The 56,291-nt window shown below is 64.3% G+C and carries 56 protein-coding genes and 1 pseudogene (2 of these 57 cut by a window edge); 30 read left to right on the top strand and 27 right to left on the bottom strand.

The genetic code is table 11. From position 1 onward, the window contains the following. Both HAP40_RS22580 and HAP40_RS22585 read right to left on the bottom strand, forming a co-directional pair. A protein-coding gene (locus HAP40_RS22580; RefSeq protein ID WP_166815648.1) for an NAD(P)H-dependent flavin oxidoreductase crosses the window boundary here: on the bottom strand, positions 1-368 show its 5' end (the start). 709 nt of this gene lie to the left of the window's left edge; only the first 368 of its 1,077 coding nucleotides appear in the window; its start codon is at positions 366-368; the stop codon falls past the left edge of the window. A gap of 114 nt (positions 369-482) precedes the next feature. Further along, positions 483-1,526: an NAD(P)H-dependent flavin oxidoreductase gene (locus HAP40_RS22585; protein WP_166815647.1), complete on the bottom strand. Its 1,044-nt coding sequence runs from the start codon at positions 1,524-1,526 to the stop codon at positions 483-485. 95 nt (positions 1,527-1,621) lie between these two features. Between HAP40_RS22585 and HAP40_RS22590 the strand changes: the two genes are divergently transcribed. Further along, entirely contained in the window at positions 1,622-2,512 is an 891-nt protein-coding gene (locus HAP40_RS22590; protein WP_166815646.1) for a LysR family transcriptional regulator, read from the top strand. Positions 2,513-2,892: 380 nt separating this feature from the next. Here HAP40_RS22590 and HAP40_RS22595 read toward each other — a convergent pair whose 3' ends face one another. Together HAP40_RS22595 and HAP40_RS22600 are read right to left on the bottom strand one after the other, a co-directional pair. Continuing rightward, complete coding sequence (locus tag HAP40_RS22595; RefSeq protein WP_166815645.1) at positions 2,893-5,106, bottom strand: DNA/RNA non-specific endonuclease; 2,214 nt, start codon at positions 5,104-5,106, stop codon at positions 2,893-2,895. Between the two features lie 352 nt (positions 5,107-5,458). Continuing rightward, positions 5,459-5,671 carry a hypothetical protein gene (locus tag HAP40_RS22600; RefSeq protein ID WP_166815644.1) on the bottom strand — a complete coding sequence of 71 codons (213 nt, stop codon included), beginning with the start codon at positions 5,669-5,671 and terminating at the stop codon, positions 5,459-5,461. Between the two features lie 46 nt (positions 5,672-5,717). On the opposite strand from HAP40_RS22600, the gene ruvX reads away from it, so the two are divergent. Next, the gene (gene ruvX / locus HAP40_RS22605; protein ID WP_166815643.1) at positions 5,718-6,209 is read left to right on the top strand and encodes a Holliday junction resolvase RuvX; all 492 of its coding nucleotides are present in this window, start codon (positions 5,718-5,720) and stop codon (positions 6,207-6,209) included. Positions 6,210-6,212: 3 nt separating this feature from the next. Further along, a complete protein-coding gene (locus HAP40_RS22610) occupies positions 6,213-7,136 on the top strand; it encodes an AEC family transporter (protein ID WP_166815642.1) in 924 nt (307 codons plus the stop codon). On the opposite strand, the gene HAP40_RS22615 is transcribed toward HAP40_RS22610, so the two are convergent. The 3 genes from HAP40_RS22615 to HAP40_RS22625 are packed head-to-tail and all read right to left on the bottom strand — an operon-like array spanning position 7,137 to position 10,350. Next, complete coding sequence (locus tag HAP40_RS22615; protein WP_166815641.1) at positions 7,137-7,901, bottom strand: CPBP family intramembrane glutamic endopeptidase; 765 nt, start codon at positions 7,899-7,901, stop codon at positions 7,137-7,139. Positions 7,902-7,924: 23 nt separating this feature from the next. Next, positions 7,925-9,568, bottom strand: a complete 1,644-nt coding sequence (locus tag HAP40_RS22620; protein WP_166815640.1) for an acyl-CoA dehydrogenase family protein — start codon at positions 9,566-9,568, stop codon at positions 7,925-7,927. 23 nt (positions 9,569-9,591) lie between these two features. Beyond that, positions 9,592-10,350, bottom strand: a complete 759-nt coding sequence (locus HAP40_RS22625) for a M15 family metallopeptidase (protein WP_166815639.1) — start codon at positions 10,348-10,350, stop codon at positions 9,592-9,594. A 194-nt stretch (positions 10,351-10,544) separates the two neighbouring features. Here HAP40_RS22625 and HAP40_RS22630 point away from each other — a divergent pair, with 194 nt between their 5' ends. From HAP40_RS22630 to HAP40_RS22645, 4 genes are all read left to right on the top strand, one after another. After that, on the top strand, positions 10,545-11,492 hold the full coding sequence (locus tag HAP40_RS22630) for an aspartate carbamoyltransferase catalytic subunit (protein WP_166815638.1): 948 nt from the start codon (positions 10,545-10,547) through the stop codon (positions 11,490-11,492). Between the two features lie 5 nt (positions 11,493-11,497). Further along, entirely contained in the window at positions 11,498-12,799 is a 1,302-nt protein-coding gene (locus HAP40_RS22635; RefSeq protein ID WP_166819402.1) for a dihydroorotase, read from the top strand. 59 nt (positions 12,800-12,858) lie between these two features. Further along, positions 12,859-13,455, top strand: a complete 597-nt coding sequence (plsY, locus tag HAP40_RS22640; RefSeq protein ID WP_166815637.1) for a glycerol-3-phosphate 1-O-acyltransferase PlsY — start codon at positions 12,859-12,861, stop codon at positions 13,453-13,455. A 163-nt stretch (positions 13,456-13,618) separates the two neighbouring features. Next, a complete protein-coding gene (locus HAP40_RS22645; RefSeq protein WP_166815636.1) occupies positions 13,619-14,827 on the top strand; it encodes a patatin-like phospholipase family protein in 1,209 nt (402 codons plus the stop codon). Here the strand turns inward: HAP40_RS22645 and HAP40_RS22650 are convergent. Beyond that, entirely contained in the window at positions 14,819-16,063 is a 1,245-nt protein-coding gene (locus HAP40_RS22650; RefSeq protein WP_166815635.1) for an amidase, read from the bottom strand. The two genes, HAP40_RS22645 and HAP40_RS22650, sit on opposite strands and share 9 nt — an antisense overlap. A gap of 91 nt (positions 16,064-16,154) precedes the next feature. Here HAP40_RS22650 and dprA point away from each other — a divergent pair, with 91 nt between their 5' ends. Further along, complete coding sequence (gene dprA, locus HAP40_RS22655; protein WP_166815634.1) at positions 16,155-17,297, top strand: DNA-processing protein DprA; 1,143 nt, start codon at positions 16,155-16,157, stop codon at positions 17,295-17,297. Here dprA and HAP40_RS22660 read toward each other — a convergent pair. Then, positions 17,294-17,740: a winged helix-turn-helix transcriptional regulator gene (locus HAP40_RS22660; RefSeq protein WP_166815633.1), complete on the bottom strand. Its 447-nt coding sequence runs from the start codon at positions 17,738-17,740 to the stop codon at positions 17,294-17,296. The genes dprA and HAP40_RS22660 overlap by 4 nt on opposite strands. An 83-nt stretch (positions 17,741-17,823) precedes the next feature. On the opposite strand from HAP40_RS22660, the gene HAP40_RS22665 reads away from it, so the two are divergent. Continuing rightward, positions 17,824-18,432: an FMN-dependent NADH-azoreductase gene (locus tag HAP40_RS22665; protein WP_166815632.1), complete on the top strand. Its 609-nt coding sequence runs from the start codon at positions 17,824-17,826 to the stop codon at positions 18,430-18,432. 66 nt (positions 18,433-18,498) lie between these two features. Here HAP40_RS22665 and HAP40_RS22670 read toward each other — a convergent pair whose 3' ends face one another. Next, complete coding sequence (locus HAP40_RS22670) at positions 18,499-19,272, bottom strand: SDR family oxidoreductase (RefSeq protein WP_166815631.1); 774 nt, start codon at positions 19,270-19,272, stop codon at positions 18,499-18,501. Positions 19,273-19,393: 121 nt separating this feature from the next. Between HAP40_RS22670 and HAP40_RS22675 the strand changes: the two genes are divergently transcribed. After that, positions 19,394-19,864, top strand: coding sequence for a winged helix-turn-helix transcriptional regulator (locus tag HAP40_RS22675; RefSeq protein WP_166815630.1), 471 nt, complete (start codon positions 19,394-19,396; stop codon positions 19,862-19,864). A 78-nt stretch (positions 19,865-19,942) separates the two neighbouring features. Here HAP40_RS22675 and HAP40_RS22680 read toward each other — a convergent pair whose 3' ends face one another. After that, positions 19,943-20,182, bottom strand: a complete 240-nt coding sequence (locus tag HAP40_RS22680; RefSeq protein WP_166819401.1) for a hypothetical protein — start codon at positions 20,180-20,182, stop codon at positions 19,943-19,945. Positions 20,183-20,410: 228 nt separating this feature from the next. Between HAP40_RS22680 and topA the strand changes: the two genes are divergently transcribed. From topA to HAP40_RS22720, 8 genes are all read left to right on the top strand, one after another. Beyond that, entirely contained in the window at positions 20,411-23,155 is a 2,745-nt protein-coding gene (gene topA, locus HAP40_RS22685) for a type I DNA topoisomerase (RefSeq protein WP_166815629.1), read from the top strand. A 19-nt stretch (positions 23,156-23,174) separates the two neighbouring features. Continuing rightward, positions 23,175-25,529 (top strand): ribonuclease R, encoded by a 2,355-nt coding sequence (gene rnr / locus HAP40_RS22690; RefSeq protein ID WP_166815628.1) that lies wholly within the window; start codon positions 23,175-23,177, stop codon positions 25,527-25,529. Next, positions 25,523-25,963 carry a DUF983 domain-containing protein gene (locus HAP40_RS22695; RefSeq protein WP_166815627.1) on the top strand — a complete coding sequence of 147 codons (441 nt, stop codon included), beginning with the start codon at positions 25,523-25,525 and terminating at the stop codon, positions 25,961-25,963. The genes rnr and HAP40_RS22695 overlap by 7 nt, the downstream gene beginning before the upstream one ends. Before the next feature lie 31 nt (positions 25,964-25,994). After that, positions 25,995-26,744, top strand: a complete 750-nt coding sequence (locus tag HAP40_RS22700) for an NUDIX hydrolase (protein ID WP_166815626.1) — start codon at positions 25,995-25,997, stop codon at positions 26,742-26,744. Between the two features lie 253 nt (positions 26,745-26,997). Beyond that, positions 26,998-28,323 carry an LLM class flavin-dependent oxidoreductase gene (locus HAP40_RS22705; RefSeq protein WP_166815625.1) on the top strand — a complete coding sequence of 442 codons (1,326 nt, stop codon included), beginning with the start codon at positions 26,998-27,000 and terminating at the stop codon, positions 28,321-28,323. A gap of 124 nt (positions 28,324-28,447) precedes the next feature. Further along, complete coding sequence (gene rpmG / locus HAP40_RS22710) at positions 28,448-28,615, top strand: 50S ribosomal protein L33 (RefSeq protein WP_007603295.1); 168 nt, start codon at positions 28,448-28,450, stop codon at positions 28,613-28,615. 550 nt (positions 28,616-29,165) lie between these two features. Continuing rightward, on the top strand, positions 29,166-30,404 hold the full coding sequence (locus tag HAP40_RS22715) for an acyltransferase family protein (RefSeq protein ID WP_166815624.1): 1,239 nt from the start codon (positions 29,166-29,168) through the stop codon (positions 30,402-30,404). Between the two features lie 150 nt (positions 30,405-30,554). Continuing rightward, entirely contained in the window at positions 30,555-31,751 is a 1,197-nt protein-coding gene (locus tag HAP40_RS22720; protein ID WP_166815623.1) for an MFS transporter, read from the top strand. Between the two features lie 89 nt (positions 31,752-31,840). Here the strand turns inward: HAP40_RS22720 and HAP40_RS22725 are convergent, their stop codons facing one another. The 6 genes and pseudogenes from HAP40_RS22725 to HAP40_RS22745 all read right to left on the bottom strand — a co-directional run bounded on the left by HAP40_RS22725 (position 31,841) and on the right by HAP40_RS22745 (position 37,085). Next, complete coding sequence (locus HAP40_RS22725; protein WP_246741332.1) at positions 31,841-32,962, bottom strand: tetratricopeptide repeat protein; 1,122 nt, start codon at positions 32,960-32,962, stop codon at positions 31,841-31,843. Between the two features lie 35 nt (positions 32,963-32,997). After that, entirely contained in the window at positions 32,998-33,411 is a 414-nt protein-coding gene (locus tag HAP40_RS22730) for a winged helix-turn-helix domain-containing protein (protein WP_246741331.1), read from the bottom strand. Between the two features lie 264 nt (positions 33,412-33,675). Beyond that, a pseudogene (locus tag HAP40_RS37360) lies at positions 33,676-33,812 on the bottom strand (MFS transporter); the annotation flags it as partial. An 8-nt stretch (positions 33,813-33,820) separates the two neighbouring features. After that, complete coding sequence (locus HAP40_RS22735) at positions 33,821-34,720, bottom strand: alpha/beta fold hydrolase (protein WP_166815622.1); 900 nt, start codon at positions 34,718-34,720, stop codon at positions 33,821-33,823. A gap of 169 nt (positions 34,721-34,889) precedes the next feature. Beyond that, positions 34,890-35,798, bottom strand: a complete 909-nt coding sequence (locus tag HAP40_RS22740) for a DUF1127 domain-containing protein (RefSeq protein ID WP_334270708.1) — start codon at positions 35,796-35,798, stop codon at positions 34,890-34,892. A 198-nt stretch (positions 35,799-35,996) separates the two neighbouring features. Next, positions 35,997-37,085 (bottom strand): helix-turn-helix transcriptional regulator, encoded by a 1,089-nt coding sequence (locus HAP40_RS22745; RefSeq protein WP_166815621.1) that lies wholly within the window; start codon positions 37,083-37,085, stop codon positions 35,997-35,999. 1,380 nt (positions 37,086-38,465) lie between these two features. Between HAP40_RS22745 and HAP40_RS22750 the strand changes: the two genes are divergently transcribed. The 4 genes from HAP40_RS22750 to HAP40_RS37365 all read left to right on the top strand — a co-directional run bounded on the left by HAP40_RS22750 (position 38,466) and on the right by HAP40_RS37365 (position 41,708). Continuing rightward, a complete protein-coding gene (locus tag HAP40_RS22750) occupies positions 38,466-38,960 on the top strand; it encodes a hypothetical protein (RefSeq protein ID WP_166815619.1) in 495 nt (164 codons plus the stop codon). A 60-nt stretch (positions 38,961-39,020) separates the two neighbouring features. Then, positions 39,021-39,488 carry a YidB family protein gene (locus tag HAP40_RS22755; RefSeq protein ID WP_166819399.1) on the top strand — a complete coding sequence of 156 codons (468 nt, stop codon included), beginning with the start codon at positions 39,021-39,023 and terminating at the stop codon, positions 39,486-39,488. A 549-nt stretch (positions 39,489-40,037) separates the two neighbouring features. Further along, a complete protein-coding gene (locus HAP40_RS22760) occupies positions 40,038-40,832 on the top strand; it encodes a hypothetical protein (protein ID WP_166815618.1) in 795 nt (264 codons plus the stop codon). Between the two features lie 339 nt (positions 40,833-41,171). After that, positions 41,172-41,708, top strand: a complete 537-nt coding sequence (locus tag HAP40_RS37365) for a DUF2254 family protein (protein ID WP_414645406.1) — start codon at positions 41,172-41,174, stop codon at positions 41,706-41,708. Positions 41,709-41,782: 74 nt separating this feature from the next. On the opposite strand, the gene HAP40_RS22765 is transcribed toward HAP40_RS37365, so the two are convergent. Next, positions 41,783-43,015, bottom strand: a complete 1,233-nt coding sequence (locus HAP40_RS22765; RefSeq protein WP_166815617.1) for an MFS transporter — start codon at positions 43,013-43,015, stop codon at positions 41,783-41,785. A 129-nt stretch (positions 43,016-43,144) separates the two neighbouring features. Here HAP40_RS22765 and HAP40_RS22770 point away from each other — a divergent pair, with 129 nt between their 5' ends. Beyond that, entirely contained in the window at positions 43,145-43,750 is a 606-nt protein-coding gene (locus HAP40_RS22770; protein WP_166815616.1) for a TetR/AcrR family transcriptional regulator, read from the top strand. 339 nt (positions 43,751-44,089) lie between these two features. Here HAP40_RS22770 and HAP40_RS22775 read toward each other — a convergent pair whose 3' ends face one another. Both HAP40_RS22775 and HAP40_RS22780 read right to left on the bottom strand, forming a co-directional pair. Next, complete coding sequence (locus tag HAP40_RS22775) at positions 44,090-45,463, bottom strand: PleD family two-component system response regulator (RefSeq protein ID WP_166815615.1); 1,374 nt, start codon at positions 45,461-45,463, stop codon at positions 44,090-44,092. Positions 45,464-45,477: 14 nt separating this feature from the next. Further along, positions 45,478-45,843 carry a response regulator gene (locus tag HAP40_RS22780; RefSeq protein ID WP_008566616.1) on the bottom strand — a complete coding sequence of 122 codons (366 nt, stop codon included), beginning with the start codon at positions 45,841-45,843 and terminating at the stop codon, positions 45,478-45,480. 238 nt (positions 45,844-46,081) lie between these two features. Between HAP40_RS22780 and HAP40_RS22785 the strand changes: the two genes are divergently transcribed. Further along, entirely contained in the window at positions 46,082-46,393 is a 312-nt protein-coding gene (locus tag HAP40_RS22785; RefSeq protein ID WP_166815614.1) for a DUF3572 domain-containing protein, read from the top strand. A gap of 59 nt (positions 46,394-46,452) precedes the next feature. Further along, positions 46,453-47,676 (top strand): DNA polymerase IV, encoded by a 1,224-nt coding sequence (locus HAP40_RS22790; RefSeq protein ID WP_414645407.1) that lies wholly within the window; start codon positions 46,453-46,455, stop codon positions 47,674-47,676. Between the two features lie 12 nt (positions 47,677-47,688). Here HAP40_RS22790 and HAP40_RS22795 read toward each other — a convergent pair whose 3' ends face one another. Then, on the bottom strand, positions 47,689-47,844 hold the full coding sequence (locus HAP40_RS22795; RefSeq protein ID WP_166815612.1) for a hypothetical protein: 156 nt from the start codon (positions 47,842-47,844) through the stop codon (positions 47,689-47,691). A gap of 199 nt (positions 47,845-48,043) precedes the next feature. Here HAP40_RS22795 and HAP40_RS22800 point away from each other — a divergent pair, with 199 nt between their 5' ends. Continuing rightward, on the top strand, positions 48,044-48,451 hold the full coding sequence (locus tag HAP40_RS22800) for an ACT domain-containing protein (protein ID WP_166815611.1): 408 nt from the start codon (positions 48,044-48,046) through the stop codon (positions 48,449-48,451). A 44-nt stretch (positions 48,452-48,495) separates the two neighbouring features. Here HAP40_RS22800 and HAP40_RS22805 read toward each other — a convergent pair whose 3' ends face one another. Further along, on the bottom strand, positions 48,496-48,897 hold the full coding sequence (locus HAP40_RS22805) for a RidA family protein (RefSeq protein WP_028143958.1): 402 nt from the start codon (positions 48,895-48,897) through the stop codon (positions 48,496-48,498). 289 nt (positions 48,898-49,186) lie between these two features. Beyond that, positions 49,187-50,032 (bottom strand): cell envelope integrity EipB family protein, encoded by an 846-nt coding sequence (locus HAP40_RS22810; RefSeq protein WP_166815610.1) that lies wholly within the window; start codon positions 50,030-50,032, stop codon positions 49,187-49,189. 241 nt (positions 50,033-50,273) lie between these two features. Between HAP40_RS22810 and HAP40_RS22815 the strand changes: the two genes are divergently transcribed. The 4 genes from HAP40_RS22815 (at position 50,274) to HAP40_RS22830 (ending at position 53,401) form a co-directional block, all read left to right on the top strand. Next, positions 50,274-50,741, top strand: a complete 468-nt coding sequence (locus tag HAP40_RS22815; RefSeq protein ID WP_166815609.1) for a RidA family protein — start codon at positions 50,274-50,276, stop codon at positions 50,739-50,741. Between the two features lie 5 nt (positions 50,742-50,746). Then, positions 50,747-51,493 (top strand): glycerophosphodiester phosphodiesterase, encoded by a 747-nt coding sequence (locus HAP40_RS22820; protein ID WP_166815608.1) that lies wholly within the window; start codon positions 50,747-50,749, stop codon positions 51,491-51,493. A 176-nt stretch (positions 51,494-51,669) separates the two neighbouring features. Beyond that, positions 51,670-52,911, top strand: a complete 1,242-nt coding sequence (locus HAP40_RS22825; RefSeq protein WP_166815607.1) for a GNAT family N-acetyltransferase — start codon at positions 51,670-51,672, stop codon at positions 52,909-52,911. A gap of 61 nt (positions 52,912-52,972) precedes the next feature. After that, positions 52,973-53,401 (top strand): HIT family protein, encoded by a 429-nt coding sequence (locus HAP40_RS22830; RefSeq protein WP_166815606.1) that lies wholly within the window; start codon positions 52,973-52,975, stop codon positions 53,399-53,401. Between the two features lie 55 nt (positions 53,402-53,456). Here the strand turns inward: HAP40_RS22830 and tsaA are convergent, their stop codons facing one another. From tsaA to HAP40_RS22850, 4 genes are all read right to left on the bottom strand, one after another. Further along, positions 53,457-53,948, bottom strand: coding sequence for a tRNA (N6-threonylcarbamoyladenosine(37)-N6)-methyltransferase TrmO (tsaA, locus tag HAP40_RS22835; RefSeq protein ID WP_166815605.1), 492 nt, complete (start codon positions 53,946-53,948; stop codon positions 53,457-53,459). A 133-nt stretch (positions 53,949-54,081) separates the two neighbouring features. Next, entirely contained in the window at positions 54,082-54,432 is a 351-nt protein-coding gene (locus HAP40_RS22840; protein WP_166815604.1) for an AzlD domain-containing protein, read from the bottom strand. After that, the gene (locus tag HAP40_RS22845; RefSeq protein ID WP_166815603.1) at positions 54,429-55,169 is read right to left on the bottom strand and encodes an AzlC family ABC transporter permease; all 741 of its coding nucleotides are present in this window, start codon (positions 55,167-55,169) and stop codon (positions 54,429-54,431) included. Before HAP40_RS22845 ends, HAP40_RS22840 begins: the two co-directional genes overlap by 4 nt. A 224-nt stretch (positions 55,170-55,393) precedes the next feature. Further along, positions 55,394-56,291: the 3' portion of a lytic transglycosylase domain-containing protein gene (locus HAP40_RS22850; RefSeq protein ID WP_166815602.1), read on the bottom strand. It continues 68 nt past the right edge of the window; 898 of the gene's 966 nt are visible here — the last part of the coding sequence; its start codon lies off the right edge, out of view; the stop codon is at positions 55,394-55,396.

Here is a 56,291-nt window from a genome sequence, read left to right on the forward strand (position 1 = left end):
ACGACCTCGCAGAAGGCAGCGTCGAACGGTGCACGGTTGGCCGCGGCGATCGGCGCCGCCGGATCGAGACCATGCTCGCTGTAATAGCCGGTGAGCCGCTGCTTCCAGCGCGCCTCCGCCTCGGCCGTCAGCTCGACCGGCGTGTGGCAGAAGAAGTTGATGTTGACCGGCGCCTTCACGCGCTGGCGGATGAGACCGACCTGCTCGCGCGCCTTCTCCGCCGAGATCATCGCGCAGGGCAGCGAGCCCAGCGCTCCGCCTTGCGCCGCCGCAATCACCAGCTCGGCGTCCATCACACCGGCCATCGGCGCCAGCACGATCGGGAATTCGGTCTTGAAAAGGTCGATCAGTCGACGGTCAGGCCACATGGTTGTTCTCTTTCGCTCTTCCCCTCTCCCCTTGCGGGAGAGGGTGGCTCACCGCAATAGCGGCGAGACGGGTGAGGGGTTTGCATCTGCGGGAGCAGACCTCTCAGATTGGATTCATTCTCGGCGGATAGAACCCCTCATCCGGCGCTGCGCGCCACCTTCTCCCGCAAAGGGAGAAGGAAGAACACCTCCCGCCGAATTGCGTCTTCCTTCCAGCAACTGCTCCGCTTCAATCGCAATCCGCTCGACGATCTCGGCTGCGGATGGAATATCATGGATCAGTCCGACCGCCTCCCCTGCGATCACCGCCGCGACGTCGAAATTGCCGGCGGCCTTGGCCGCCGCATACTCGGCCGCGACTGCGGCGACATTCTGCATCAGCTCGACCTCACGCCCGATCCAGCGCCGGGCATGATCGTTGACCAGGCATCGCCCGGTGAACGGCGACGGCCAGACATTGTTGCGGGAGAGATCGAAGATGATGCCGCGCACGGTCGAGCCGCTGCTTGCCGCGCAGATGCGCCGCTTGGCTTCCTCCGCGCCATCGGCCTCCTGGCTCGCGTAGAAGCGCGTACCGAGCAGCACACCGCTCGCGCCCAGCATCATCATGGCGGCAAGCCCGCGTCCGTCGGCGATGCCTCCGGCCGCCACCACCGGCACGCGACCCGCGGCAAGGTCGACGATCGCAGGCAAGAGATCGATGGTGGTGCGCGAGGCGCCGTGCCCACCCGCCTCCGTTCCCTGCGCGATCAGGATGTCAGCGCCGGCATCGAGCGCCTGCCGTGCCATCGCTTCGTCCTGCGCCTGGCAGATCAGTTGTGCACCGGCTGACTTGATCCTTGGCGCGAACGGCGCGGGATCGCCGAACGACAACATGATCGCGGATGGCCTCGCGGCGAGCGCGATGTCGAGCAGCTCGGGTCGCTTGGCGAGGCTCCAGGTAATGAACCCGATCCCGAACGGTGCCGACGATCCGGCGAGCTTCGCAGTCTCCTGCTCCAGCCACGCCCTCTCGCCATAACCGCCGCCCAGAATGCCAAACCCTCCAGCGCCGCTCACGGCCGTCACCAGACGGCTGCCGGCGATGACATCCATCGGCGCCAGCAAAACAGGATGCCTGATCTCCAGCAGCCTCGTCAGCGACGTTGCAATGGGCATGACTCCTCCTCGATCTGGACAGCGAGGGTAAGCGCGAATATCATTCTCTAAAATTGAATTCTTGCGAACGCTGCCATCTCAAAAGAGAAACGGCCATGGAACTCAGCGATCTCCAGACCTTTGCTGCGGTCGCCCGCGCCGGCGGTATCACCCGTGCTGCCGAAGAGCTCAACACGGTGCAGTCGAACGTCACCCAGCGCGTGAAGGCGCTGGAGGCCGAGATCGGCACGGCGCTGTTCGAGCGGCACGCACGCGGCATGACGCTGACCGGCGCCGGCAAGCGGCTTCTCCCCTATGCGCAAAAGATGGCGGCGCTGTCGCGCGAGGCCTTGCTCGCCGCGCGTGACGATGGCGAACCGAAAGGACCGCTCGCGATCGGCTCGATGGAGACAACGGCGGCGGTGCGGTTGCCGCTGCTGCTGGCAGATTTCCATCGCCGCTTCCCCGCCGTGCGGCTTTCCCTGCGCACCGCGCCGACCGCCGACCTCGTCGCCGCCGTGCTCGACGGCACGCTCGACGGCGCCTTCGTCGCCGGGCCCATCGTGCATGCCGACCTCATCGCGACGAGCGCCTTCCGCGAGGAGCTGGTGCTGGTCAGCGCGCGGCGCTGGACTTCGCTGGCCGAGCTGCGCGCCGGCACGCCGGAGTCCGGCCCGACCGCGCTGGTGTTCCGCACCGGCTGCACCTACCGCCAGCGGCTCGAGCAGGTGTTCGTCGAATTCGGCTGGCCCTCAGCGGCGCGCTTCGAGCTCGGCACGCTCGACGGCATGATCGGCTGCGTCGCCGCGGACATGGGCGTGACGCTGCTGCCGCGCGCGGTCGTGGAATGCAGCGCGATGATCGGCAGTGTCTCCATCCACACGTTGAGCGCCTCGCATGCGCGCGTCGAGACGCTCTTCATCCAACGCAGCGCCGGACATCGGACCAGCGCGCTCTCCGGCTTTGCCGCGTGCCTGAAGCAGGACGAGGACGTCATCGCAGCCTGACGCGACGTTTCCTTCCACCACGCGAAATTCAATTGTTGCAAATCTGTCGTACTTGAATCAATCACCGTTGCCCTGCGCTCAGCCGCCGCAGCGCAGTGCAGTGCAGTGCATTTGAAACATTTTGAAGCACCCGATTCTTTCCCGTTAGGATGCGTCACTGCCAGCGCGAAACCATAACGAAGCCAAACATCGGCAAGACATTGGGAGGACTATTGATCGCGATTGCGGCGTGCAGGCGATGATCAACCCGATCGCGATCCGCTGAGGCCCGAAACGGGCTCTGGAAGAAAGCCGGGTGAGGTCTTGCAGTGCATCTGTGGAGCGCACTGCTGCCCTCACCCGAACAGCGTGTCGGTTTTGCGCCGCGGCGAACCGAAGCGCTATTTGAGCCGAATGTCCTCATAGGACTCGATCCGGCGCGGACCGATCGAGGTCGCCTCATGCGAATCCGCATCGGCGAGATTGCCGAAATCGAGCTTGGTCAATTTGGTCAGGTCGGCGATCGCGACCTGGAAGACGCTGACGTCCTCCTCGGACATACGCTCGAGCATTTCCGCCTCCTGGATGCGGTCGATCTCCATGACCAGCTTGCGCTGGCTCATGAGGAATGCCGTCGCCTTGAGAACGTCGTCATCCTTGTCGCGCCGGATCAGTATCTTCCAGAAGTATTTCGGAATCTGAACGCCGCCGAAGCTCGGATCCTTGTGCGGCCTGCCGGCCGGATTGGGCAGATCGGATCCGTCGGCGTCCGGCCCGTCGAACACCGGACCGTTCATCACGATGCCCTTCTCCTCGCCTTCGAGCAGGATATCTCGCGTGTAATCCTCCAGTCCTGCCCAGAGTTGCTTGCCCTGGTTGAACGAGAAGAATTGCGGCGAGCAATTGGTGAAATGGAAGGAATCGTCGCCGTGCTCCTTGGCCGCGGCGACGGTGTCGCCCCAGGTCGCATCGAGGCGGCGGACAAGATGGCCGCGGTCGAACGGATTCTTGCTGCGGTCGGCCTCGAACGTGGCCTGCTTGCGGTAGAACTCGTTGCCGATCTGGGCGTCGTCATCGATGCGCGGATCGCGCAACCAGGAATCGCCTTCGCGCTTGCCGACGTCCTGCTGCTGACCGCCGTCGATATTGACGCAGCTGAAGAAGGCCAGTCCGCGCTCCTTGTTCATGACGACACTATAGTTGAAATATTTCAGCTCGGACTGCTTGGAGCGCCCTTTCAGCATCGCGACGCGGGATTTGAGGGCAGCGGGTATCTTCGGCAGGGGGACTGAAAATTTGCCGGTGCCGAGGAAATTCGCCTTGTAGCCGGGCCGCGATTTCAGCGTGCTCTGATCGATATGCACGGCCTCCATGGGCAGGCCGTTCTTTGCGCTGATGCGGGGCAGCAGGCCGACCGGCGGAACGATCAAGGGCTTGCCGCCGTTCTCGACGTTGCCGTTCGGCGCTCCGCCATGGCCTCCGAGGCCCGGAATGGGCGACATCGGAATTTCCTTCCGGAGCATCGGCAATGGCACGCGGAGCGGGACCACCAGCGAGGTCCCGTCGACGGATTGCTCGAACCAGAGATTGGCTCCGAAGGGCGTTGGGACGACTGGCTGCGGCATCTTCTCGATCTCATGCCGGGTCGGCGGCTCTTCCTCGTCGAGCACCGGCTTGATCAGGGGATGCGAGCCGACCGAAATCTTGAGATCGGCGACGATCGCGCTGGTCCGGATGCCCTCGTTCGCGATCCAGTCGATCGAGGTTTCGTCCATCGAGGCGTCCCACACCTTGCCATCCTTGGTCAGGGTGCGGCCCCGCGCGTCCTTTCTCGGCACGCCGCTGTGGTGCAGCGCGGTCACCTGCCAGAAGCGGTTGAACACCGGCGAGCCCGACGAGCCGGCCGTGGTATCGGTATTGTACCAGACGAAGTCACCGACATATTTGAGCAGCTTGTTCTCACGGACGCAGACCTGTTTCATCTGCCCGCTGGGATGCTGGACGATGGTGAGATACTCGCCCGGGTCCGCCTTGCCGGGCGCGCCACTGAGTGGCAGCCATCCCCAGTCCTCCAGGTGCTCGCCGCCCGACAGCGAGGTCGGCGCCACCGCGACGATCGAGAAATCCAGCCTGTCATTGGCGTAGAAGAACTTGCCCGGTTCGAACCCGAATCTGACCGGCACGCGCTCTTGTCCCGAAATATCCAGCTCGTAGTTGAAATCGGCGATCGAGTTGGCTGCGTCGGACGGCTTGCCGAAGACATGATGGTTCGTAAGCATCAAGCCTGGTCCGATCATGAAGCCCGAGCCATAGCCGAGCAGATTCGACCTGAGGTCCCTGAGCTGGATGCGACAGACCGAGCGCGAGGCGGCCGTCCCCTTGGCGAGATAGTTGATGCTGTCGAGATCGTTGCCCTGGATGATCCGCTCGAGGCCGATCTCGGCCTTCTGCACGTCCCCTGTCTCGGCAAAGAGCTGGCGCTGGCGCAGGCGCTTCTTATCGACCGTCATCTCGATCGGGCCGTCGCCCAGCTTTTTGTTCAGGGCTTCCGGTGAAAACTCGGCTTGCTTGAATCGCCGTTCTGAACCCGCGATCAGGCTTGGCTTGATGAACATGATGACCTCTCGAAAATTCGGATGAATATCGACGTGTCGACGCTGAAAATCGCGCCAAGAAAACCAGCGCCGAGAAAAGTAGCGCCAAGGCTGCAGTGCGGTCCGATCGGCCGTTCACTGCCAATGATTGTTCAAAAAATTGGGGTCGGCGCCCCTACTACTTTAGCCAGATAAACTTAGCTCGCCACAACCGAAGCGTCAATCGATGCGGATGACCGCTCGCGCGACATCATGTCATGGGAAGCGGCTTCGCTTGTGTGAACTACATAACAAATGGTCGATGCTCTCGCATGCGAGCGTCGCGTTTTCGAAAGGCCTCGTTCAGGAGCGGACCGAAGGCGAGCTTTCCTCGCTACGCCTTGCGATGCCAGCGCCGCAGCGCCACCAATGCCCAGATCGCCTCGACCAGGCCGAACGGCCAAGCGCCCTGCAGGAAGCCGTAGGCCGAGCCGAGCGCGCAGGACGCCGCGAACAGCAGCACGAACCAATGGCTGCGGTCCTCCAGTGCATAGCAGACCAGCATCGCCGTCACGGCAAACAGGCCGAATAGTGTCAGTGCATCCATGTCCAGGGTTCACTCCGCAGCGCGCCGCGTGATATGCGCTAAAGCCATGCCGGCTCTTATCCTGCCTCTCGTCGATGCTGCAACCCACTGGCCCGCGCGCGGCGCGCTGGTCGGGCTCGACCTCGGCACGAAAACCATCGGTGTTGCCGTGTCCGATCCCGACCGGAGGCTGGCGACCGGCGTCGAGACGATCCAGCGCAAGGCATTCAAACAGGATGCCGCTCGCCTGCTCGCAATCGCGGCCGAGCGCAAGGCGGCCGGTTTCGTGCTGGGCCTGCCCATCAACATGGACGGCAGCGAGGGCCCGCGCGCGCAATCCACCCGCGCCTTCGCCCGCAACCTCGCCGGCCTGACCGTCCTCCCAATCGGCCTCTGGGACGAGCGCCTCTCGACCGCGGCGGTCGAGCGCGAGCTGATCGGCATGGACGTCAGCCGCGCCAAGCGTGCCGAGGTGATCGACGAGCACGCCGCGATCTTCATCCTGCAGGGCGCGCTCGACCGCCTCGCCAATCTCCGCGCCAGCCGGGGGATCGACTGATCCATGGCCGTCGTCATCGCGGCGCTGCTGCCGGTCTTCATCCTCATCGTGCTCGGCATCGTGCTGAAGCGCAGCCTGATGCCGCTCGACACGCAATGGCACGGCCTGGAGCGGCTGACCTATTTCGTGCTGTTTCCGATGTTGCTGATCCAGACGCTGGTGAGGGCCGACCTGTCAAAGGTGCCGGTCGCCGGCGTCGGCGGCGCGCTGCTGCTGTCGGCGCTCGTGATGTCGCTCTTGTGTCTCGCGCTGCGCCCCGCTCTGTCGCGGTTCGGCATCGACGGTCCCGCCTTCACCTCGATCTTCCAGGGCGCAACGCGCTGGCAGACCTTCGTCGGGCTGTCGGTCGCCGCCAACATGTTCGGCGATGTCGGGCTGGCGCTGGCCTCGGTAGCGATGGTCGCGATCATTCCCCTGGTCAACGTGCTGAGCGTCGTCGTGCTCGCCCATTACGCGGCGCCCGAGAAGCAGTCGGCACGCACGATCGTCATGACGGTGGTCCGCAATCCCCTGATCTGGGCCTGCGCGATCGGGCTCGCCGTCAACCTGTTGCACCTGCCGCTGCCGAAGATCTGGCACGACGTGGCGGACGCGCTGAGCCGCTCCTCGCTCGCGATCGGCCTGCTCGTCACCGGCGCCGGCCTTCATCTCCAGGGCCTGTTGCGCCCGAGCCTGGGCGCGGCCGTCGGTGTCGTGTTCAAGCTCGTGCTGATGCCCGCGCTCGCGATGGGGCTCGGCGTCTGGTTCGGGCTGTCCGGCAACAGCCTCGCGATCGTGGCGATCTGCTCGGCGGTGCCGACGTCGTCCAGCGCCTATGTCATGGCCCGCCAGATGGGCGGCGACGCGCCGCTTCTGGCGCAGATCATCACGCTGCAGACGATCTTCGCCGCCGTGACGATGCCGGTCGCGATCGCGCTGGCGGCCTGATCACAGTCCCAGCCACATGGTCAGCACCACCGCCGTCAAATTGTTCAGCGCGTGCAGCACGATCGTGAGCCAGAGCGAATTGGCGCGGTAGCGCATGTAACCGAACCACAATCCGATGCAGAAGACCTCGGCGAGGAAGTACAGGTCGTACTGCAAATGCACGATCGTCCATACCAGCGACGACAGCAGGATCGCGCCGGGCACACGCAGGAAGCTTTCCGACCAGCCGCGATAGAGGAAGCCCCGCGCCAGGACTTCCTCCGACATCGGCGCCGCCACGCTGAACGCGAACAGCAACAGCAGGGCTGCACCCTTGTCGCGGCCGGATTTCAACAGATCGGTCATGAAGCCCGGCGTCGCCTCGCGGCCGAGTGCGCGCGACATCGTCTCCCAGACCACCACGATCAGGATGAGGCCGATGACGCCGAACAGCAGTTGCTTCCAGGACGGCCAATGCAGCGCGAGATAATCGACGAGGGACGCCTTCTTGAGGCGAATGGCGAGCCAGACCGCGGCCAACGTTGCCGGCAGCCCCATGGCGACCGACAGCGCGAGCGCCTGAGGCTCACGGCCGACGAGTTGCAGCGAGGCGAGGTCCATGGGAAGCCCGCGCTGCGCCACCAGCAGAACAATGGCACCGATCTGCCCGACGAACATCGCGGAGAAGATCACGAGGCCCCACAGCGCCGTGCCCCAGAACATCCAGACGCGCGGTGCCGCAGGCGTCTCGGCGAGCGGTGGATGATCGGGATTGAGGGAATCCATCAGAAGGCTTTCGTTCGGGAGATTCACGGCAGCGCCCGTTCAAGCAGCGCGCGCACGTCACCATTGTCGAGCTCAACGGCACCGTACATGCTGGCATGGTTGGCGGCGAGACGCGTGCTCCCGAACAGTTCCGCACCATGCGGAGACACGCCGTTGAGCGCCGCAGCCGCGGCAAGCAGCGCCAGCTTCTCGACCGCAAGCCGGGCGACGCGCTCGCCGTCGGGGCGGCGGAAGGTCTTGCTGATGAGCGCCACCGCCTCACCCGCCCCTGGCAGGCCCTTGGTCTCGGCCGCCAGCGATTGCAGCACCGCCATGGCCGCCTCCGGCTCGCGCGAGAGCGCGCGGAGCACGTCGAGGCACATCACGTTGCCCGAGCCTTCCCAGATCGCGTTGACCGGCGACTCCCGATAGTGGCGCGCCAGAATGCCGTCCTCGACATAGCCGTTGCCGCCGAGGCACTCCATCGCCTCGTAGAGGAACGGTGGCGCACTCTTGCAGGTCCAGTATTTGATCGCTGGCGTCAGCAGCCGCATATAGGCGGCCTCGGCAGCGTCGTTCGGCATGCGGTCGAAGGCGCGGCAGAGCCGCATCACCAGCGCCGTGCTCGCCTCGACATGCAGTGCCATGTCCGACAGCACGGCCTGCATTAGGGGCTGGTCCGCGAGATGCTTCTGGAACACGCTGCGATGACGGGCATGATGCAGCGCATGGGCGAGCCCAGAGCGCATCAGGCCGACGGAGGCGATCGCGCAATCCTGCCGCGTCAGCTGCACCATCTGGATGATGGTGCGAATGCCCTTGCCCTCCTCGCCCACGGCTTCGGCATAGGCGCCGACGAACTCGACCTCCGAGGAGGCGTTGGAGCGGTTGCCGAGCTTGTCCTTCAGCCGCTGGAACTGGATCGCGTTCACCGAGCCATCCGGCGCAAAGCGCGGCATGAAGAAGCAGGTCAGGCCACCTTCGGCCTGTGCCAGCACCAGGAACGCATCGCACATCGGCGCCGACATGAACCATTTGTGGCCGGTGATGCGATAGGCATTTCCCTCGCGCACGGCCCGGCTCATGTTGGCGCGGACGTCGGTGCCGCCCTGCTTCTCGGTCATGCCCATGCCGAGCGTCATGCCGCGCTTGTCCCACCACGGCGCGAAGCCGGGATCATAGCTCTTCGTCGACAGCACCGGCATCACGCGCGCGAGCAGATCGGGCTGCATCGCCATCGCGGCCACCGAGGCACGCGTCATCGTGATCGGACAGAGATGGCCGGTCTCGACCTGCGCGGCCATGTAGAACTTTGCAGCGCGGATGACCTCGGCGGCATCGCCCGCGGGCTTGCCATCAGCCGTCCACGTCGCATTGTGCACACCGGCATGCGCGCTGCGCGCCATCAGCTCGTGATAGGCGGGATGAAACTCGACCTGATCGCGGCGATTGCCCTTGGCATCGAAGCTGCGCAGCTTCGGCGTGTTCTCGTTCGCGGCGCGCCCGCGATCGGCCATCGCTGCCGAGCCCCACTCTCTGCCGAACGCCGACAGCTCGCGCTCCGCCGCCGCGCCACCATTGGCTTTCACCGCCTCGACCAGCGGCCGATCCACCGCGAACAGGTCGACGTCCTCGAACGGCGGCGACTGGTTGAAGACCTCGTGGGTCGCAAAGCTTGGCTGGGTCATAAGCGCTTCCTCGGAGCGGACTTTTAGTTCCGCCGCGGCTGGATCGGGAAATCATAGGCCGCACCGCCCGCCCCCGGCAGGGAAAAATGCCACCACTCCTTCGAATAGTTCACAAAGCCTTGCCTGGCCATCGCAGCCACCAGCCGCTTGCGCCAGGCGCGTTGCTCCGGAGTGATCGATGGTGCCGCAGTGTGCCCCTTCGCGTCGGTACAGTCGTAACCGGTGCCCATGTCGACACTGCCCTCCGGTGCCCGGCCCTCGGCCGGCGCCGTGCAATCGGCATACGTCTTCGACGGATCGTATCTGGCCGAATTGTCTGCCCTGAGATCGACCAGCGTGAGATCGAGCGCCGCGCCGGTGGAGTGCTGCGAGCGGCTCGCGATGTAACCCTGGCGAAACAGCTCGGTCTTCGGAATTCTCGGGTTGTAGCGCCGCTCGGCCGCCGTTTCGTGGCCGTTCTGCGACCATTTCACCATGTCGAGCGAGGCCCGCGCGGGACGGTAGCAATCAAACATCTTGAGCGAGAGATTTTGCGCGGCCAGTTCCTCCTGAACCGCCTTCAGCCGCAGCCCCACCTCCCGCTTCACCACGCATTCGCCGGCACCGTAACCGGCGAGCGGACGGCCGACGAAATTGTTCGACGTGGCGTAGCGGATGTCCTGAATGATGCCGGGATCGATGTCCCGCAGGTAGACGAACCCGCCGGGAAGCGATTGGGCGTGGGCCGGTGAGATTGAGGCGACTGCGAGAAATGAAATCAAAACTGGTCTAACGAGACGCATTCGCTTCCCCTGCCATTCCGGGGCAGCTCGAAGAGCCGAACCCGGAATCTCGAGATTCTCGGGTGCGGGAGCCGCACCCTAGCTCGATGCTTCGCATCGCCCCGGAATGACGGCAAGACAGATCGGGGGATAACTCCCGTCCCACCGTTTGCCCCTTGCTCCCCCCGCCATCCGCCCCTATAGCTCTGCTTTTAATGACATCGAAATCGACCTTCGTCCTCGGCCACCGGCATTTGCTGGGCATCGAGGGCCTTTCCGCGGCCGACATCACCGGCCTCCTCGACCTGTCCGAAGAATATGTCGAGCTCAACCGCCAGGTTGACAAGAAGCGCACCGTCCTGCGTGGACGGACGCAGGTGAACCTCTTCTTCGAGGCGTCCACCCGAACCCAATCCTCGTTCGAGCTCGCGGGAAAGCGGCTCGGCGCCGACGTCATGAACATGTCGGTGTCCTCGTCCTCGATCCGCAAGGGCGAAACCCTGATCGACACTGCGGTGACGCTGAACGCGATGCACCCGGATATCCTGGTGGTGCGCCATCACGCCTCCGGCGCGGTGGAACTGCTGGCGCGCAAGGTTGACGGTTCCGTGATCAATGCCGGCGACGGCGCGCATGAGCATCCGACGCAGGCGCTGCTGGATGCGCTCACCATCCGCCGCAACAAGGGCCGGATCGAAGGCCTCGTGGTCGCGATCTGCGGCGACGTGCTCCATTCGCGCGTCGCCCGCTCCAACATCATCCTGCTCAACACGATGGGCGCCCGCGTCCGCGTCGTCGGCCCTTCCACGCTCTTGCCGACCGGCATCGAGCGGATGGGCGTCGAGGTCGCGCGCGACATGCGCGAGGGCCTGGAGGGCGCCGACATCGTCATGATGCTCCGCCTGCAGCGCGAGCGCATGAACGGCTCCTTTGTGCCCTCGTCATCGGAATACTTCCACTATTTCGGGCTCGACCAGAAGAAGCTCGCCTACGCCAAGCCGGATGCCCTCGTGATGCATCCCGGTCCCATGAACCGCGGCGTGGAGATCGACTCGATCGTGGCCGACGGCGCGCAGTCCCTGATCCGCGAACAGGTGGAGATGGGCGTCGCGGTCCGTATGGCCGTGCTGGAAGCGCTCGCCCGCAACCTGCCGAACGCGTGATGCCGATGCTGACCGATCGCCGCCCCATCCTGCTTGCCAACGCCCGCGTCGTTGATCCCTCCAGGGACTTTGACGGCGTCGGCGACGTCCTCATCGCCGACGGCGCCATCCGCGAGACCCGCCGCGGCATCGGCGCGGCCGGCGTCCCCGAGGGCACCGACATCGTCAACTGCTCCGGCAAGATCGTGGCGCCGGGCCTGATCGACATGCGTGCCTTCGTGGGCGAGCCCGGCCTCAGCCACCGCGAGACCTTTGCCTCGGCGAGCCAGGCCGCCGCGACCGGCGGCATCACCACCATCATCTGCCAGCCCGATACTTCTCCGGTTATCGATAACTCGGCGACGGTCGACTTCGTGATGCGCCGCGCCCGCGACACCGCGATCGTCAACATCCAGCCGATGGCCGCCCTCACCAAGGGCATGGACGGCCAGGAGATGACCGAGTTCGGTCTGTTGAAAGCGGCCGGCGCGGTCGCCTTCAGTGACGGCGACAGGAGCGTGACCAACGCCCAGGTGATGCGCCGCGCGCTGACCTATGCCCGCGACTTCGACGCGCTGATCGTGCATCACACCGAGGACCCGAACCTCGTCGGCGAAGGCGTGATGAACGAGGGCGAGTTCGCGACCCGGCTTGGCCTGATGGGCATCCCGAATGCCGCCGAAGCCGTGATGCTGGAGCGCGACCTGCGCCTCGTCGCCCTCACCGGCGGCCGCTATCACGCGGCCTCGCTGACCTGCATCGATTCCCTCGACATCCTCCAGCGCGCCCGCGATGCCGGCCTCGCCGTCAGCGCCTCGGTCTCGATCAACCATTTGGCGCTCAACGAGAACGACATCGGTCCTTACCGGTCGTTCCTGAAGCTGTCGCCGCCGCTGCGCACCGAGGACGACCGCCGCGCGCTGGTGGCGGCGCTCGCCTCCGGCCTGCTCGACGTCATCATGTCCGACCACAATCCGCAGGACGTCGAGGTCAAGCGCCTGCCGTTCGCGGAAGCCGCGCCCGGCGCGGTCGGGCTCGAGACCATGCTGCCCGCGGGCCTGCGCCTCGTGCACAATGGCGAACTGGAACTGACGACGCTGATCCGCGCGATGTCGACGCGCCCGGCCGAGCTGCTCGGGCTCCCCGGTGGAACCCTGCGCGCCGGCAGCCCCGCCGACGTCATCGTGATCGACCCCGATACGCCCTGGGTGGTCGATCCCGCCGACCTCAAATCGCCCTGCAAGAACACTCCGTTCGACGAGGCCCGCTTTACAGGCCGCGTGGTGCGCACCATTGTCGGCGGCCGGACGGTCTATGAGCATGTCTGACGTGCCCGATCGTTCGGCATTGAAATCGAGATGGAAATCCTGCCTTTGGAGCTGCCGCCATGGGGCTTGAAGCATTTTTGCCGGTGGCCTTCGTCATCGGCTACCTCCTCGGCTCGATCCCGTTCGGCCTGATCCTGACCAGGCTCGCGGGCACGCAGGACATCCGCTCGATCGGCTCCGGCAGCATCGGCGCCACCAACGTGCTGCGCACGGGACGCAAGAGCCTCGCCGCCGGCACCCTGCTGCTCGACGCGCTCAAGGGCACCGTGGCCGTGGTGATCGCCGGCTACATCGCAGGTCCCAATGCCGCCATGGCGGCCGGGCTCGGCGCGTTCCTCGGCCATCTCTTCCCGGTCTGGCTGAAGTTCAAAGGCGGCAAAGGCGTCGCCGTCTATATCGGCATTCTGCTCGGCCTGTTCTGGCCTGGCGCCGTCGTGTTCTGCCTGCTTTGGCTCGCCACCGCCTTCACCACCCGCTACTCCTCGCTCTCGGCGCTGGTGGCGGCCTTCATCACGCCGATGTTCCTGTGGTGGTTCGGCCACCTCGCATTGGCCGCACTGACAGCAGTGCTGACCCTGCTGCTGTTCTACGCGCATCGCGAGAACATCAAGCGCCTGCAAGGGGGCAAGGAAAGCCGGATCGGCGAGAAGGCCTAGAGCCGTTTTCGAGCGAAGCCGGGCATCTACGGATACCGAAGCGGCCTCTCCACATTATATCCCAAATCCTGTTCGCAACTGACGGCCGAATCACGGTTGTATTGGCGAGCGGGATCCGGAGCTGTCATCCTGACGGCGGAAACGGCGATACGCGGTGCTCAGAATGAGCGAGAAGATTGTCGGCGTGCATGACGGGATTGGTTCGCCGGGCGCGATGCGCACCGCGGCAAGCCGGCTGCTCTCGACAACCGACATCTGGTCTCAGGCACCCTCGCCGCCTCCGGCGCCAGAGCCTCTTCCTGTTGTGCCGCCAGCGCCGCAGCCCGATCCGATCGCACAAGCACCTGTGACGACCGAGGTCGTGACTACAGCCGCACCCGTTGCACCCAAGCAGCTACACGCCGGCCAATGGCCGCCACGAAGATTGTCGCTGGCGCTCCAGGGCGGCGGCACCTTTGCCGCCTTCAGCTGGGGCGTGCTGGAGCGGCTGCTGGAAGAGCCTGATATCCTGATCGACACCATCAGTGGCGCCAGCGCCGGCGCCATCAATGCGCTGCTGCTCGCCTGCGGCCTAGCCGAAGGCGGCCGCGAAGGCGCGCGGTCGCGGCTGAACCGGTTCTGGGTCCGGCTGATGCACGAGGCCTCGTTCCGCTCGCTGATGCTGATCGGCGGCTTTTCGCCGGCGGGAAGCTCGGTTGCGTTCGGGCCGACGCTGCGCTCCGGCCAGTTCGATCCGTTCGATCTCGATCCACTGCGGCAGGCGCTCTTGCGCGACATCGATTTTGCCGCCCTGCGCGACGCAAAATGCCCAAGACTCTTGATTGCGGCGACGCGGATCCGAGACGGGCAGCAGCAGATCTTCCGTAACGATGCCATCACCGCCGACGTCGCGCTGGCCTCGACGTGCCCGCCCCTCGTTCACTGCGCCGTCGAGATCGACGGCGAGGCCTATTGGGACGGCGGCTTCGGCGGCAACCCGCCGCTGCTGCGGCTGGCGCAGGAAACGACGACGCCCGATGTCCTGCTGATCCAGGTCACGCCGGCGCGCGACAGCTACGTGCCGATCACGCTCGCCGCGATCGACCGCCGGCTCGACCAGATCGCGGCCAACGCCGCGCTCAACGCCGAGATCGCCGCCATCGAATGGGCGCAGGCTCATGCCGCACCGTCGCTGCGGCTGTCCAGGATCGCGGCCGAAGACTCCGTCGACGGGCTGGCGCAGCGCTCGTCCACCGATCTCGGCCGCGGCTTCATTCGCCTCCTGCACCGGAGCGGCCGCGAGGCCGCCGAGCGTTGGCTCCGCCAAGGCCCGGACGGCAGCGCATCCGCGCGCGATCAAAAGGCGGCTCGCGCCGAACCTGCGCTAGCCTGATTTCGCCAGCGCCTCTTCCAGGAACCAGGCCGCCGCAAGTGCGAGCGGATCGTTGCCGAAGCGCGCGATCACCTGCACGCCGATCGGCAGACCATTTGCCTTCAGCACCGGCACGTTGACGCAGGGATTGCCCATCAGGGTCCACAACCGGTTGTAGCGGGGGTCGCCGGTGGTCGCGAGCTCCTTGGCCGGCGCCGTGCCCGGCGCGGAATAGGTCAAGAGCACATCGACCCCTTCGAACAGCTCGCCGAGCTCGCGCCGGCCGCGGCGGCTGATCCGCCGCGCCTCGTCGTAATCCTTGGGCGTCAGTCCCGCCGTCGCATCGAGGCTGGCGCGCAGCATCGGTGCGATCTCGTCGTGCCGTTCCGAAAACTCCCAGGCCAGCGCGCGGTGCGCCTCGAAATCCTGGACGATCGGATGGATGCGCCAGGCCTCCTGTACCGCCTCGGGCAGATCGATCGTCTGCACATTGGCGCCGGCACGCGTCGCCGCCTGGATCGCAGCCTGCAACCCCTGCTCGGCCGCCGGCTCGACGGCGCCGGCAAACTCCTGCCTGACCACGCCGATGCGCGGCGACTTCGCCGCGACGATGCCTGCGAATTCGTTGCGTCCCGTCATCGCCTGCAGCCCGCGCGCCAGATCCTCCGCGCGGGCGCCGAACAGGCCGACCGTGTCGAGCGCCCATGAATAGCATTTCACGCCGACCGTCGGCAGCATCCGGAACGACGGCTTGATCGCTGCCGTCCCGCAATAGGCCGCAGGCCGGATCACCGAGCCGCCGGTCTGCGTACCCAGTGCCAGCGGGATCATGCCGGCGCCGACCGCTGCGGCCGAGCCCGACGACGAGCCGCCCGGCGAGTGACCAAGGTTGTGCGGATTGAGCGTCGGCGTTGGATCGCGCGAGGCGAACGCCGTGGTCGTGGTCTTGCCGATGATGGTGGCGCCCGCCCGCTTCAGCATCATCACCACAGGCGCGTCCGAACGCGGCTGCCAGCCGCGATAGATCTCCGAGCCCATCTCGGTCGGCATATTGGCGGTGTCGATGATGTCCTTGATGCCGACGGCGATGCCACGCAGCGGGCCGGAGCCTTGCGCCTTCGCGGATTTGTCATGACGGACGAAGGCGCGGACGTCCTTCTCCTTGGCCTCGATCGCCGCGTGGGACTGAGCGATGGCGGCATCAGGCGACAGCTCGCCAGTTTCGATGCGGCGCTGGAGGTCGGCGAGTGAGATCATGGCAAAATCCTTGTTATTGGCATCGCTTTTAGCATCGGAGCAAAGCCGCGCAAGCGCACGCCACTGTTGCGCAACGCCCTCTGGTTGTTCCATGCTGCTCCTACAAGGAGACGCCGTGGACGCCATCAATCCGAGCGTGGAGCTGACCGAGTCTGACAGGATCGACCGCCTGCGTCTGATCCGCTCCGACAATGTCGGTCCGCGCACCTTCCGCTCGCTGGTCGATCATTTCGGCACCGCGCGGGCGGCGCTGGAACGGCTGCCTGATCTCGCGCGGCGCGGCGGAGCGCAGCGATCGGGGCGCATCTGCAGCGCCGATGAGGCCAAGGCCGAACTTGCCGCGAGCCGTAAATTCGGCATCGCCTGGCGCGCGCCCGGCGAGGAAGGCTATCCGGCGCGGCTCGCAATGATCGACGACGCGCCGCCGCTGCTGGCCGTACGCGGAGACGCCAAAACCTTGATGCGGCCGATGATCGCGATCGTCGGTTCGCGCAATGCCTCCGGCGCCGGGCTGAAATTCGCTGGATTGCTTGCGCGCGAGCTCGGCGAAGCCGGCTTTGTCGTCATCTCCGGCCTCGCCCGCGGTGTCGACCAGGCAGCGCATCGCACGAGCGTCGAAAGCGGCACTATCGCCGTGCTCGCCGGCGGACATGATTGCATCTATCCGCCCGAGCATGGCGATCTGCTCGCATCGATCCTCGATCACGAAGGCGCCGCGATCTCCGAGATGCCGCTCGGCCATGAGCCGCGCGCCCGCGACTTTCCCCGCCGCAACCGCTTGATCTCCGGCGCCTCGCTCGGCGTGGTCGTGGTGGAAGCCGCGCACCGCTCGGGCTCGCTGATCACCGCGCGCATGGCGGCCGAGCAGGGCCGCGAAGTGTTCGCGGTGCCGGGCTCGCCGCTCGATCCGCGCGCCGCCGGCGCCAACGATCTGATCAAGCAGGGCGCGACGCTCGTCACGGAAGCTGCCGACATCGTCAACGCGGTCCAGCCGATCATGGAGCGGCCACTGATGATTCCTGCGAGCGAGCCCGACAGCGAGCCGTTCGAGAGCGATCCGCAAGGCCACGACCGCGACCAGATCACCGGCCTGCTCGGCCCCGCGCCGGTTTCAATCGATGATCTCGTGCGGATGTCCGGCGCCTCGCCTGCGATCGTGCGCACCGTCCTCCTGGAGCTCGAGCTGGCCGGAAAGCTCGAGCGTCACGGCGGCGGCTTGGTGTCTTTGATCTAGGTCTCGTTTCGCTCGTCGAACCGCGACCGCGCCGTCGCGATCTGCGTCTGGTGCTTGATCGCCCACTCGCCGAGCGCTTTGACCGGCTGCTGGAGACCACGGCCGAGATCGGTCAGCTCATAATCGACCCGCGGGGGAATCGTGGGAAAGATCGTGCGCGTGACGAGGCCATCGCGCTCCAGCCCGCGTAGCGTCAATGTCAGCATGCGCTGCGAGATGCCGTTGATCATGCGCTTCAGCTCGTTGAAGCGCTTGGGCCCGTCGCTCAGCATCATGATGACGAACACGCTCCATTTGTCGCCGACGCGGGACAGCACGGAGGCGACCCCACGGCAGTCCGCATGGTTGGGATCCGGCGTCGGATCGGGCCTCGTATCCGACCTCGGATTTTGCCTCGGCGGCGCAGGCAAATCGGTGTTCGCAGGTTTCAAAGATGTGCCCATGGCTCAAAAAAGTGCGTTCTTGCGGGGATTTCAACAGTCACTCATGTAGTGCTGGTTACAAACATATACCATGGGTGACCCCAATGAAACTCCTCCATCTCGACTCCAGCGTCCTCGGCCCCCACTCCGTCAGCCGGCAGGTCTCGGCGGCTATCGTCGACCGGTTCCGCCAGGCACCCCCCGCGCTCGACATCACCTATCGCGATCTGACCCAGACCCCGCTCGCCCATCTTTCGGGCCCGCATCTTGCGGCCGCGCAAGGCGCCCCGGCGTCGGCGGAACTCGCCCCCGACCTCGCCGCGAGCGCGGCTGCGCTGGACGAGTTTTTGGCCGCCGACATCGTCGTGATCGGCGCGCCCATGTACAATTTCACCATTCCGAGCCAGCTCAAGGCCTGGATCGACCGCATCCTCGTTGCGGGCAAGACGTTCAGCTATGGAGCGAATGGACCGCAAGGCCTTGCCGGCGGCAAGCGCGTTATCGTGGCCATCTCGCGCGGCGGTTATTACGGCGCGGAGACGCCATCCGCGGCCGGCGAACACCTCGAAACCTATCTGCGCTGGGTGTTCGGCTTCATCGGCATCACCAACGTCGAATTCATCCCGGCCGACGGCATCCAGGTCGGGCCGGAGCACCGCGAAAAGGCGATTGCCGGCGCGCTCCAGTCGGCAACCAGCCTGCGCGCGGCGTAGGGCTCGACACGGCCGAGCCATCGGGCGCAACGCGAATGTTGCGCCCGACGAGGTCCGCTCGAGCGATCAGCCCCGATAGATCGGCGCGCCGCTTGGAGAGGCGACCGCGCCGCCGTCCACGAAGATCTCCTGACCCTGCACATGGGCGGCATCGTCGGAGGCGAGGAACAGCACCGTCTTCGCAACGTGGTCCGTTTCGCCGATGCGGCCGAGCGGCGTCGACAGCGCGATCCGCTTCTCGAATGCCTTCTCGGCCTCGGGCGTTGCGACCGCAGGTCCCCAGATCGGGGTGCGGATCGCGCCGGGCGCGACCACGTTGACGCGGATGCCGCGCGGCGACAACTCCGAGGCCATGATCCGCGCCATCGCGCGCACGCCCGCCTTGGCGGCGCCGTAAGCGGAGTAACCGGGAATGCCGAGCACGGAGATCACCGAGCCGTTGAGGATGATCGAGGCATTGTCGTTGAGATAGGGCAGCGCGGATTGAACGGTGAAGAACACGCCGGTGAGGTTCGTGCTGATGACTTTCTCGAAGACCTCCAGCGTCGCCGATCCCAGCGGCGTGCCGCCGGCGATGCCGGCATTGGCGAACACGATGTCGAACTTGCCGAACTTTTCCGCGCCCTTCTTGATCGCAGCCTCCGTCGCGGCAATGTCGGTCGCGTCGGCGGCGAGTGCGAGCGCGTTCGGCCCGAGCTCTTTCGCGGCCGCTTCCAGCGTCTCCCTGTTGCGGCCGGTGATCACCACCCTGGCGCCCTCGGCCACGAACAGTTTTGCCGTCGCAAGCCCGATGCCGCTGTTGCCGCCGGTGATCAGGGCCGTCTTGTTCTTCAGTCTCACGCTCGCCTCCAGTAGTTGCATAATGAAACTAGATTGCCATCTAGGGCATACGGTTTTATGATGCAACCACACAAGCGCGTGATCGGCCGCCAAGCCGTGCGAACGCGACAGGACGAAGGTGATGGTGAAACGGACGAGCTTTGAGGGCGACGCCTGCCCGATCGCGCGCTCGCTGGACGCGCTCGGCGACTGGTGGTCGCTGCTGATCATCCGCGAGGCGCTGTTCGGCGTCCGCCGCTTCGGCGAGTTTCAGAACAAGCTCGGCATGGCCAGGAACATCCTGTCGGCGCGCCTGCGCGCATTGGTCGATCACGGCATTCTGACAACCGCCCCCGCCTCCGACGGCAGCGCCTATTCCGAATATGTGCTGACGCCGAAGGGCCGCGGCACCTTCCCGATCCTGGTGGCCCTGCGGCAATGGAGCGAGGAGTTCGACGACCACCCCGAGGAGATCGCGACCATTCTGGTCGATCGCGAGAAAAGCCGCCCGGTGAAGAAGCTGGAGATGCGGGCCGAGGACGGGCGGCTGCTCAGCCCGGCGGATACCATGTTGAAGCCGCGGGCCGCGCCGCGCCGGCGGTCGGCTGGGTAGCGACGCGGCGCCCAATCTCACATCGTCCTGGCTTTCGCCAGGACGACATCGGTGAAGCGCATCTCGCGCCTGGCGCCCCTACGACAGCTTGCGCTTGCTTCGCAGCCGCAGGTGCTCGTCGGCCTCGAGCTGCGTCATGCCCAATAAATAATGCAACACGTGCAGCTTGTGGCGCTCGGCAAGCTTGCGGAGGGCAGCCGTCTGCTCGGCGATGAAGGCCACCGCCTCATCCGCCCCGCCTTCCCCCGGTTCCTCGTTGCGCGAGCCTCCCGGCGCGCCTGTTGCGACGCGCGCTCGTTTCTTTGCTGGCTTCGTCACCAGACCCCATCCCGAATCCATGCCCCGCGCCAACCTTACGCCGACATCGGCCGCAACTCCAAGGTGGTATTCTGCAACTTTCTCGATATGAAACTTTTCCCATCGCGGCGGCTTTCAACAGCCCTCGATTTGACAGGAACGGCCTCACCACCCATGTTCGGGTCGAAACGGCCGACCCGAGTCCTTTCGTTTTCGGCCTAAGATTTTCCCGTAAGTTACTGGAACTACATGAATATCGTTATTGTGGAGTCGCCGGCGAAAGCCAAGACGATCAACAAATATCTGGGCTCGTCCTACGAGGTCCTGGCGTCGTTCGGCCATGTCCGCGACCTTCCCGCCAAAAACGGCTCCGTCGATCCCGACTCAAATTTCAAGATGATCTGGGAGGTCGATCCCAAGGCCGCCGGCCGGCTGAACGATATCGCCAAGTCTCTGAAGGGTGCTGACCGCCTGATCCTCGCCACCGACCCCGATCGCGAGGGCGAGGCCATCTCCTGGCACGTGCTGGAGGTGATGAAGGAGAAGCGCGCGCTGAAGGATCAGAAGATCGAGCGCGTGGTGTTCAATGCCATCACCAAGCAGGCCGTCTCGGAGGCGATGAAGAATCCGCGCCAGATCGACGGCGCGCTGGTCGATGCCTATATGGCGCGCCGCGCGCTGGACTATCTGGTCGGCTTCACCCTCTCCCCGGTGCTGTGGCGCAAGCTGCCGGGCGCACGCTCGGCCGGCCGCGTGCAGTCGGTGGCGCTGCGCCTTGTCTGCGATCGCGAGCTCGAGATCGAAAAGTTCGTGCCGCGGGAATATTGGTCGCTGGTCGCGACCCTGCTGACGCCGCGCGGCGATGCCTTCGAGGCCCGCCTCGTCGGCGCCGACGGCAAGAAGATCCAGCGCCTCGACATCGGCACCGGCGCGGAAGCCGAAGACTTCAAGAAGGCGCTGGAGGCAGCCGCCTACGCCGTGACCGCAGTGGACGCCAAGCCCGCGCGGCGCAATCCGCAGGCGCCCTTCACCACCTCGACGCTGCAGCAGGAAGCCAGCCGCAAATATGGCTTTGCGCCCGCGCACACGATGCGGATCGCCCAGCGCCTTTATGAAGGCATCGACATCGGCGGCGAGACCACTGGACTCATTACTTATATGCGGACCGACGGCGTGCAGATCGCGCCCGAAGCGATCACCCAGGCGCGCAAAGTGATCGGCGAGGATTACGGCAACGCCTATGTGCCGGACGCCCCGCGCCAGTACCAGGCCAAGGCCAAGAACGCCCAGGAAGCGCACGAGGCGATCCGCCCGACCGACATGTCACGCCGTCCCGACAGCATGAGCCGCAAGCTCGATGCCGATCAGGCGAAACTCTATGAGCTGATCTGGAAGCGCACCATCGCGAGCCAGATGGAATCGGCCGAGCTCGAGCGCACCACCGTCGACATCACGGCAAAAGCAGGCCCCCGTACGCTGGAGCTGCGCGCGACCGGCCAGGTCATCAAGTTCGACGGCTTCCTCGCGCTCTATCAGGAAGGCCGCGACGACGAGGAGGACGAGGACTCCCGCCGCCTGCCCGCGATGAGCCCGAACGACGCCCTGAAGCGGCAGAGCCTGTCCGTCACCCAGCATTTCACCGAGCCGCCGCCGCGCTTCTCCGAGGCATCGCTGGTCAAGCGCATGGAAGAGCTCGGCATCGGCCGGCCCTCCACCTACGCCTCGATCCTCCAGGTGTTGAAGGACCGCGGCTACGTCAAGCTGGAGAAGAAGCGCCTGCATGGCGAGGACAAGGGCCGCGTCGTGGTCGCGTTCCTGGAAAGCTTCTTCAGCCGTTACGTCGAGTACGATTTCACGGCCGGTCTCGAAGAGCAGCTCGACCGCATCTCCAACAACGAGATCTCCTGGCAGCAGGTGCTGAAGGATTTCTGGACCGGCTTCATCGGTGCCGTCGACGAGATCAAGGATCTGCGCGTCGCGCAGGTGCTCGACGTGCTCGACGAGATGCTCGGACAGCACATCTATCCACCCCGCGCCGATGGCGGCGATATCAGGCAATGCCCGAACTGCGGCACCGGCCGGCTCAATCTCAAGGCCGGCAAGTTCGGGGCCTTCGTCGGCTGCTCGAACTATCCGGAATGCCGCTACACCCGCCAGCTCGCTGCCGACGGCGAAGCCAGCGCCGACCGCTCGCTCGGCCAGGACCCCGACACCGGGCGCGATGTCTGGGTCAAGGCCGGCCGCTTCGGGCCCTACATCCAGCTCGGCGAGCAGAAGGACTATGAGGAAGGCGAGAAGCCGAAACGCGCGGGGATTCCCAAGGGCACCTCGCCCAGCGACGTCAACCTCGAGCTCGCGCTGAAACTCCTGTCGCTGCCGCGTGAGATCGGCAAGCATCCGGAAACCGGTCAGCCGATCACCGCGGGCCTCGGCCGCTTCGGGCCGTTCGTAAAGCACGAGAAGACCTATGCCAGCCTCGAGGCCGGCGACGAGGTCTTCAATATCGGCCTCAACCGCGCCGTGACGCTGATCGCGGAAAAGGTCGCCAAGGGTCCGAGCCGGCGCTTCGGCGCCGATCCCGGCAAGGCGCTCGGGGATCATCCGAGCCTCGGCACCGTCTCCGTGAAGAGCGGCCGCTACGGCGCCTATGTCACGGCCGGCGGCGTCAACGCGACCATTCCGGCCGAGTTCGAGAAGGAGACCGTCACGCTGGCCCAGGCCATCGCGCTGATCGACGAGCGCGCGGCCAAGGGCGGCGGCAAGACCAAGGCGAAGAAGGCGGCAAAGCCGGCCAAGGCCAAGAAGGCTGCGGACAAGGTCGACGGCGAGGACGCCACGCCAAAGCCGAAGAAAGCGGCCGCGAAGAAGGCGGCCAAACCCAAATCCGAATCCACCAGCAAGGCGCGCGCAGCCGTGTCGTCGACGGCGAAGACGTCGCCGACCAAGTCCGCCGCCACCAAGGCTCCGGCCAAGAAGAGTGCCGGCAAGACTTGAGTGAAGAATTAGAGGTTAAGTGAAACGCAAGAATGACCGTGGCTTTCCCGACAGGCAAGCCATCGTCGCCTTCATCAAGGCAAATCATGGAAAGGTGGGAACTCGCGAAATCGCGCGCGAGTTCGGCCTGAAGAACGCCGATCGCGTCGAGCTCAAGCGCATGCTGCGCGAGCTCGCGGACGAAGGCATCATCAAGAAAAAACGCCACAAGGTCTCGGAGCCGGACACGCTCCCGCCGACATTGCTCGCCGACATCACGGGGCGCGACTCCGACGGCGAATTGATCGCCGCCCCCGCCGAATGGGACGAGGTCGAGAGCGGCGAGCCCCCGAAGATCCTGATCGAAATGCCGCGCCGGCCCAAGCCCGGGACCGCGGCCGGCGTCGGTGATCGCGCGCTGCTGCGCATCGAGCGAACCGACGAGGACGAAGGCCCGGCCTATCGCGGCCGCATCATCAAGGTCATCGACAAGGCCAAGAGCCGTATCCTCGGCGTCTTCCGCAGCCTGCCCGAAGGCGGCGGACGACTCGTCGCCGTCGACAAGAAATTCGCCGACCGCGAATTGAACATTGCCGAGACCGACACGGGCGGCGCGCAGGACGGCGATCTCGTCAGCGTCGACCTCGTCCGCTCGCGCGGCTTTGGCCTCGCTTCGGGCCGCGTGAAAGAGAAGCTCGGCTCGGTCAAGTCGGAGAAGGCGATCAGCCTGATCGCGATCTACGCCCACGAGATCCCCTTGCAATTCTCCGCCGCCGCCGTGCGCGAGGCGGAGGCGGCAGAGCCCGCCAATCTGAAGGGCCGCGAGGACTGGCGCGACGTGCCGCTCGTCACCATCGATCCGCCGGATGCGAAGGACCACGACGACGCGGTGCATGCGCAAGCGGACGACGATCCCAACAACAAGGGCGGCTTCATCGTCAACGTCGCCATTGCCGACGTCAGCTTCTACGTCCGGCCGGGCACCGCGCTCGACCGCGACGCGCTCGATCGCGGCAACTCGGTCTATTTCCCCGACCGCGTCGTGCCGATGCTGCCCGAGCGCATTTCCAACAATCTCTGCTCGCTGGTGCCGGGCGAGCCGCGCGGCGCGCTCGCGGTGCGGATGGTGCTCGGCCCCGACGGACGCAAGCGCTCGCACAGCTTCCATCGCATCCTGATGCGTTCGGCGGCGAAGCTGAGCTACGCGCAGGCCCAGGCCGCGATCGACGGACGCCCCGACGACACCACCGGCCCCCTGCTCGATCCGATCCTCAAACCGCTCTATGCCGCTTATGCCTGTGCCAAGCGCGCCCGCGACGAGCGCGATCCGCTCAATCTCGATCTGCCCGAGCGCAAGATCCTGCTGAAGAGCGACGGCACGGTCGACCGCGTCGTGGTCCCTGAACGTCTCGATGCGCACAAGCTGATCGAGGAGTTCATGATCCTCGCCAACGTCGCGGCGGCGGAGATGCTGGAGAAAAAATCGCTGCCGCTGATCTACCGCGTGCATGACGAGCCGACCCTGGAGAAGGTCCACGCGCTCTCCGAGTTCCTGGAGACGCTCGACATCCCCTTCACGAAATCAGGCGCATTGCGCCCGACGCTGTTCAACCGCGTGCTGGCCCAGCTCGAAGGCCACGACTATTATCCGCTGGTCAGCGAAGTCGTGCTGCGCGCCCAGGCGCAGGCTGAGTATTCGTCCGAGAATTACGGACATTTCGGCCTGAATTTGCGCCGCTACGCGCATTTCACCTCGCCGATCCGCCGCTATGCCGACCTCGTCGTGCATCGCGCACTGGTCCGCGCGCTCGGCCTCGGCGAAGGCGCGCTGCCCGACAGCGAGACGCCGGAGAGCCTCAGCGAGGTCGCCGCGCATATTTCGCTGACCGAGCGCCGCGCGATGAAGGCGGAGCGCGAGACCGTCGACCGCCTGATCGCCCACCATCTCGCCGACCGCATCGGCGCCAGCTTCCAGGGCCGCGTCTCCGGCGTCACCCGCGCCGGCCTGTTCGTCAAGCTGAGCGAGACCGGCGCCGACGGACTGATCCCGATCCGATCCCTCGGCACGGAATATTTCAACTATGACGAGGGCCGACATGCCCTCGTCGGCACGCGCAGCGGCACGATGTATCAGCTGGGTGACGTGGTCGACGTCCGCCTGATCGAAGCCGCTCCGATCGCCGGCGCGCTGCGTTTCGAGCTGCTGTCGTCGGAGAGCGAGAGCTCGCCACGCGAGCGCCGGCAGTTCCGTCAGCAGCGCAAATCGTCAAAACCTCATCCCGGCCGCAGCCCAGAGAGAAAACGCAAGCCGACGAAGCAGAAATCCGGCAAACCCAAGAAGGGCAAAGGAAATAACAAGGGGAAAGGCGGGGGGCAGAAGGGCAAGGCATGGTGACGATGAGCACGGCCCCGAAAATCTGGACGCGCGAGACCGGCCTCGTCGAGAAACGCGACGTCTGGACCGCGATGAAGCGCGGCTTTCGCAGCCGCTGCCCGCGCTGCGGCGAAGGCAAGCTGTTCCGCGCCTTCCTGAAGACGGCGGACAATTGCGCCCAATGCGGCCTCGATTTCACGCCGCATCGTGCCGACGATCTGCCCGCCTATCTCGTCATCGTCATCGTCGGCCACATCGTGGTGCCGGCCATCCTCTGGATTGAGACCAACTACTCGACGCCGGTCTGGCTCAGCTTCGTCGCCTATCTGCCCTTCACCTTCGTCGCCTCGCTTGCGCTGTTGCAGCCGGTGAAGGGAGCCGTGGTCGGCTTGCAATGGGCTCTGCGCATGCACGGCTTTGACGAGAACCCTCCGGATGGTATTCCGCCGGTGTAAGCAATAAGCAAAAAACGCTCTGGGTGAGGATATGACGGATACTTCGCAGGCAGCAGAAAAGGCCAAGATCCACGAGGGCAAGGAAGCCGACCATCATCCCTATTTCCGCCCGAAGGATGCCGCGACACTGATCCTCGTCGATCGCAGCGGCAGCATCCCAAAGGTGCTGGTCGGCAAGCGCCACGACAAGGTCGTGTTCATGCCCGGAAAGTTCGTCTTCCCCGGCGGCCGCGTCGACAAGGATGATTACCGCGTGCCGTGCGCCGCGCCCATCACCACCGAGCTGGAAGCCAATCTCGCCAAGGGCAGCCCGAAGACCCCGGCTTCGCGCGCGAAATCGCTCGCCATTGCCGCGATCCGCGAGGCCTGCGAGGAGACCGGCCTCTGCCTCGGGCGCAAAGCCGAGGGCAAGGCAAAGCTCGAGGGTCCCTGGAAGCCGTTCGCGGATGCGGGCCTCCTGCCCGATCCCTCCAGCCTGTTCCTGATCGCCCGCGCCATCACCCCACCCGGCCGCGTCAAGCGCTTCGACACGCGCTTCTTCACCGCGGATGCCTCCGCAATCACCCATCGCGTCGACGGCGTGATCCATGCCGATGCCGAGCTGGTCGAGCTGGTCTGGGTCGAGCTCGGCTCAAAGCCCCTCGCAGATCTGCATCCGATGACGCGCAACGTGCTCAACGAGCTCGACTCGCGCCTCGCCACCGGCCCGATCCGTCACGATGCGCCGGTGCCGTTCTTCCACTTCTACGGCGGCAAGATGCAGAAGGATATTTTGAGCTAAGCAGCTCTCCTTTCGTCATTCCGGGGCACGCGTAGCGCGAGCTATGATGCGCAATTGCGCATCTGAGAATCCATCCATCGTCGGTCTGTGCGGCCCAATGGATTCCGGGCTCGCCGCCGTGCGGCGCCCCGGAACGACGAGAACGTGCTGAGGGCGTCGTGAAAAACAAAATAATCTTCCCGCCATCCCCAATGGCGGAGTTCCCCGGCATGCCTATGTCTTCCCGAGCGTCACCAAGAACGGACACCGGGCGATGGCACAACGGCAACTCAAGCTTGGCGCGTTCATGCGCCCGATCAGCATCCACACCGGCGCCTGGCGCTATCCCGGGGCCTGGCCCGACGCCAATTTCAACTTCTCACACATCAAGCAGCTGATCCGGAAGCTCGAGGCCGGCAAGTTCGACGCCTTCTTCATGGCCGACCACCTCGCCGTCCTCAACATGCCGATCAACGCGCTCAAGCGCAGCCACACCGTGACCTCGTTCGAGCCGTTCACGCTGCTGTCGGCACTCTCGGCGGTCACTGAGCGCATCGGCCTGATCGCGACCGGCTCGACCACGTTCGACGAGCCCTATCACGTCGCCCGCCGCTTCGCCTCGCTTGACCATCTCAGCGGCGGCCGTGCGGGCTGGAACGTCGTCACCACCTCGAATCCCGATGCGGCGCTGAATTTCGGCCTCGACGATCACATGGAGCATGCCGAGCGCTACAAGCGCGCGCGTGAGTTCTACGACGTCGTCACGGGCCTGTGGGATTCCTTCGCCGACGATGCCTTCGTGCGCGATGTCGAGAGCGGCCTGTTCTTCGATCCCGCGAAGATGCACACGCTCGACCACAACGGCAAATATCTGAAGGTGCGCGGTCCTCTCAACATCGCCCGCCCCGTGCAGGGCTGGCCTGTCATCGTGCAGGCCGGCGCCTCCGAGGACGGCAAGCAGCTCGCCGCCGAGACCGCCGAAGCCGTCTTCACCGGCGGCGGCAGCCTCGCCGACGGGCAGAAACTCTACGCCGACATCAAGGGCCGCATGGAGAAGGTCGGCCGCGACCCCGAGCACCTCAAGATCCTTCCCGGCGCCTTCGTCGTGGTCGGCGACAGCGTCGATGAGGCCAAGGAGAAACGTGCCCTGCTCGACAGCCGCGTGCATTACGACAGCGCCATCGCCTCGCTCTCGGTTATCCTCGGCACCGACGCCTCCGGTTTCGATCCCGACGGCCCGCTCCCTGACATCCCCGAGACCAATGCCAGCAAGAGCGCACGCCAGCGCATGGTCGATCTCGCCGCGCGCGAGAAGCTCACCGTGCGCCAACTCGCCCAGCGCGTCGGCGGATATGGCGGCCTGTCCTTCGTCGGCACCGCCAAAACCATCGCCGATCAGATGGAGGAATGGCTGGTCGGGCGCGGCTCCGACGGCTTCAACATCATGTTCCCGTTCCTGCCGGCCGGCCTCGACGATTTCGTCGACAAGGTCGTCCCGGAACTGCAGCGCCGCGGGATTTTCCGCAAAGAGTACGAAGGGCCCACTTTGAGGGAGAATTTGGGCCTGCCGCGGCCGAAAAACCGGTTCTTCGAGGCCTGATCGGGCCGATTTGAGGGGTTTTCCGAGTGTAAAACCTTGACTTCCAGCCGTTTCTGGCTAGGTTGCCGGCCAACGCGGGCCGTTTGGCCGGCTCCAGATTCCCCGATATTCTGAGGTTCAGAACATGGCCAAAGCGGTCACCATCAAGGTCAAGCTCGTGTCCTCGGCCGACACCGGCTTCTACTACGTCGCCAAGAAGAATTCGCGCACCATGACCGACAAGCTGGTCAAGAAGAAGTACGATCCGGTCGCGCGCAAGCACGTCGAATTCCGCGAAGCCAAGATCAAGTAAGAAGATCAAGCAAGATCGGCTTGAGCGTCGAAGAATTTTGCGGGGCCCTTTCGGGCCCCGTTTTTATTTTGGCTATTCTCTCATGTCCCGGACACGCCGCAGCGTGAAGCGCTGCCGCGTAGGACCGCGACCCGGAAAGCCATACAGCACGCCGCAAAAACATAGGCCCCGGCTCTGCAGCGCACCGCTGAAGAAGCGCTGCGCTGCGTCCGGGGCACGCGACCGAGGTTGACGCGCCACTCCAACACCCCTGGATTGCCTCGCTTCCACTCTCCTGTCCCGGACGCGGCGCAGCGCGTAGCGCTGCTCCGCAGAGCCGGGACCCAGAAAGCCACACAGCACTCTGCAGACACTTGGGCACCGGCTCTGCACGCACCGTTGCACCGGACGATGCTTCGCATCGCCGGGGTGACGCGGCGCTGCGTCCGGGGCGCAAACGCTGAATCAGCCGCGGCCCGGAGGGGCGGAGCGAGTGTGACCCACCTCGCAGAGCGCCCTGACCGGATTCAATATCCCCAGCGGGATCGTTGCATGAATCTGGTCCATTGCCGTGAAGAGCCATTTGCCCCTGCTGGATCCGCTGCGCTTCGGCGCCGCGCTCGGCGTTGCCATTTTTCACCAGATGTTCTGGTCCTGGGCCTGGGTTTCGATCGGCGTGCCGGGCTTCGAGCGCCACGTCGCCGCTGACGTCCTCTATCCGTCCGCGGCGCCCTATGCATGGTTCGGCTGGGTCGGCGTCGAGATCTTCTTCGTCATCTCCGGCTTCGTCATTGCAAATTCCGCGAGCCAAACCTCGCCGGGCGCGTTTCTTGTCGGCCGCGCGCTCAGGCTCTATCCGGCGGTCTGGGTTTGCGCCACCGCGACCTTCCTCGTCCTGCTTCTCTTCGGGAGCGGACCCGCATCCGAAACCATCCTGCCCTACATCCACGCCATGCTGATGGTGCCCAAGGGCGTCACGGGTCAATGGCTTGACGAGGTCTACTGGACGCTGGCGGCCGAGACCGCATTCTATGGTCTCGTGTTTTGCGCGATGCTGACGAAGAAGATCACCCTGCGGCATCTGGCCTTCGGCCTGACCATCTACAGCGCCATCTTCAACGCGGCCGCGCTCGCAGTGCTGTCATGCACGACGTCGTCCGACCTGCCCTACCTCGTCATTCTCATGTTTCGGGTGCCCTGCGCGGCGTTCCTGTTGACCCATGGCTGCTTCTTTGCGCTCGGGATCTGGCTGTTCATTTCCGCCAACAGAGAATTGACGGCGCTCGAGCAGATCGCCGTCGCCGCGACTTGTCTTGCAGGCGCCGCCGAGATTTATTTCTTCGCCTCTTTCCTTTTGACGTCGGTGCCCGCGATCGCGGATCAATCGGCCCTTGTGCCGGTCGCGGTCTGGGCAGCCGCGGTGCTGCTCATTGCTCTTGCCGCAAAGTGCAACAGGCAGTCCGCGGACATCGCCCCTGTTGAAGCACCCGCTTATTTGAGAACGCTTGGGCTGATCACCTATCCGCTCTATCTCACCCACAACGTGATCGGCGCTGCGATCATTCGTGCGCTGGTCGATTCCGGTCTCGATGCCACCTCGGCGCTATGGATCGCGCTGGGCCTGCTCGTCCTGGTCTGCTGGTTCATTTGCGTCAAGATCGAGCCAGCCGTCAGGTCCGCGCTGATGCAAGCCCTCTCGCACTTCGGAAAGCTGCCGCGGAGACAACCGGCGTCGCGCCGTCCCGCGCTGTCCCGGGGACTGCGCCTGCCGGTTCCGGTCAAAGTGAAGGTCGCGACGTCCCAGCCCTGACGAGCGTCTGCTTTCCCGCAACGTCCCCACGAATCCAGCCGAATCCCACTCCCAAACTTTCATCGCTTGTTGAAAAGTGCTTGTTTCGTGCGGCGAGCTTCCCATAGTGGAAGCGCAAGGGGCCAGGAGAGCCCCCGAGGAAGAGATCCCGTGAGCAAATTGCCGTTCCGGCGGATCATCGATGCGCCGGACTTCTGGCGTTTGTGGTGGGTTGGCCTGATCATCGCCACCGTACGCTGGGTGGAAACCGTCGCGGTCGGCATTGTCGTCTACCAGCGCACCGAGTCGGCGTTTCTCGTCGCAATGATGACCATGCTCCGCCTGCTTCCGATGGGGTTGTTCGGGGTGTTTCTCGGCGCGCTCGCGGAACGGCTGGATCGCAGCCGAATGCTCGTCGTCGTGGTGCTGCTGATGGCCGCCACCTCGGCCGTCCTCGCCATTCTGGACAAGACCGGACAGCTCGAGATCTGGCATCTCGCGTTCGCCAGTTTCATCAACGGCTGCGGCTGGTGCACCGACAACCCGGTGCGACGCGTGATGATCGGCGAGGTCGTCGGCCGCGAGAAGATGAGCCTAGCGATGTCGCTGGACGTCGGCGCCAACAATGCAAGCCGGATGGTCGGCCCCGTGATCGGCGGGATCCTGCTCGCCGGAGCGGGTCTTGAGGGCGTCCTGATCCTGAGCACGCTGATGTATTGCGCGGCGCTGTGGGCCGTTCTGACGGTTCGCGCGCGTGCCGCTCACGCTGCGGAGCCCGGGCCGGTGCTGGCGCGCATCGCCGCGGGTCTCGCTTTGGCGCGCAGCGACAAACGAATCCGCGGCGTGCTGATCGTGACGGTGATTTACAATGTCTTTGCCTGGCCGTTCACCAGCATGATCCCGGTCATCGGGCGCGACCGTCTGCATCTGGGCCCGGAGGGCGTTGGCCTATTGGCGACCATGGACGGGATCGGCGCTTTCGTGGGAGCGCTCGTGCTGGCGCTGTGGCTCACGCCAAGATGGTACGGCCGGGCCTTTGTTGGCGGCGTCCTCTGCTACATGCTCACGGTCGTGATTTTCGCGCTGGCACAAAACCCGGTGCTGGCTGGCGCGGCATTGCTCCTGACCGGCGTCGGTGGCGCCGGCTTTGGAACGATGCAGGCCACGCTGGTCTATCTTGCTTCGCCGCCTGAGATGCGCTCGCGCATACTCGGCGTCCTCACCGTCTGCATCGGCATCGGTCCGATCGGCTTTCTCTGGCTGGGCTGGCTCGCCGACCGCATCGGGTCCCACAGCGCCACCGCCCTGACAGGCACGCTCGGTTTGCTGGCCATGGCGACGACGTGGCGCTGGTGGAAGGAGATTTGAAGATCGCAGGATCAAAGCTGGTGCTGCGCCGCCAGCAGATCTCGTACGACAAGCCCGAGCTCGATTGCGACCATAACAGCCGCTCTCGATTACGGAGGCACACCCATGATGTGGCAAGCTCGCCCTATCATTTCGAGGTGCTCGGGCCTGTAAATTCTAGCGAACTTGTGAGCGATTGTAGATGCTCGCAGAGCCGGCCTCGCTTCCATCAAGCGTGCACCGAACATCCGCGCTTCTTCAATCCGTCCAGACATCGCCTGGCATGCCGCCAGAATAAATTGTGCGTTGAGATAGTTGGGCCGGTTCAGCACAGCCAACTTGGCCCATAATGACCCTTCCTCGTATCGACCTATCAAGAAGTGAGCGGAGGCTATTCCGGTCTGCATGAAAAAAAGGAACGGATCCATCGGGCTTAAACGTTCCCCGGCATAGAATTCCCTGAGACCCGCATCTATGTCGCCCCGGCGTATGTGTTCCCAGCCAACGGTATACCGTGCGATAGCCAGATTTGGGTTGAGTTCGAGCGCTCGCGAGACGAGGGCCGCGCCATCGTCCAGCTCGTATAATACGGCGGCCATAGCCTGGCCGGCCCTGACGAGTACAGTTGGATCGTCCCCACCAAGCTCAATCGCTCGCCTTGCTAGCCGCCGGGTGTCGTTCAGATCCTGATCCGCATCAGTTGTCCAACCAAAGATCTTTCGTTGCACATAGCAATAGGCGCCCAGGGCGTATGCCGCGGCCAATCCAGGATCAATCTCGACCGCATGCCGAGTGAGGCTGAGAGCTTCAATGTTTTGTTCGCGGGTGAATTGATAGAAGCTTGAAAGCGCACGAAGATAGTAATCGTAGGCGTGAAGGTTTTCGGTTGGCTTGCGTTGCGCGCGCTCAATCTCGGCTCGCTCCAATTGAGGGAAGAGTGCGCCAAGCACGCTACTCGTCACTTGATCCTGCAGATCGAAGATGTCGCTGAGTTGGCTGTCGAAGCGGTCGGCCCAAAGATTGGCGCCTGTCGTGGCCTCAATCAACTGCCCGGAAATTCGAACCCGGTCGCCAAATTTGCGCACACTGCCTTCGAGTACATACCTAACCCCTAGCTCGCCCCCGACCTGCCTGATGTCGATCGCCTTGCCTTTGTACGTAAAAGTCGATTGTCGGGCGATGACGAACAGCGATTTGGACCGCGAAAGGCCGGTGATGATGTCCTCGACCATTCCGTCGGCGAAATACTCCTGCTCCGGATCCGAGCTCAGATTGGTGAATGGAAGGACGGCGAGCGACGGCTTGTCGGGAAGCTGGAGGCATTTTTGGGCGCCGTCCTTTGGCTGTCAGCTACTGCCATGGAAGCGCCGTGAGTTTCCTGCACCGTACCAATGAAGCGATAGCCCTTCCTCGGCAGCGTCTTGATCAGACGCTGGTCCTCCCCGGAATCTCCGATTGCGGATCGAGCGGCATTCAGCCGGGTTGTCAGCGCGGCTTCCGATACGCACCGCCCCTTCCAAATGGCAGCAATGAGCTCGTCTTTGCTAACGACTCGCTCGCGGTTGCGGATTAGATAGTCGAGCAAGTCAAAGGCTTGAGGCGTAAGGGCGACGACGCTTGAATCGCGGTATAGCTCGCGTCGGCCGGTATCCAGTTCGTACTCTTCGAAGAGATAGCGCAAGACGCGAAATCCCTCTAGGCGTCGTCCGGCTACGCCCGGAAACTGGAGAATAAGCCGCACGCAAGGAAAATGTAAGCCGCACACCAAGCGTGCTAGACCTGATTTTGACAGCTTGCCTGAATGGAAACAAGGCACCCGAGGATGAGCCGCGGTTCAGGAAGCAAATCGGTTGATGTCCCAAATGGGTCAGAAGCAGTCGATCACGCCCCAACAGCGCGGCGTCCGCTGTGGTTTCCTAAGCTGATCACGATCACACGCCCCCCACGCCGTCCGCAGCACCGTGCCGGTGGCTGCGACGGGCGGCTCAGCGCGAACGTCACTTGCACGATGCCGGCGGTAAGTCCGAGCGCCACGCCGATGCGCCAGGCCATGGTGCGGGAGCCGAGCGCGTCGTAGAGCGCCCGGCTTGCTAGTGCCTCGCGATGAAAGCAAGCACAGCCTCGTCATAAGCGTGAGAAGCTTCTCCTGGAACCGTGTGAGATGATCCGGGAATTATGATCCGGGTTCGTTGAGGCAGGCATCGTTCCAGTTCGTCCACGATGCGATGGAAGAATTCCGGGCTGCGCTCACCATTCGTCACAAGCGTCGGCGCCGAAATGCGCTTTGCCATATCGCACGTGAACACCGGACGCGGGCGGGTCGTTGTCGCATCCGCAACGGCCGACAACGCGTTATCCGACATCATCTTGCGCTCGCTCTCGGAACGCCGATCGTAGGTGCCGGGGCCCCCAACCGCCTCTGCAAAGAGCCGCAGCCCTGCATCGATATCATCCTTCTGGAACGCCGCCCGCGCTTGAGAAAACCTGGCCCCCCATTGCTTCAAGATATCGGCACCGCCGGGCGCCGCGGCGAGCAACGCTGCGGCAGGAGGCTCGTTGATGATGAGCGTTCGCACCATCTCCGGGTGGTTCGCGGCGAAGAACAGCGCGGCATGTGCCCCGGAGGAGTGCGCGACAATGTGCGCGCGCTTCACGCCAAGCTCGGTTAGCATGGCGGCCAAATCCGCCCCATGGACATCTGCTGCGCCGTCAGGCAGGCCGTCCTTGCTCGTTGCATTCGGAAAATGATTCTGCCGGCTATAGACGATGACCCGGTGGTTCTTGGCGAGCACCTCAAGATGCTGAAGCCAGAAACGGTAATCCTGAAGTCCGCCGTGCACCAAAACGGCGGGATCGCCTTGTCCGGCTTCGACATAGGCGAATTGCGTGCCATTGACACTGACCTGCTTGACGTCAGCCCCCAAAGCCGGCGCCAGATGCAAGGGACAGAGAATGAGGCCGAGTAACAGGGCTTTGATTGCGAAGTGCATGTTACCTCCTGGATCTCAAGGCAGACCAGAATATCCCTGCAGTGTCGGCCCCGCATGTTGCTTTGCACCAAACAGCAAACCGTGGGCTTAGCGGACCTACTCAGTACAACTGATCTATGCGGCTTCCGAAGGCCTTCGCCTTCCGGCGAGGCCATGCGGGCCCTGGAAATCAGCGATGGACGAGCGTTGCCTCCGCAGGTGCCGCTTCATTCGACCGCAGAAATACAAAACGAGATCCAACGAACATCTCGACGTCGGCGCGACCATCCTGGCCAATGAGAATGAGTCCTGCTCCGCCATTGGCCACGGTCAGAATGACGGGCTGGCCCTTCCATGTCTTGATCGGGTCCATTCCGATGATGAGAAATTCACCGATCGGCTGATCCAGATATTGAAGCCTCAATTGCGGAGCAATCTCTGCTGGCGCAAGCCCAAAACCCAGCTGTTGGGCACGCGCATGTATTTGCCCGAGCGACACCATCTCGGTCTGAAAACCGAGTTCGGCCGCCGAAACCGTGACAAGCTCCAAGTCAGTTTTCGTGGCGCTGAGGGTAAAAGCTGGTCGGGCCATGATTTCACCGGCCAAGTCTCCGACACCGCACCCTCGCGCATTCAACGCGTTACGAAGAGCGACCGAATCTGGAAACGTCCCGACCGTCGTCTTCCTCCACACCGGAACATCGGCAGCGGATCCAGTGACAATCTGCGGCTTGCGAACTCCGGCAGCCTCCTTGAGCACCGGGCGAACCTGCAGAACATCTCTCGCCGTGCATTGAGCTCCGGCTTCGCTCGCGAAGACCAGGATGCACGCGTTGCAGAACATCAGAATGACGAGAGCGCCGGCGTGCCATCCCCTCGCGTGGTGCGGCGTTGCAAGTCCTCGCTTCGAGGCAACGTAGTCGATCTCACCGCGCGTGATGCCGATATCGGCGAGCTCCCTTTCGGTCAGGCGGCACAATTGAGTTCGCGACGTCTCGCGTTTGCGCCACTCCTGAAATGCATCCCAGTATGTTTCGATAGGACTGTAGACCTGTCGCTTTACGGATTCCCGTGCAGTGGTTTGGTGGATTGAGCTCATTGTGGCGCCTCCGGCTCGGCCAATGTCTCCGGCCGCTATCTGGACGCGCGTCGACGTGCGGCGCCCCATCCGTTTTGGGGGGCTTCCCGAATATTTTTGGGTCGGCTGCCTACGAGAGCGCGGAGGACATTGGCGCCAATGGCCCTCCACAGCACTCGGGAGCCGCCCGGTCGCCCCGCTCCGGGGGCCTAGATGATGTCAGGGATCGTTCGCGCAGCCCGGCGGCCGAAGTCCATTCAGCAACGCCACGACGTCAGATTGCCGGCTATAGCCAATTTTACCCAGTACAATTTTAACGTGCCAACGCACGGTATTCGTGGATGTGCCGCTCTCCGTTGCTATGGCCTTGACCGTATGGCCGGCGGCGAGGCCGCGCGCGATGCGAGCTTCGGTGGGGGTCAAGTCAAAAAGGGATCGTATCAGGTCGACCGACGGAGCCTCCGGCCTGGTCACGGGCGTCAGCATCAACATGGCTGCGCATCGGGAAAAGGTGTCACGCGCCGAACCGCGAATGGGCACGACGTGCGCAATCATCGTGGAGCCGACGTCGCGGACGGGAAATGAGCGCACACTGGGGGCATCATCACGATCCACGGTCGCTATGGCGTCGCGCAACAGTGCGTCGGCGCGCACGTCCTTCAACGCAATGCGGTCTTTCGCTCGCCACGAGATGAAGCCACTCAAAGCTTCGATCAACGCATTTGCAGCCAGGATTTTCCCGTTGTCCGAGAACACGAGCGCAGGAATGCCGAGCAGAGCGAGTGCCTGGGTCGCGGCCCGGGCGCGTTCCAACTGCATGCGGGCCGCAACCAACGAGGCCCTGGCCAAATGAGAGTGCACCTCGTTGAGGCGTTCAAGCACAGCGGGCGACGCCGATCCTTGATCGTATGCTCGCTCCAACGCGATCACCATGTCATCACCCGTCGGCAGCGCGATCGCAGTCGCCGAGGCCCACCCCATACCGCGGGGATACAACATGTCCCTGTAGGCCGGATCGTTGCGCATCTCCTCGGGAGTATAGAGAATGCTGTCCGGTATGAAGCCAGTCTGTTTCGCGCGCAGCAGGCGGTTGAAACGCTCCGATCGCGGAACCCATCCGCTCTCCATCAATGGCCGCAAATCATCTCTCGCCTGCTGGCTCGAAGCAGACCATCGGATGACGCTTCCGTTCGAGATACATAACCAGCCGGCCAGCGCGCCGTCGATCTGCACCAATTCCGCGAGAATCTCCGGCCAAAGCTCCGGTACAAAGGCGCATTCGTAGATTCGGTCGACGAGGCGGGACATCGCAATACCCTCCTCGCGCATGCTAACGCAGGTCAGGTTGTGCGGCCAGCCGGCCTGCAACTCGGCCCTCTCGGTTTATTTCGGAATCGAGACAGGCACCTGCTCGGAGCACGATCGCCGTCTGGTGGCTCCCAGCGTAGGTGGACGCAGTTCGCCACTCATCCATCTCAGCACGACTGCCGAGTCGAGAGGATCAACCTCGGATTCGAACGACGAGCCGACGTTTCCCGCCTGCCTGCACCAGCCGGGCAATTCGATGCCGACGCGCTTGTGGTACTCCAAGCAGCGCTTCAATCGCTGCGACTGCTTCAGGATACGCATGGGTGGGTACCGCTTTGGGGCGTTCCGGTCGCTCGCGAGAGGTCGTCGTCGCCTGCGAAACTACAGATCGACTTTCGGTCGGAACGCCCTCCTCGCGCTATTGTCCAAAGGGGAAATGGGCCGGCCGAAGAATTTGAGCTAAATCAACGGTACCGCGCTGCTACCCGGCAGGCTGGCCACCGCAGACGCGAGGATGCCCCCATGTCTGATACAAGCAAGCTCTCGCCTGAGAAGGCTCTGGAAAAGATCCGCAAGGAGACGCCCAAATCAAAGGGCGAACGACGCGACGAAAAAATCGAGGCGCTCGACGCAGAAATCAAGAGGATGAGAGCGCAACGACTTCGGCTCGAGCGGCAATCGCCCAAACGCAGTTGAACCGCCGCCCCGGCGCGAAAGCCGATGCGCGAGGCCGGTGCCCCCCAGCGGCCCGAGTTGCTCCCTCACTCCCCAGCCGAAGCGCGTCGTGTCAATTGTCCGCGCACCGGCCACACGGGAAGCCGCTGGCCTTGGGGAAGCCAGCGGCTTTGGATGTGGGCACTTCGCGCAGTGGGTGCTACGCAATCTCTTATTGTAGGCCAGTGCGCGGTGAGTGCTTGATCCAGATCAAACCAGACCGGCCCGCCCAATATTTTATGCCGTCGTTGGAGGCCCAACCGGCTTGGTCGAAGGGATGCGCTAGAGGTGCAGGTTGCCTGCCCTTCCCGCAGCGGAGCGGACGAATGTGGGTCCTGATGTATGTCTTCTCCTACTCGGTTAGCCCTGCCGCTACGAGCGACCGCGCGGAATGGAGGCTGCTCCCTACCGTCGTGTTTCAGGAGTTCTCGAACGAAGAACGGTGCCGGAAGGCCAAGGCAACGCTCGAAGCCAGCTTGAGCGAGGCGGGAGCCAAGCTGAGAAGTGGCCTGGAGGACTTAAAGAGCATAGGAAAAGCAGATCCAACGCACGTCATCATTGCCTATAGCGTGGATTGCCTTCCGAAATAGGACAGCATTACGCAATGCACGTTGGGACAATACCGGTGCCAATCAGCGTGCACCACACTCTCACAGGAGGGGCATCGTGGCAGACAAAACGAGCTTTACAAAGGAAGAGTGGACGCTGTTGCTTGAGAGCCCAATGATGGCCGGCATGGCTGTCACCGCGGCCGATCCGAGTGGTCTTTGGGGTCTCCTGAAGGAATCATTTGCCAGCGGAAACGCGCTCGCGAAAGCCATTGCCGACCCGGGTGCCAATCCCCTGGTGAAGGCAGTCGCGACCGACTTTTCAACCAGCGAGGCTCGAAGTGCTGCACGCGATGGCCTCAAGGCGAAGTTCGCCAATAGCCAGGTTGCAGACATCAAGTCTCGATCGATCGAAGCTCTGCGCCGGGTTTCCGCGATCTTGGAAGCGAAGGCGCCGGGCGACGCTCCAGCTTTCAGGAGCTGGCTGCGTCAGATCAGCCAAACGACTGCTGAAGCAGCCAGCGAGGGTGGCCTGCTCGGCTTTGGCGGCGTTCAGGTGAGCGACGCCGAGAAAGCGACCTTGACCGAAATTTCCGGCGCCCTCGGGGTTTGATGAGGCCTTGGGGCGACCTGGGCCTGAGAGTGCGAAACACATCATATGAAGGAGGAGAAAATGAGCCGTGGAATGCCCTCGATGACTGCCCTCCTCGGGATGCTTGCCATTGCCGGTTACCAGAATCGGGACAAGCTCGCAGAAATGTTCAACCAGGCTGCGGGGTCGCTTTCCAAGGCTCCAAGCGGCGGTCAGTCACAACCGCAGGGCGATATGCTGAGTAGCTTGAACAGCATGCTGGGCGGTGCAGGAGTCGGAGGCCTGCTTGGTGGCGGTCTCAATGAATTGCTCGAACAATTCACGAAGAATGGTCAAGGAGAGGCCGCCGAATCATGGGTCGGTCCCGGCCCCAACAAGGAATTGGCGCCGCCTCAGCTCAAGCAAGCGATTGGTCAGGATGTTCTGGCGACACTCGTGCAGAAGACCGGACTTTCGCAGGAAGAGCTTCTCGCTCGACTTTCGCGAGAACTGCCAACCGCCATCGACAAGTACACGCCGGACGGCCGTCTACCGCCGCGCGACGCTTGAACTGATCGGGAACAAGAAAAGCCGTAGCTCAGGTTGGGCCGGCACCGGCTCGATCAGGCCGTAAACATGTTGCGCAACCGACGACACGATTGTCTCGAGCGCGGCCGGGCTTGGCTATTGCTCGCAGATCGCCTTCACGATGGCGTAGCAGCGAGACCCCCTCCGTCCAGTTCCGGCAAAGTTCAGACGCGGAGCGGAGTTGACGGAGGGAGACTGCGACCTCTCATCGAGAACACGAAGTTTGGGAACATAGTCATAAGCCGATCAACGATTGAGCTCGGCGGCAACACATCGGCGTCGTCCGACGCGGCGGCGAGAACGGAAGTTGATCTCGCGATGGACAAATGGCGTCGCGAAAGCTGCGAGTGGGGCAGCAGCGTGGGCAACAGTTCGAGCTCCGTAGCCGAATGCGTTGCCGAGCTTAGCTGGAAGTGAACCCCGGAGCACCCGTGGCGGGCGCTACGCCGACATAGAGCTTGTACGCGCTCGCGCGTTGCGGAATGTTTGTATCCGGTTTGGCAGCGACATCGACAACGTCAGGTCATACCCATGAAGAGCGATCCTCTCCGGCAAGATGCCCGCCTGCAAGCGGAAGTTTCGGCACAAGGGACGGATACAAATTCCAAGTTGCTGCGGCGCTGGTGTACCCGAATTGCCGGCGAGCTAAGGCAGGCGTTACCGCCGACGATATTCTTCTTCGTCGGTTTCAACCTCATAGTTCTGACGACGAACCTCCTCGTCGCCAGCTATGCCGTCGCCGTCAGCAGCTTTATGCTTGCCACGGTGGCGGCGCTTGTCGTCGGCAAAGCCGTGATCACTGCGAACTCGATGCCCTTCCTCAAGATCTTCGACCGGGCCCCTCTCATCCAACCGATCCTGTTCAAGACGGCCGTCTATTGGGTCGCGACGGTCATTACGCGGCTAGCCGAGCGATTCATGCATTTCTCGGTCATTGACGGGAATTGGCCGGGTGATTTTCCGACCCATCTGATTTCGGACTTCTCCTGGCAGCGCTTCACCGCAATTTCGCTCTGGATACTTGTGCTCTTTCTGATCTACACGACGGTGTCGGAGTTCAGCAATCTCTTCGGCTCGCCGGAAATGTGGCGGCTGTTCTTCACATACAGACCATCTGAGTTGCAATTGAACAGGCGGCAACGCGCTCGGGAGTTGATGCGCTTGCACCGGCTCGCGGACGAACATGATCTGGCCGAATTTCGCGATCCCGATAGCCCTGCGCATCACGCTCTTGTTGAGGTCATTGAGCGTCTCGCGCGAACGCCGCAGTTCGGCCGTGACGAGATAGCGCTCAGCCAAAGTGGGCGAACACGTCAGCAGTCTTGACCACGGTGCGACCGGGCGCCCGGCCAAGGTTGATGCAGATCAATAGTTGCCGCGAGCCGTCGTGCCTTTCTGGCCGCTGAGGTCGTCTGGCTCAATTTCCGAAGGGACGCAGATATGCGCACGCGTCCAAGGGATCTGGCAACCGAGTTGGCTGATCTGGAGCCGCAAGTCGTCGCGCTTCCCTTGGACGCCGCCCGCCGCAAAGCCTGCGAGATAATCACCAGCCTTGCAGGAATGGTTTGATTTCGATCCTCGAGAACTGGCGGCAACTTCCCGACGGTCATTGCCATTAGGGCGCTCTCACCAGCCATCAACGACCCAACGACTGCGGTCCAGGCAATCGATCAGATCGAAGACATGCTGCGCCGACTGATCCGAAAGGACCTGGATACGGCGCACATAAGAGACTCACGGGGTGAGTTGCGGGTCATCCTGTTGTTGCCGTCGTGGGAAGACTACCTGTCGCTCGCCTTCGATGAGATTCGGCAATTTGGAGGGAATTCGATTCAGGTGGTCCGTCGATTGCGGTCGGCGCTCTCGGGGCTGGCTGACATCTCGCCGACTGCCGCCCGTACCGGCGCAACGCGTCGCTATCTCTCGAGCAACTCGATCTGGGTATCGATCATTCGCAGTTTGATACCGAAGACAAATAGAAAGCCATGCAAGAAGACCGGCAGGGACTTGGATTGTCACGCCGGCTTGATCCTGGCAGCAATCAAACCACTGCGGTGTGAGGCGGGCCAAGCTTACCTTCGGGTCGCCACTCATCCACCGGCCGATACGCCTGCGAGGTCGCACGTTCCTACCGAGGTTGCTTTTCGGCCGACCCGACCGGGCTGCTGCACCGGCAATTGGCGAATGTTCCTTTGGGGTTAGAAGCAGCCGATCACTACCCAGCACCGCGGCGTCCGCTGCAACTTCCCTAAGCTGCTCACGATCACACGCCCCGCCTACGCCGTCCGCAGCACGGGCGGCTGCGACGGCCGGATCAGCGCGAACGCCACCTGCACGATCCCGCCGGCAAGGCCCAGCGCCACGCCGATGCGCCAGGCCATGGTGTAGGAGCCGAGCGCATCGTACAGCACCCCTCCTCCGTACGCGCCGAGGAAGCTGCCGATCTGGTGGCTCATGAAGGCGAGGCCCTGGATCATCGCCTGCCAGCGCAGGCCGAACATCTCGGCGACGGCGCCTGCGACCAGCGGGCCGACGCCCATCCAGAGGAAGCCCATGATGGCGCCGAACAGCAGCGTCGAGAACGGCGTCGCCGGCAGCATGAAATACCAGGCGAGCGCGAGCGAGCGCAGGATGTAGATGCCGCCGAGGAGCGCCAGCTTGTTCCAGCGCTGGCCGGCCCAGCCGAAGAACAGCGAGCCGAGCACGTTGAAGCCGCCGATCATGCCGAGCGTCTGCGCGCTGAGCATCGGATCGAGGCCGCAGATCGCGAGGTAAGACGGCAGATGCGTGGTAAGGAACACCAGCTGCATGCCGCAGACGAGATAGGCGCAGGTCATCACCACGAAGGAGGCATTGCCGAACGCGGCCTTCGCCGCGGTCGCAGCCGTGGCATCGTCGATCTCGTCGGCGGCCGGCTTGGGCAACGGGACCTGGTCGATGCGCCCCGCATACCACGCGGCCGGGATCATCAGCACCGACATGATGACGAAGCCGGCGAGACCAACGCGCCAGCCGAAGCCCTCGTTGAGCATCTGCCCGATCGGCGCCGAGAGGAGCGCGCCGAGGGAGCCTGCGCCGGAGACGATGCCGAGCACGGTCGAGCGCACCGTTTCGGGCACTGCGCGCGCCGCCACCGACATCGCGATCGCCGCCGCGGTGCAGGCCAGCGACGTGCCGATCAGCACCCCGCCGCCGATCATCACGCTGATCAGACCATTGGCTGTCGCCATCAGAGCGAGGCCCGCGATGTACATCAGCGAGCCCACGATCATGATGGGACGGAAGCCATAGCGCACCGTCATCGCGCCGGCGAGCGGCTGGAGAAAGCCCCAGGCTAGGTTCTGGACCGCCAGCGCCAGTGTGAAATCCGACACCGAGATGTGGATGCCATGCGTCAACGGCTGCATGAAGATGCCCAGGCTCTGCCGCAGCCCCATGCTCAAGGTCAGCATGATCGAGGCGCCGATCAGGATGGGCAAGGTCGGACGCAGGACCTGCAACAGGGGCATGTTTTTCTCCCTCGTCGGCGCGGCGCGCGCACCGGCGTCTGCAATGCTCGATGATTTTGGTTACACAGACCTGTGCACTTAGGCTATGAAAGGTGTACGCTGTCAAGCGAACAGGACGTTTGCCGCCGCATGGCTCCCCCGCCCAAACCACAGACGATGAAGGAGCGGATCCTCGAGACCGCCGACAAGCTGTTCTATCTGCAGGGCATTCGCGCCATCGGCGTCGACACCATCGCAGCCGAGATCGGCATCTCCAAGCGCACGCTCTACAACCACTTCCCGTCCAAGGACGCGCTGATCGCGGCCTATCTCGAGCGCCGCTTCGTATCTCAGCGCCCCTCGGACAAGCCGCCGGCGGAGCAGATTCTCGCCACCTTCGATTCGCTGGAGCGGCGGTTTGCGGCCAGGGATTTCCGCGGCTGCCCGTTCGTGAACGCGGTCGCCGAGCTCGGGCCTGCCGACCGCGCGGTGAAGAAGATCGCCATCGCCTTCAAGGAAAGCCGGCGCGTGTGGTTTCGCGACCGGCTGACCGAGCTCGGCGTTGCGGATGCGGAGGCGCTTGCGACGCAGCTCGTGCTGCTGGTCGACGGCTCGATCGCACAGGACCTCGTGCGCGACGATCCCGCGATGGCAAGGGCCGCGAAGGAAGCGGCAAAGGTGCTGCTGCGGAATGCGGGGGTGGATGTGGAGGATAATGGGGCGCCGATCGTGAAACGAGGCAAACCCGCGCCATAATAACCACTGTCGTCCCGGACAAGCGCAGCGAAGCGGAGCGCAGATCCAGGACCCATAACCACAGGGAGACGTTTGGCGAAGACTTGTGGTTAGCTGCTCGCGCCACAACCCCGCCCTGGGGTTATGGGTCCCGGCCTCCGCCGGGACGACATCGCATGTGAGGCGACACTGTCCGCCATACGCAAAACCAACGACAGCAGAATGCCAGTGTTTTGCCCGACGTGTCAAACGGACCTGACGTCAACGTCAGCCGTTGCGTTGACCCGCGTAAGCCATTGATCCGGCTCGCGCCGTCTACTGTGCATGGGGTTGTTTCGCGACTTATGTGTCGCAGCAGCCTCACGCCGCCTGCGACACCACGCGATTGCGGCCGTCGTGCTTGGCACGATACAGCGCGGTGTCGGCACGCTTGAGAACGTCGGCAACCGCCTCGCCCTTCTGCTCCAGCGTGGTCAGCCCGATCGAGATCGTGACCTCGATGCGCTTCGCCCCTTTGTGGATCGCAAAGGGCTCGCCCGCGATCGAGCGGCGCAGGCGCTCGGCGACCATGCCGGCGACGTGCAGATCGGTCTCCGGCATCACGATGACGAACTCCTCGCCGCCATAGCGGCAGGCCAGATCAATGCCCCGGATCGACTTGCGCACGCGCACCGCGAACTCGCGCAGCACGTCGTCGCCGGCGTCGTGACCGTAATTGTCGTTGATCGACTTGAAGTAGTCGATGTCCAGGATCATCAGCGCCAGCGGCTTGCCGCGCGTTGCGGCCTGCTCGGCGAGCGTTGCCAGATGGCTCTCCATGTAGCGGCGATTGTGCAGGCCGGTCAGCGCGTCGGTGATCGCCATCTCGATCGAGTTCTGCACATTGTCGCGCAGATGATCGGTGTAGCGGCGGCGGCGGATCTGGGTGCGGGCACGCGCCAGGAGCTCGGTCTTGTCGATGGGACGCAAGAGATAGTCGTTGACGCCGATCTCGAGGCCGCGCAGCAGCCGCGTCGAATTCTCGGGGTCGGCGATCGCCAGGATCGGCACATGGCGCGTGCGCTCCAGCGAGCGCGCCTGGCTGCAGAGCCGCAGGCCGTCGAAATTGTTGAGGTCGAGCGAGACGATCAGGAGGTCGTAATTGCCCTCGGCGGCGTGAAACAGCGCCTCCGTCGGGTTCGGCTCGACGTCGATGGTGTGCTCGGCGGCGAGGATCGTCGCCAGCCGCTCATAGGAGGACTCGCGGTCGTCGACCAGCAGGATGCGGCCGCCCTTGCCCGTGTCGGCCACCGCGCTGCGCTCGGGCGCCTGCATGCCGATCTCGAGCGAAGTGATGGCGCGCATGCGCAGCTCGTCGGTCATCATCTTCAGCCGCGTCAGCGAGCGCACGCGCGCGATCAGCACGACGTCGGAGACGGGCTTGGTCAGGAAATCGTCGGCGCCGGCTTCCAGCCCGCGGTTGCGGTCGGACGGGCTGTCGAGCGCGGTGACCATCACGACCGGGATGTGGTGCGTCGCCGGATCGGTCTTGAGACGGCGGCAGACCTCGAAGCCGTCCATGTCAGGCATCATCACGTCGAGCAGGATGATGTCGCATTCGGCGCGCCGGCTGATTGCCAGCGCCTCGGTGCCGTTCGCGGCGGTCATCACGTCGAAATATTCGGCGGACAGGCGGGCTTCGAGGAGTTTGACGTTGGCGGGAACGTCATCGACAACCAGGATACGCGCGGACACTGTGAACTCACTTCCTATCCGATAAAACGCCGGACCGTCTCAATGAACTTGCCGACCGAGATCGGCTTGGACAAATAAGCCTCGCAGCCGCCCTCGCGGATGCGCTCTTCGTCGCCCTTCATCGCGAACGCCGTGACCGCGACGACGGGAATGGCACGCAGCTCCGGATCGTCCTTGATCCAGCGCGTCACCTCGAGCCCCGAGACCTGCGGCAGCTGGATGTCCATCAGCACGAGGTCGGGCCGCATCTTGCGCACGAGGTCGAGCGCCTCGTAGCCGTTGCTGGTGCCCGAGGTCTGGTAACCGTGCGCCTCCAACAGGTCGCGGAAGAGCTTCATGTTGAGCTCGTTGTCTTCCACGATCAGGACGGTCTTAGCCATCCCGCCCTCCTGATTGGTCCGCAGACCGATACATGTGACGCCTCAGACGCCGCTTGCCGGCGTTTCGAAAACTGGATTCAAACTAGCCGCAGATTCGCTTGAGTTTCGTTAAACCCGAGGGCCGACTTTCTGCGTGGTTTCCAGTTGCTTGTCGGGGGTCGCAAGACTCAAGGCGAAGACTCGGGCATGATGATTCCAAAGTAGACACTGAAAGTTAACGGAAAGGCAAACCGGCTCCGTGAAAAAGCCTGTTCACAACCCCCGCGAAGTCGCTGAAATCGTTGCGATTCAGGCCCTCTCCTTCGTCGCCGGCGAGCCCGAGCGGCTGGGCCTGTTCCTGGCCGAGACAGGGGTCGGTCCGGAGACCCTGCGCAATGCCGCCTCCGACCCGAATTTCCTCCTCAGCGTGCTCGATTTCGTGCTGCGCGATGACGACACCGTGAAGGCCTTTGCCAAGGCCGCGGAACTGCATCCGACCAACGTTGCCGCAGCGCGGCAGGTCCTGGGCGACGCGCTCGGCGACCCCTCCTGGGAGCGCGACGTGCCGTGACCAGTCTGGAGGCGGACGGGCCCCGCTGCTTCTGCCGGGATTGTCTGGCCGATCTGGATATGGGGGTACGGCGCTGTTCCGCATGCGGCTCCCCGCGCCTGGTCCGCCACCGCGCGCTGTCGGGCCTGACCATTGCCCATATCGACTGCGACGCCTTCTACGCGACGGTCGAGAAGCGCGACAACCCTGAGATCGCCGACAAGCCCGTCATCATCGGCGGGGGCAAGCGCGGTGTGGTGTCGGCCGCGTGCTACATTGCCCGCACCTATGGCGTGCGCTCGGCCATGCCGATGTTCAAGGCGTTGGACGCCTGCCCGCATGCGACCGTGATCCCCCCCGACATGGCAAAGTACGTCCGGGTCGGCCGCGAGGTGCGCCAGGCCATGCAGGCGCTGACGCCGCTGGTCGAGCCGCTCTCGATCGACGAGGCCTTCCTCGACCTCTCCGGCACCGAGCGGGTCCACGGCATGATCCCCGCAAAGGTGCTGGCGCGCTTTGCCCGCAACGTCGAGCGCGACATCGGCATCACCGTCTCGGTCGGCCTGTCCTGCAACAAGTTTCTGGCCAAGATTGCCTCCGACCTCGACAAGCCGCGCGGCTTTGCCGCGCTCGACCAGGACGAAGCGCTGACGATGCTGGCTTCGAGGCCGGTCGGCTTCATCTTCGGCGTCGGCCCCGCTACGCAGGACCGCCTCGTGCAGCGCGGCTTCCGCGTCATCGCCGACCTGCAGAAGGCCGACGAGATCGAGATGATGCGCCAGTTTCCGAGCGAAGGCCGCAGGCTGTGGCGGCTCGCGCGCGGCATCGACGACCGCCGCGTCGAGCCCGACCGAGGCGCCAAGACGATTTCCAGCGAAACCACCTTCGAGACCGACATCCGCGACTTCGCGACGCTGGAGAAGATATTGTGGCGGCTGTGCGAGAAGACGTCGTCGCGCCTCAAGAGCAGCGAACTCGCCGGTTGCACCGTCACGCTGAAGCTGAAGACCGCCGATTTCCGCCAGCGCACGCGTTCGCAATCGATTGCCGCGCCGACGCAGCTCGCCGCAAAGATCTTCTCGATCTGTCGCGAGATGCTGGCGAAAGAGATCGACGGCACCGCCTTCCGCCTGATGGGCGCCGGCGTCAGCGCGCTGCGCGACGGTTCAGCCTCCGACGACACCGACATGCTGGACCGCCGCGCGGCCCATGCCGAGCGCGCGGTGGACAGCCTGCGCAAGAAATTCGGCAGCGCTGCCGTGATCCGCGGCATCGCCTATGACGGACCGAAGGCGCACGAGTGATCCCTGCTCAACTCAGTCGCGTTCGAAGATCCGTGCACCCGGATAGGCGCGCCTGGCATACTGAACGACCAACTGCCGATCCTGGGTATCCAGAAACGGCGTTCGGATCTGACAAGACCCGACGATGAGGTGCCACAGGCCGTTGAGCTTTCGAATGACGACGTTCATTTGAGCTTCCTCGCAGTGACCCGAGTGGACTCAAATTGTAAGAATCTCCCGCCGTCGCTCAATTGTACCAGCGTAAGACCAGCTCATGAGAAGGATTAGGGGAGATATACAAAGGTATGTTGGCTGACACTACAACGGCCTCTGGCGCCCATTGCGTCGCCAGAGTTCAAACGGTCCTGCCCGCCCAGGGGACGGCGCGGTGACGAGCGAACGCGACCTCGACGCGCTGTTGAGGAACATGAAGCCGGACATGCTGGACGGCACCTTCGTGTTTTACACGCTTGCGCCGAGCGCCAGCATTCCAGCCATCATCAGCCCGGTGCTGACATTCCGCGAACGCGAAGGAACGACACTGGTGGTGCTGCACGAGGAGGCCGAGCGCGCGGGACTGTGCTACGCCTTTCCCTCGCGCCTGATCACCCTGACGGTCCACTCCGCGCTCGATGCGGTGGGCTTTCTGGCGGCAATCACGACGCGTTTGGCCGAAGCCGGCATCAGCGTGAACGCGGTTTCGGCCTTCTATCACGATCACCTGTTTGTGCCCGCGGACAGGGCCGACGAGGCGATGGAGATTCTGCAAGATATGGCCAAAGCGAGGCCCTCGTAGCGACGCTCCTGGTCGCCCGGATCATCGGCTCCAGGATCAAAATCTCAATCCGCGACCGCGATCGCCTCGATCTCGATCAACCATTCCGGCGCGGCGAGTGCGGAGACGCCGACCAGCGTGGAAGCCGGCGGCTCCATGCCTTCGAAGAAGGCAGAGCGGGCCTTGCCGATGATCGGGCGCAGCTCCGGTTTGTAGTTCACCACGAAGGTCGTGATCTTGACGATGTTGGAATAGCTCGCGCCCGCCGCTTTCAGCGCATGGCCGAGATTCTGCATCACCTGCGTCGTCTGCGCGGCGATATCGCCCTCGCCGACGATCCGTCCCTCTTCGTCCGTCGATACCTGCCCGGAGATGTAGATGGTGCGCGCGCCTGTAGCCGTGACGACGTGGGAATAAGCGGGATTGTGATGCAGTCCGCTGGGGCGGAGATGGTCGAGCTTGGGCATGTTGCGTGCCTCCCGGATGTCAGTGGTTGGGAGGGAGCGTAGCTGGAGAGCGAGCGGAGAGCCAGTCCCGTCATTGCGAGGCGCGAAGCGACGAAGCAATCCAGACTGTCCACCACGGCAAAAGTCTGGATTGCTTCGCTCTCCGAGTTGCGGCGAACAAGCCGCTTGCAATGACGGAGGAGATTGGCAGAACAACTTTCGCTGTCATTCCGGGGCGGTCCGCAGGCCGAACCCGGAATCTCGAGCTTCCGGGTTCTCGCTTCGCGAGCCCGGGAATGACGGCTGAAGCTCAATTACAGGGCTTGCTATCCTTGACGTCGAACTTGCCCATCGCGCCGGAGATCACGAAATCGTTGTAATCGAGCACGAGCTGGCGCGAGACGCCGTTTTCGTAGAGCTCGAACGCCATCGCGTAGACCGGCGTCTGCTCGCCGTCCTTCTTCTGTGCGTCGCGATCGAAATAGCTGACGGTGACCGGCCAGCGCTTGAGCGACTTCATGTGCTCGTCCGAGGTCGACGGATCGGACGCGGTGGCACGGTCGGCGGGAATCGGCTGGCCGATCACGGTCAGCGTGTTGTAGACCTTCTGGCCGTCGTCGGAGCCGTCATAGACGGAGAGCTCGAGCAGCGACTTGCCGTCTTTGGCCGCCGCGATGATGCGCTGGATCTGCTCGGTCGGGAACACGATCTTGCCGTCGAGCGTGAACGTCTTCGGCGCCGGCAGCTTCAACTTGACGTTGATGTGGTCGCCGTCTCGCTCGGCCGAGCCGTCGACGCGGCCGGCATCGGTCTCGTTCATGCGCGTCTCGATCTTGAAGCGGTAGCTCTTGCCGGCGGCGTCCTCCCAGGAGTTGGAGCGGAGGTCGCTGAGCGTGACCTTGCCCTCGCCGCTGTCGAGCTCGGAGACCTGGCGGAATTCTGAGGTATAGCCCTCGCAGGCGCTCCCGGCGAAATTGTAGAGGATGCGACCGCGGGCGCTGTTGACCGAGTTGGAGCGCGATTTCACGAGGCTGAGGTCATAGAGCGCCTGGTGCGCCAGAAACGGACCGTTGGCGGCCTGGACCCCGCCGCCGAGGCCGACACTGGCCGCCGCGAGCGCCATCACACCGAGCGAAGTCCGGAAAAGGTGCACCATGTCTGGTCCTTGAGAGGCATCCCTGGGGAGAGCGCAGATTCGACATTTTAATGACCGTTCCATTGCGTCGCAACTGAGGCCGTTTCACGTAAATGTGCCTCTTCGCATTGAACCTCCCGGCCTGCCCTGGCTTGCGCGCCCGCTTCCTTGCATGTGGCTGCACAATGGGCGAAACAGGCGCGCCCGGCGGCAAAACCCGAGATCGCCCGGGCGGATCAATTTCGGGACAATGAGGTCGGACATGGCTGGCACGGTCGAGCAGAAACTGGTGGAACAGGGCATCAAGCTGCATGAGGCCCCCACTCCCGTGGCCAACTACGTGCCGTTCGTGCGCACCGGTAATTTGCTGTTCGTCTCCGGCCAGGTCTGCTTCGATCCCGCCGGCAAGCTGATCGCCAAGGGCAAGCTGGGCGCCGGCGTCTCGATCGAAGACGGCGCGGCGGCCGCCCGCGGCTGCGCGGTGAACCTGCTGGCCCAGGTCAAGGCGGCGCTCGGCGATCTCGACAAGGTCGTGCGCGTGGTCCGCCTCGGCGGCTTCATCAACTCTGCTCCAGACTTCCTGGACGGGCCGAAGGTGCTCAATGGCGCCTCCGACCTGATGGTCGCGGCCTTCGGTGACAAGGGCCGCCATGCCCGCACCACCGTCGGGGTCGCCTCGCTGCCGGCCGATGCCGCGGTCGAGGTCGACGGCGTGTTCGAGGTCGCCTGACGCGGATGCGCGCTCCGGATTGGCTGACAGCCCGGCCGGTCGCCCATCGCGGCCTGCATGACAATTCGCGCGGCATCGTCGAGAACATGCCGGGCGCGGTGCAGGCTGCGATCGCAGGCAATTTCTCGATCGAGGTCGATATCCAGCTCTCGTCCGACGGCGAGGCCATGGTGCACCACGACCATGCCCTCGGCCGCGTCACCGAGGCCACCGGCGAGGTGATCGACAAGACTGCGGCCGAGCTGAAAGCCGTCAGGTTCAAGGACACGGACGAGCGGATGATGTCGCTGTCCGACCTCTGCGCCCTGGTCGCCGGCCGGGTGCCGCTGGTGATCGAGGTAAAGAGCCATTTTGGCGGCGACCGCAAGCTGGTGAAGCGGATGGCCGAGGTGCTGGCGTCCTATGTCGGACCTGCCGTCGGCATGTCCTTCGACCCCGACCAGGTGCTGGCGCTGCGCGAATTGCTGCCCTCCCTTCCGCGCGGCATCGTCGCGCAGAGGACCTATGAGGACGAGTACTGGGCCAAGCTGACCCAGGCGCAGCGCGACAGCATGCTGTACCTCCGCCACGGCTTGCAGACCCAGCCGCACTTCGTCGCCTTCAAGGTCGACCACCTGCCGGCCCCCGCCCCCTGGATCGCCCGCAACGTCTTCGGCTGCGCCCTGCTCGGCTGGACTGTGCGCACGGGCGAGCAGCGGACGCGGGTCGGGCAGTATGCGGATCAGATGATCTTCGAGGGGTTCGTGCCGTAGGGCCCAACTGCTTCTCCATCGTAATTGCGAGCGGAGCGAAGCAATTCAGGATCCCTCCGCGGAGACGGTCTGGATTGCTTCGTCGCAAGGGCTCCTCGCAATGACGGCGGTGGTGGCCGCTCGACCTTCGTTCCCGCCCCTTGAAGTCGCTGCTGCAATGCACGATCTTGGACGCGATGGCATCATCCGAAATTACGCTCAAGGCCGTACCATCCGTTGGCGAGGTATCGCCGGAGGATTGGGACGCCTGCGCCAATCCCGGCAGGGCCTGCAATGGGCATGGCGAAGGAACCTCATCCCTTCGTCCAGGCGATTCCCTTGGCCTCTTAAAACCCGCTTATAACCCGTTCGTCTCGCACGCATTTCTCTCCGCCGTGGAGAAATCGGGTTCGGCGACGATCCGTACCGGCTGGGGACCGCGTCACCTCGTGGCCAAGGCCGATGGCCGCGTCGCCGGTGTCGTGCCCTGCTATCTGAAATCACACAGCCAGGGCGAATATGTCTTCGACCGCGGCTGGGCGGATGCCTATGAGCGTGCCGGCGGGCGCTACTATCCCAAGCTCCAGGTCTCCGTTCCCTTCACGCCGGCGACCGGACCCCGGCTGCTGGTCCGCGACGGCGTCGAGCGCGAGCGCATCACCGAGGCGCTGGCGAGCGGGCTGGTGGCGCTGTGCGGGGTCAGCAAGGCCTCCTCGGTGCACGTCACCTTCGCGCGCGAGGCGGAGTGGAAGCTGCTCGCCGAGCACGGCTTCCTTCAGCGCACCGACCAGCAGTTCCACTGGCACAACGACGGCTTTGCGAATTTCGACGACTTCCTGGCGACGCTGAATTCGCGCCACCGCAAGTCGATCAAGCGCGAGCGGCGCGATGCGCTCGCCGCCGGCATCACCATCCACTGGCTCACGGGCAAGGACATCACCGAGGACGCCTGGGATGCCTTCTTCGCGTTCTACATGGAAACCGGCTCGCGCAAATGGGGCCGGCCATACCTCACGCGCGAGTTCTTCTCGCTGATCGGCGAGACGATGAGCGAGGACGTACTGCTGGTGATGGCCCGCCGCAACGATCGCTGGATCGCGGGCGCGATCAACTTCATCGGCTCGGACACGCTGTTCGGCCGCAACTGGGGCGCGGTCGAGCATCACCCGTTCCTGCATTTCGAGGTCTGCTACTATCAGGCGATCGATTTCGCGATCAAACGCGGCCTGACGCATGTTGAGGCGGGCGCGCAAGGCGAGCACAAGATCGCCCGTGGCTACCTGCCGCGCACCACCCATTCCGCCCACTTCATCGCCGATCCCGGCCTGCGCCGCGCCATCGACGATTATCTCAAGCGCGAGCGCGCCTATGTCGCCGAAGCCGGACGGGAGCTCGCCGAGCTCGGCCCGTTCCGCAAAGGCATCGACGAGGCGCCTTGACGCCTCGCGATTGCTGGTGACAGTAAGCGCAAAATTCCAAAAAGCCCGCCGAGGAGCCGTCATGACCGCCTACGACACCAACAACATCTTCGCAAAGATCCTGCGCGGCGAGCTGCCCTGCCACAAGGTGTACGAGGATGAGCACGTCTTCGCCTTCCTCGACATCATGCCGCGCGTGCCAGGCCATACGCTGGTGATCCCGAAGGCCCCTGCCCGCAACATCCTCGACATCAAGCCGGACGATTACGCCCATGTCGCCCGCGGCGCGCACAAGATCGCGGCGTCCGCGATGAAGGCGTTCGACGCCGACGGCATCACCGTGCAGCAGTTCAACGAGCCCGCCGGCGGACAGGTGGTGTTTCATCTGCATATGCACGTGATGCCACGCCACGACGGCGTCGCCATGCTGCCGCCGGCCAGCCGCAAGGAAGAGACCAAGGTGCTGGAAGAGCACGCGGCCAAGCTGATCGCGGCGTTGAAGGCGGGCTAGGTCTCTCCACCTGTCATTCCGGGGCGACGCGAAGCGTCGAGCCCGGAATGACGGACTACTCCGTCTGGAAATCCCCTGCCTGCGGTGCGGCCAACGGCGTGAACTCGCAGCGGTCGGGCTTGATGTCGATCAGCGGTGTGTTGTCGATGCAGTCGAGGCCGCGCACCAGGATCGCGTTGCCCTCGATCCCGACCAGCTTCACGATCGACGTGCCGATTGGATTGGGCCGCACCGGGGAGCGCAGCGAAAACGTGCCGCGGGTCTTCTCGTTGTTCTTCGGGCTTTGCAGGATGATGTCGCGGCGCGACTTGTCGAGCCAATAGAGCACTTCGAGATTGCTGTAGAAATCCACGCCCTTGATCGCCGGCACGAACGGCTCGAAGATCTCGAGCCGGCACACCGGGCCATCCTGACGCCCCTGCCGCGGCGTCTCCAGCCGCGACGCCCAGGGCGTGCGGATACGGCCGATGAAGACGAGGCCGGCATCTTGCGTCGCTGGCAGCTCGATGGCGAGTTCGCCCTCGCGGAGCTCCTGTTCGCGAACCATATGTCCTGTTCCCTAAAGCATGATCCGGAAAAGTGCAAAGCGGTTTTCCGGAAAGATCATGCGTAAACAACAACCTAAAGCGCAATGATGATTCATCCAAATCTCATCGCGCTTTAGCTGTTCGCCGGCGGTTTTAGCCCAACCACCACTTGCCGGCCAGCATGAAGACTTCGCCCGTGACCACACCCGCGAAGATCGAGCGGCGGGTCAGCAGGAAGACCACGAGGCCGGCGCCGACCGCGCAATAGCGCAGGACGTCAGGCACGCTCGCCAGCGCTCCGGGCGGCTCGACCACGATCTGGGCGATGACGCCGGCCAGGATCGCGGTTGCGACCGCCCGCACCCAGACCAGCAGCTCGGAGCCCTCGTCGATGCCACCGCCGAACCACAGGCCCAGCATGCGCCAGATCTGGTTGGGAACGACGCCGGCGACGAACAGCACGACGAGCGCCTGCCAGTCGCCGATCAGCTGCGCGTAGCTCATGCGCGCACCTCCCGCCACCAATGCACGCCATAGGCAATGGTGCCGGCTATGAGGCCGCTGACGAGGATGTCGAGGCCAGAGTTCATTTTCGCAGCCAGCGGATAGAGCAAGACGCCGAGCGCCAGCGCGACGACGTCGGCAGCCTCACGGCTATTGCGCGCGGTCGAGAACAGGAACGACAGCGGCGTCAGCATCAGGATCGCGGCCCCCAGCGTCCGTGTCAGATTGGCGGCGAGGAAAAAGCCCACCGTGTTGGCGATGAGGCATACCGAGACTAGACCGAAGCCAAGCCCGTTGACGAAGGCGATGCGCCGCTCGCGCGGCACCTGTGGCAGGAAGCGATGGCATTCGACCCACAGCGTCACGGCCGTGAGATGCGCCGCGAAAAACAGCTCACGCCGCTTGGTCGTCGGCGTACGCATCAGCGGCAGCACCGAGACCACCATGGGAAACAGCCGGATCGCGCTGACGGTGACTGCAATCGCCGACTGGATGATGGTGGCGCCCGAGCCGAGCGTGGTGATCAAGATGATCTGCGCCGGACCTGCCCAGACGAACAGCGTCGAACACAACGCCCAGAGCAGGCTGAAATGGGTGTCATGGGCCAGTGCGCCGATGCCGAGATAAGTCGCGAACAGGACGAGCGTGAGGATCGTCTGCGTGACCGAGCGCAGCCCCCAGGCAAACGCGCGCCAGGGACTTTGCCATTGAGGTGAATCGAGCGGGGGAAGCGCCACGGGAAGTTTGGCCAGGTGAGGACTCGTGCCCGCATAACGTGCGATGCATCGGCTCGCGTCAAGGAAGCCGGCGGCGGGGCTGGCATGCGTGCCCCACCCACCGCTGTCATTCCGGGGCGCGCCACTTGGCGCGAGCCCGGAAATCCATGAGGCCACAGAGATCGCTGCACGATGGATTCCGGGCTCGCGACTTCGTCGCGCCCCGGAATGACCGAAGCGCGCCCCTACCCCGTCACACCCCTGTTCTTCAGCACGAAGCATGCACCGCCCGCCTTGCGGATGCGGCCGCACAGATCATCCGCCTCGGCGCGTGTGTCCGTGCCGATGCGCACCTGATAGAACGCGCGCGTTCCGCGGCTGCGCATCACCGAACTCAGCAAGCTCGGATCGCGCTCACCGATCACGTTGCTCAGCCGCGTGACGGCGCGGGAATACATCGCCAGCGCCCGGTTCCGGTCGAAGCCGGCGGCGAGCTGCACGCCCCAGATCTTCGCGGCAGCAAGCTCGACATGCTGCTCGAGCTCGGCCACGAACGGATTGGGTGCGCGCTTCAAGAGCGCCATGAGATCGCGGCAGCTCGTCGGCGGCGAGCTCGGCGGGCCCTTGCCGGTCGCGCCTGCCTTGGCCCAGGCATCGACGCTGGTGCCGGTGATGGCATAGACGTAGTTGCGGGTTTGCTCCGGCATTCCGCCGGTGCCGGCGAGCCATTCCTGCACCCGGCGCGGTCCGGCGTTATAGGCGGCCGCAGCCAAACCGAGATTGCCGAACTGGTTGCGCAGCTCATCCAAGAACTCGGCCGATTTCGGCAATGCCTGAATCGGATTGAAGGGATTGAGCAGCCCGCGCTCGCTGGCTGTGCCCGGCATGAATTGGGCGATGCCCTGCGCCTGCTGGCCGCTGCGCGTCACCGGCCCGACGGCATCTGCCTGAAACCGGCTTTCCTGCCAGATCACGCGGGCAAAGAACTCCAGCGGCAAGTTCGAGGCGCGCGCGGCGGATTCGATGATCAGGCAGAGCGATTCCCGCGTGTCGCTCTCACGCGCAGGCTCGGGGGATGGCGACGGTTTTGCGGGCGCTTCGGGGCCGAGCTGTGTGGGAGGAACCGGTGCGTCCTCGGCCCGC

The organism is Bradyrhizobium sp. 1(2017) (assembly GCF_011602485.2).
GTDB lineage: Bacteria > Pseudomonadota > Alphaproteobacteria > Rhizobiales > Xanthobacteraceae > Bradyrhizobium.

Coding starts and splice junctions, on each gene's coding strand:
- HAP40_RS22585 (WP_166815647.1), bottom strand. CDS start 1,526: ATGCCCATTGCAACGTCGCTGACGAGGCTGCTGGAGATCAGGCATCCT.
- HAP40_RS22590 (WP_166815646.1), top strand. CDS start 1,622: ATGGAACTCAGCGATCTCCAGACCTTTGCTGCGGTCGCCCGCGCCGGC.
- HAP40_RS22595 (WP_166815645.1), bottom strand. CDS start 5,106: ATGTTCATCAAGCCAAGCCTGATCGCGGGTTCAGAACGGCGATTCAAG.
- HAP40_RS22600 (WP_166815644.1), bottom strand. CDS start 5,671: ATGGATGCACTGACACTATTCGGCCTGTTTGCCGTGACGGCGATGCTG.
- ruvX (WP_166815643.1), top strand. CDS start 5,718: ATGCCGGCTCTTATCCTGCCTCTCGTCGATGCTGCAACCCACTGGCCC.
- HAP40_RS22610 (WP_166815642.1), top strand. CDS start 6,213: ATGGCCGTCGTCATCGCGGCGCTGCTGCCGGTCTTCATCCTCATCGTG.
- HAP40_RS22615 (WP_166815641.1), bottom strand. CDS start 7,901: ATGGATTCCCTCAATCCCGATCATCCACCGCTCGCCGAGACGCCTGCG.
- HAP40_RS22620 (WP_166815640.1), bottom strand. CDS start 9,568: ATGACCCAGCCAAGCTTTGCGACCCACGAGGTCTTCAACCAGTCGCCG.
- HAP40_RS22625 (WP_166815639.1), bottom strand. CDS start 10,350: ATGCGTCTCGTTAGACCAGTTTTGATTTCATTTCTCGCAGTCGCCTCA.
- HAP40_RS22630 (WP_166815638.1), top strand. CDS start 10,545: ATGACATCGAAATCGACCTTCGTCCTCGGCCACCGGCATTTGCTGGGC.
- HAP40_RS22635 (WP_166819402.1), top strand. CDS start 11,498: ATGCTGACCGATCGCCGCCCCATCCTGCTTGCCAACGCCCGCGTCGTT.
- plsY (WP_166815637.1), top strand. CDS start 12,859: ATGGGGCTTGAAGCATTTTTGCCGGTGGCCTTCGTCATCGGCTACCTC.
- HAP40_RS22645 (WP_166815636.1), top strand. CDS start 13,619: ATGAGCGAGAAGATTGTCGGCGTGCATGACGGGATTGGTTCGCCGGGC.
- HAP40_RS22650 (WP_166815635.1), bottom strand. CDS start 16,063: ATGATCTCACTCGCCGACCTCCAGCGCCGCATCGAAACTGGCGAGCTG.
- dprA (WP_166815634.1), top strand. CDS start 16,155: ATGCTGCTCCTACAAGGAGACGCCGTGGACGCCATCAATCCGAGCGTG.
- HAP40_RS22660 (WP_166815633.1), bottom strand. CDS start 17,740: ATGGGCACATCTTTGAAACCTGCGAACACCGATTTGCCTGCGCCGCCG.
- HAP40_RS22665 (WP_166815632.1), top strand. CDS start 17,824: ATGAAACTCCTCCATCTCGACTCCAGCGTCCTCGGCCCCCACTCCGTC.
- HAP40_RS22675 (WP_166815630.1), top strand. CDS start 19,394: ATGGTGAAACGGACGAGCTTTGAGGGCGACGCCTGCCCGATCGCGCGC.
- topA (WP_166815629.1), top strand. CDS start 20,411: ATGAATATCGTTATTGTGGAGTCGCCGGCGAAAGCCAAGACGATCAAC.
- HAP40_RS22695 (WP_166815627.1), top strand. CDS start 25,523: ATGGTGACGATGAGCACGGCCCCGAAAATCTGGACGCGCGAGACCGGC.
- HAP40_RS22700 (WP_166815626.1), top strand. CDS start 25,995: ATGACGGATACTTCGCAGGCAGCAGAAAAGGCCAAGATCCACGAGGGC.
- HAP40_RS22705 (WP_166815625.1), top strand. CDS start 26,998: ATGGCACAACGGCAACTCAAGCTTGGCGCGTTCATGCGCCCGATCAGC.
- rpmG (WP_007603295.1), top strand. CDS start 28,448: ATGGCCAAAGCGGTCACCATCAAGGTCAAGCTCGTGTCCTCGGCCGAC.
- HAP40_RS22725 (WP_246741332.1), bottom strand. CDS start 32,962: ATGGTCGAGGACATCATCACCGGCCTTTCGCGGTCCAAATCGCTGTTC.
- HAP40_RS22735 (WP_166815622.1), bottom strand. CDS start 34,720: ATGCACTTCGCAATCAAAGCCCTGTTACTCGGCCTCATTCTCTGTCCC.
- HAP40_RS22740 (WP_334270708.1), bottom strand. CDS start 35,798: ATGAGCTCAATCCACCAAACCACTGCACGGGAATCCGTAAAGCGACAG.
- HAP40_RS22745 (WP_166815621.1), bottom strand. CDS start 37,085: ATGTCCCGCCTCGTCGACCGAATCTACGAATGCGCCTTTGTACCGGAG.
- HAP40_RS22755 (WP_166819399.1), top strand. CDS start 39,021: ATGAGCCGTGGAATGCCCTCGATGACTGCCCTCCTCGGGATGCTTGCC.
- HAP40_RS22760 (WP_166815618.1), top strand. CDS start 40,038: ATGAAGAGCGATCCTCTCCGGCAAGATGCCCGCCTGCAAGCGGAAGTT.
- HAP40_RS22765 (WP_166815617.1), bottom strand. CDS start 43,015: ATGCCCCTGTTGCAGGTCCTGCGTCCGACCTTGCCCATCCTGATCGGC.
- HAP40_RS22770 (WP_166815616.1), top strand. CDS start 43,145: ATGGCTCCCCCGCCCAAACCACAGACGATGAAGGAGCGGATCCTCGAG.
- HAP40_RS22780 (WP_008566616.1), bottom strand. CDS start 45,843: ATGGCTAAGACCGTCCTGATCGTGGAAGACAACGAGCTCAACATGAAG.
- HAP40_RS22790 (WP_414645407.1), top strand. CDS start 46,453: ATGGGGGTACGGCGCTGTTCCGCATGCGGCTCCCCGCGCCTGGTCCGC.
- HAP40_RS22795 (WP_166815612.1), bottom strand. CDS start 47,844: ATGAACGTCGTCATTCGAAAGCTCAACGGCCTGTGGCACCTCATCGTC.
- HAP40_RS22805 (WP_028143958.1), bottom strand. CDS start 48,897: ATGCCCAAGCTCGACCATCTCCGCCCCAGCGGACTGCATCACAATCCC.
- HAP40_RS22810 (WP_166815610.1), bottom strand. CDS start 50,032: ATGGTGCACCTTTTCCGGACTTCGCTCGGTGTGATGGCGCTCGCGGCG.
- HAP40_RS22815 (WP_166815609.1), top strand. CDS start 50,274: ATGGCTGGCACGGTCGAGCAGAAACTGGTGGAACAGGGCATCAAGCTG.
- HAP40_RS22820 (WP_166815608.1), top strand. CDS start 50,747: ATGCGCGCTCCGGATTGGCTGACAGCCCGGCCGGTCGCCCATCGCGGC.
- HAP40_RS22825 (WP_166815607.1), top strand. CDS start 51,670: ATGGCATCATCCGAAATTACGCTCAAGGCCGTACCATCCGTTGGCGAG.
- HAP40_RS22830 (WP_166815606.1), top strand. CDS start 52,973: ATGACCGCCTACGACACCAACAACATCTTCGCAAAGATCCTGCGCGGC.
- tsaA (WP_166815605.1), bottom strand. CDS start 53,948: ATGGTTCGCGAACAGGAGCTCCGCGAGGGCGAACTCGCCATCGAGCTG.
- HAP40_RS22840 (WP_166815604.1), bottom strand. CDS start 54,432: ATGAGCTACGCGCAGCTGATCGGCGACTGGCAGGCGCTCGTCGTGCTG.